A 57,671-nucleotide genomic window follows, 5' to 3' on the forward strand; every position below is an offset into this window, starting at 1 on the left:
ATAGCGATGAGTTTTCAGGAATTTTCAAACGCGAAAGTACGCTGAATTGAGCAAGCAGATCAAGTGTACTTGGTGCGCATGGCGCTTTGGAAAGCTCACTGTGCTCAAGCAGTTTTTGGTAAATTTTAACTTCTTCGGAAACACGCAGACAGTAAGGAACCTTGACGATATAAACACGGTCTAGGAATGCCTCATTGTTTTTGTTGTTACGGAAAGCCTGCCATTCAGATTCGTTAGAGTGGGCGAGTATCATTCCGTCAAACGGTAAGGCTGAAAGACCTTCTGTACCGTTATAGTTCCCTTCTTGTGTCGCGGTGAGTAGAGGGTGAAGCACTTTGATTGGCGCTTTAAACATCTCTACGAATTCCATTAAACCTTGGTTCGCGCGGCACAATGCGCCTGAATAGCTATAAGCATCAGGATCGTCTTGAGAGAAGTGCTCTAACTGACGAATATCGACTTTACCTACCAGTGAGGAAATATCTTGGTTGTTTTCGTCACCCGGTTCGGTTTTCGCTATTGCGATTTGATCCAAGATTGAAGGGCGAACTTTAACCACTTTAAACTTGGTGATATCACCACCAAACTCATGTAAGCGTTTTGCTGCCCACGGTGACATGATGGATTTAACATAGCGTTTTTCGATACCGTATTCTTGCTTTAGAAGTTCTCCATCTTCGTTGACATCAAATAAGCAGAACGGGTGATCGTTCACAGGGCTGCGTTTGCCATTTGCCGAAAGGACATAAATAGGCATTTGCTGCATGAGTGCTTTGAGTTTTTCAGCAAGAGAAGACTTACCACCACCCACAGGGCCGAGTAAGTAAAGAATTTGTTTACGTTCTTCTAAGCCTTGAGCGGCGTGTTTTAAGTAAGAAACGATTTGTTCTATGGCATCTTCCATACCGTAGAAGTCTTGGAAAGTTTTGTATCTGGAGATAACTCGGTTTGAAAAAATACGGCTTAATCGAGGGTGTTTTGAAGTATCTACCATCTCGGGTTCACCGATGGCGAGCAACAGGCGTTCGGCCGCATTTGCGTATGCGCTTTTGTCTTCTTTACATAGATTTAAGAACTCTTGAATTGTTAGCTCTTCATCCTTGGCTGCTTCATAGCGTGCCTGAAAGTGGTCAAAAATACTCATAGTAAGTCCCCTCTAAAAATGTCACACAGACATACAACCGCTTTAAAACATAAATCCCTAACAATTTAAGACTAGTTTGCTATTCGCGATTTTGCTTAGAGATTATGCATTTATTTCAAATTAGTGATGATAAAAAGAAATTTCGAATTTGATATTTGCAGAAGAAATGTTTTGTGCTTGTCGCGTCCAATGTGGTTCATGAATGAGACGTTCAAACGGTTTTAAAGGTTAAAAATCACAATAGTTCTCATCTTTATTGTCAATGGGTGCATAGGTTCGTATGATGTCACTCAATGGATTGCATACCAATGGACATAACTATCACTATGAATAAGTTCTACTTTTCTGCGTTTGTTGCTCTCTCTTTGACAATGGCACTTCCTGCTCAAGCGCAACCTGATCAATGGTCGTTAGGCGTCGCGGCGGCGTATTCACCAGCGGTTTATAAAGAAACGCCATCGAATCAAACGGTAATTCCTGTTATCGGTTATGAAGGTGAGCACCTGTTTCTGCGTGGCTTCAGTGCGGGCTACCGAGTTCTGCCGATGAGTTCTCCGCAAAACTTCGTTTTCAAACTGATGTATGATCCGAGAACTCTCAAACCGGGAGACTCAGACAATGCGCAAATTCAAATGTTGGATAAACGTTCCTCAACGATTTTAGGCGGTGTCAGTTATCAATTGAGAACTCCGGTTGGTTTACTCGAAACCTCTGCTGCTACAGACATCGGTGATACACATAATGGTTTATATGCAGAAGTAGCGTTGCGTTTCCCACTACGTTTTAGTAACTGGGGAGTGACTCCGGGTATTGGTTACTCATACAACTCAGATAAGCTGAATAACCATCTCTATGGTGTTTCTAGTGAAGAAGCGGCACGTAGCGGATTGCCTGAGTTTGAAGCGAAGTGGGACGGCCTGTACTTTATTGGCGCGTCAGCCTACTGGAACATCATTGATACAGTGAGAGTGAACGGCAACGTTCGCTATACGAATCTGGAAGGGGATATAGAAAAAAGTCCGATCATAGAAAGTGGTATTAGTACTACCGTTTCTTTTGGTATTGCTTATCTTTTCTAAGCCCGGAATTTTGATATAAGTAAGGCGGACAAAGTCCGCCTTACTGCATTTTAAATTAGTATTTTTAACCGATGGTTAGCTCTTAACTATGCGTTAAAGATCTGACGCAGTTCATTTGCAGACAAATGGTACTGACGTGGGCAATGACGCCATGTCGCCAGCATGCGATGATATTTGTCAGCCATTGGCATCTGACTGTTGAAATGGTGGTCGCCTTTGTCAAATTGAGGATAAAGACCTTCAGAATCGACTAAGAAGCGAACGTAGTTAACCAACTGGCCTTCTGTTGCAATGTCGTAGCCTAAGAAATTCAAACGACGTACATCAACGTCTTTTCTCGCTTCTTCACTGAGCATTTTGTGTGATTCTTGCATTGCGTGATACATCTCCATGATGTCGATAACTTCACGACATTGGGCATCACTTAAACAGCCAAACTCTTTATTTAATTCACACATTTGGAGTTCGTAACCGCGCTCAACAATGGTTTGCATACGCTTGTATTTTGCTGAGTTTGAAGGGTCAAGCTGAGACATTAAGAAGTATTGGTTTGAAAGAATAAGACGTTGAGCGTTAGTCATTTCCATAGCTGGCCTCACTAAAAATTGATTATTTTTTTGCTGAGGTTAGGTTAACAGTAATGCATTAATCTGAAACATGATCTCAACACTGTTTTAATAGAGATAGTACATAAAATACGCAGAGGTGTGACTATTTTTTGTGATGATGATTGTAGATATAGTCCCGATCAGAGAACACTCTCAGCCACTCAGGCTTAAACACCGAAAGTATTGCCAGAGCCATACCGTTAAGCAGCCCTTCAGGGAAGGCAAGTAGAGGTACAAAGATAAGATAGTTGTCTAATATGGTTTTCCAGTCGTGGTTACCCAGATTGAGTTGATAACCCGCATTGATGGCGAGGTGTAAACTTCCGGTCAAACCGCCGTTGAAAAATCCTGCGACAAAAATGAATACAAAAATGTTACGTGGCAGATAGTGATAGCTTAACGAGAATACGGCATAGGAGATCAAAATCGGAACCAAGCTGGAGAGCAATAAAAATTCCGGTAGAGCAAACAGCGCCAGTTTCCCTACGATGACCAGAGCAAAACTGACCGGAATGGTCAGCATGAAAGCGCTTCTCCAACCGAACATCATGGTCAGTGTTGTGAGTGCTAAGAAATGGATTTGGAGACCATCTTTGACACTGGCCTGCGCTGACCAGAGTAACACAAGGGCAAACATCACGGCATAGGTCAGATGCTGAAAGGATTTTTCAGTTTTAAACTTCGGCAAAAAAGCGTGCTGTACATCTTTGAGTGAGATGGCGAAGAAGATAACAACGATAGCCAGCGCGACAAGTTCTTGTAACTGCAAAATAATCCCTAAGAGTAGAATTTATCCTTTAATGCATTTCATCGTGTGAGACAGATATTAAAATGCCAACCGGTTATGGTTGGCATTTTTAACGAATCGTCACCGAGTTTGAATCAGTATTTTACGTTTGAGTGATATTGCTCAAGGATAGATACAATTCTATCCATGGTTTCCTTACTTGGAGGCTCTACACCTTCAAGTGGGTACTCTTCTCCCATCGCTTCCCACTTGTGAGCACCAAGTTTGTGATATGGAAGCAGCTCAATCTTCTCAATGTTGTCCATATCCTTAATGAACTCACCCAGTTTATGGGCTGATTCATCATCGTCGGTATAGCCGGGAACAATCACGTAGCGCAACCAGGTTGGTTGATTAATCTTGTGCAGGTATTGAGCAAAATCGAGAGTACGTTTGTTGGATACACCCACTAAATCTTGGTGGATGTCGTCATTGATCTGTTTGATATCGAGCATCACAAGATCAGAGACTTCAAGAACTTCATCGATCACAGGCGTAAATTTACGGATATAACCGTTGGTGTCTAGGCATGTGTGTATGCCCTCTGCTTTCGCCGCTCGGAAGAAGTCTCTGACAAACTCAGGTTGAAGCATGGCTTCGCCACCAGAACACGTAACACCACCGCCAGAAGCATTCATAAAATGACGGTAAGACTTCGCCTCGTTGATGATCTCTTCAACAGTAACCACTTTGCCTTCGTGTGTGTCCCAAGTGTCACGGTTGTGACAATACTTACAACGGAATAAGCAACCCTGAAGAAAAACGATGAAACGAATTCCTGGGCCATCAACCGTACCGCAAGATTCGAATGAGTGAATTCGACCAGAAGTAGACATGTGTTGCTCTCGATTGTGTAATTTAGTCGTCATTTTATTACAAATAGTGTGGATTAAATAGGTTTTCCTTATTCCATTCAGAGTTGTAATAAATAGTTTAAAAAAAAATCGAAATTGCTGAAGATGGGTGTTATAAAAAAGATATAAGTGACAAAAATGTAAACGAAACATTACGACACTTTAGCCCGTAGTATCTTGAAGTCTAAAGTCACAGGATGGTGACAAGGAAGATTAGCATGGATGTACTGAAATTATCTCAGAAGCAAAAAATCACACTTTTTATTATTGTTCTATGTATCGGCTTTGTTAGCCTTGGTCTTTATACCTCAATGAGCTTGTCCGGTATGGGCTCACAATATAAGCAGAGTTCGGACATTACGTCTGGAGCATTGGCTATGCACTCAACCCAAGCCGATCTTCTTGCTTTGGCCTCCGAAAAAGAAAGTCTCACCGCAGATCAGGTTTCTCAAGCTAAGGAAAAGTTAAAAGGCTTGATGGAGCATGTTCAGACAGATATCACTTTTCTTCAGCAATTAAACTTCAATGAAGAGTCTCAGCAACTGCTACAAGTCACCTCACAATTTGAACAGTCACTCTTACCTTGGATGGAGCTCAAATCTGAATTGGGTTTCAACGTCGAAGAGGGCAAACTGGGTGAGCTAAAACAACTGGCGACCACCATAGAAGCGAAAATCGCTGAAACAGGGATGGTGACCATCAATTCTGATTTCCAAGCTGTTGTCAAAGCGCAACAAAACTATCTTCTTCAGCCAAGTGAACAAAACCTAAAGCTATTTAATCGTGCTATGGCCGGCTTTATAAATATGTCGAAAAGCTACTCAATGCTTTCTCTCTATGAAAAAGAAGTGGCGAATTTCAAAGAAACTTTTTTACGTGTTAGTGAACTTTCACAATTGGTTAATGAGCAGCAAGAGCAATTGTTTACCAGTGAGTCTCAAGCGAAAAGTATTATAGAAAACTTATCAAAGCAAATTGGTGACATTAGTGAGACATATCAGCGTCAAGCCGAGCACGCAGGAGTTCAAACTCAGTGGTCTGTGCTGGTGGCTTGTGCCGTCTTAGCGGTGATAACTATTTCGATTTTTGTCATGCTAAGTATCTCTTTGACTCGTTCACTATCGCAAACCAAAGCGGTGATGGAACGCCTGTCGCAAGGTGATTTGTCACAGCGAATGCCTATATCGAATAATCCTAATGATGAGTTTAACCAATTGGCGGTAGCGATTAACCAGAGTTGCGAACACTTAGGGGAGTTGGTCAAAGCTGTTCAGCAGCGAAGTGAAGCGTTATCAGGAGATGCGGCACAACTAAACACTGGCATTGACGACCTTGTGAACGGGCAGTCTGATGTGTTAGGGCAAACTCAGTTATTGGCTTCTGCCACTGAAGAAGTCAGTGTTACTACTCATGAAGTGTCTAATTCTCTGGCGTTTGTTTCTGATGTGAGTAAGTCATCGACAGAGGCGGCGGAAAATGGTGCGAAAGTCATCGCAGCCGCCATTGGTTCACTAGAGGACGTTGGCAAAATTCTAAGCTCTGCGACGACCAATATTCAGCAACTGGAAGAAGCTTCGACCAAAGTTGACTCAGTCATGGATATCATCAATAGCATTGCTGAGCAAACTAACTTGTTAGCGTTAAATGCGGCTATTGAAGCTGCGCGAGCAGGGGAGCAAGGACGCGGTTTTGCGGTTGTGGCAGATGAAGTTCGAAACTTGGCTGTACGTACCGTGAATGCGGTTGCGGAAATCTCAGGGACTATCGAGACGATGAAGAAAGAGAGTGCTGAGGTTATTCAGAAATTTGGCCAATCTGGACAAACCATGCAGGTTGGTCAAGAGCGAGGCCATGAAGCAATGGAGGCTTTGGCTCAGATCACCAATAAAGCAGGAGAGGCAGCGCACCAGACGGAAATCATCGTCAGTTCCATTAAAGAATTGGCGACTACCAGTCAATCCATGGCTGACAATATGACGCAAATTTCTGTGGCAATGAAAGAACTCGAAGATAACAACGAGCAGCTGCGTTCAATCAGCCGCGTCGTAGACCAACGTTCTTCAGAGCTAAACTCTGATTGCCAACGCTTTAGTATTTAAGCGATAGGTACCCAACAATCGCGTCTAGAAAAACGCGTAGAAAGAAACGCCGCCAGTACCATGTAGAGATTTCTTATCTTGCTTGTATTCAGAAGTATTGGCGGTTGTTGTAAAGGTAAAACCGAAGTGGCGGCTGTACCATGCAGCGCCTGCTACAGCCGTAGCTTGCCAAGGTTCTAAAGTCACTTCGTAATAACTTGCCGGATGCTCTAGGCCTTCTAGTGGTCTGTTTCCTTCAATTGTGATGTCGTTAAAACGATATCGCCCTTCAATACCACCAAAAAGAAACCAACCATAGTCAGACGCGCCAATCATGCCTGCCTTAAATGGGTTTTCCACAGAAATTTGCGCGCTACCAAAGTTACCCGCCAAATCTTGTCCCCAACGAACCATAAATCCTGTTGCGGCATCGCTACGGTAGTTACCGATATTTACTTCTGAAATATTGGAGATTTCAAAGTCCGTGCTCATGGTGAAGCGTTGGCGAATTAAGTTGAAATGAGAAAGATAGCCGACACTGCCCACCACTTTGTCTTCAACCTGATAAGCCCAACCGTTTGGATCGTCAGATTTTGTAATGGAATGAACGATGCGTTGAGCTTCTTCAGAAAGAGAACTCTCGCCTGTGGTTCCAATCAGCAGATTAAAGCGTTGCGCCTGTTGCGGGTGCAAGCTGATGTAGCTGAATTCACCGTGTAGTAAGCCTGCATAGGGGCGTTCATTCGGTTGTGGTGTATCAAGCGTGATATCTGAAGGTGTCCACATTTTATGACCCAAGCTGACCTCCCACTTATCTAAACTGGTAGCTCCCCAAGCGGAAAGACTAAGTGGCCTTGACCACCAATTTGGACGAACGGCACCAGAGGTGTACGAAAGGAAAAGACCGCTAGTGTAGTCTTGGTCTATCCCGTAAATACCATCGTTATCAACGTTGAGAGTTACAGTCGGCGTTTGAGCAGCAAGAGCAGAAAAACTGCATGTTAATAAAAGGAAAATGCGGGATACGGACATTTGATTACAGCTCGAATACAACAGAGCCGTGAGTTTAACTGATTGAAAAGGCTAAGACGAGTAATGATAAATGTTGGATTTAAATATTTGAGTCTCATTAAGCATTATTAACGCTTTGATAAATTTACTGAATAAATAAAAAGCCCCCGCAAAAGCGAGGGCTTGTAGCTCATTATTTAAGCGAAGTCTTACATAGACTCAGTAAATGTACGAGCGATAACGTCAGCTTGTTGTTCAGCAGTCAGAGAGTTGAAACGAACAGCGTAACCAGATACACGGATAGTTAGCTGAGGGTATTTCTCTGGGTGTTTAACAGCGTCTAGTAGAGTGTCGCGGTTAAGCACGTTAACGTTTAGGTGTTGACCACCTTCTAGTTTGCCAGCTTCGTGGTGGAAGTAACCATCCATTAGGCCTGCAAGGTTAGCACGTTGGCTTGCTTCTTCTTTACCTAATGCGTTAGGAACGATAGAGAAGGTGTAAGAGATACCATCTTGAGCGTCAGCAAACGGTAGTTTCGCTACTGAAGTCAATGATGCTACCGCACCTTTCTCGTCACGACCGTGCATTGGGTTTGCACCAGGTGCAAATGGAGTACCAGCACGACGACCGTCAGGAGTGTTACCAGTTTTCTTACCGTATACCACGTTTGAAGTGATAGTAAGGATAGACTGAGTAGGAATCGCATTACGGTAAGTCTTAAGCTCACGGATCTTGTTCATGAATACAGATACAAGTTCACAAGCGATATCATCTACGCGAGAATCGTTGTTACCGAATTTAGGGTAATCGCCTTCGATTTCGAAGTCGATTGCTAGACCATCTTCGTCACGAATTGGTTTAACTTTCGCGTATTTGATTGCAGATAGTGAGTCAGCTGCAACAGATAGACCTGCGATACCACATGCCATAGTACGGATAACGTCACGGTCATGTAGAGCCATTAGAGACGCTTCGTAGCTGTACTTGTCGTGCATGAAGTGGATAGCGTTTAGTGCAGTCACATACTGCTTAGCTAGCCAATCCATGAAGTGGTCCATTTTTTCCCAAAGTTCGTTGTAATCTAGGTATTCACCAGAGATCTTGTCCATTTTTGGACCAACTTGGATTTTCAGTTTCTCATCGATACCGCCGTTGATGGTGTAAAGCATCGTTTTAGCAAGGTTCGCACGAGCACCAAAGAACTGCATTTGTTTACCAACAACCATTGGAGATACACAACATGCAATTGCGTAATCGTCAGAGTTCATGTCTGGACGCATTAGGTCATCGTTTTCGTACTGGATAGAAGAAGTATCAATAGATACTTTTGCACAGAAACGTTTGAAACCGTCTGGTAGCGCTTCAGACCAAAGAACAGTGATGTTTGGCTCTGGAGAAGGACCCATAGTGTATAGGCTGTTTAGGAAACGGAAGTTAGAACGCGTTACTAGCGTACGACCGTCAAGACCCATACCACCCATTGATTCTGTTGCCCAAATTGGGTCGCCAGAGAATAGCTCATCGTACTCAGGAGTACGTAGGAAACGAACCATACGCAGTTTCATTACGAAGTGGTCGATCATTTCTTGAGCTTGAGCTTCTGTGAGTTTACCTGCAGCGATATCACGCTCGATGTACACGTCTAGGAACGTAGAAGTACGGCCTAGAGACATTGCAGCACCGTTTTGAGACTTAACAGCAGCTAGGTAGCCGAAGTAAGTCCATTGGATAGCTTCTTGAGCAGTTTCAGCTGGACGAGAAATATCGCAGCCGTATTTCGCAGCCATTTTTTTGATTTGACCAAGAGCGCGGTGTTGCTCAGCAATTTCTTCACGAAGTTGCATAGTCATGTGAAGGTCTTCACCGTTCTCAAAACGCTCTTGTAGAGACGTGAATTGAGCTAGTTTGTCCTTCATTAGGAAGTCGATACCGTATAGTGCAACACGACGGTAGTCACCGATGATACGACCACGGCCGTATGCGTCAGGAAGACCCGTTAGTACACCAGATTTACGACATGCAAGGATGTCTGGAGTGTAGATGTCGAAAACACCAGCGTTGTGAGTTTTACGGTATTCTGTGTAGATTTTAGAAACCATAGGATCAAGTTCACGATCATATGCTTTGCATGAACCTTCAACCATACGGATACCACCGTTAGGGATGATTGCACGCTTAAGTGGAGCGTCAGTTTGAAGACCAACGATAGTTTCTAGATCTTTTTCAATGTAGCCTGCATCGTGAGCAGTGATGGTAGAGATAACTGAAGTGTCAAAATCCACAGGAGCGTGAGTAGAGTTCTCCTGTTTGATGCCTTCCATTACCTTAGCCCAAAGCGTTTTAGTCGCTTCAGTTCCTTCAGAAACTAGGAAAGATTCGTCACCCTCGTATGGAGTGTAGTTCTTTTGAATGAAATCACGAACGTTTACTTCATTTTGCCACTCACCTGCAGCAAAACCTTCCCAAGCTTTAGCAAATTGCTCTGCCATGACATACCTACCTTTTTAGTAGAAAAAACACGTACTGTTTCGCCGTTGAGCCAGCTATCTCTTTAGTTAAAGAGAGGCAGTACACTCTATTTAATAACAATATGTATAGTTCATAATCTCAGACTAATACTATAGATATTGTTACTTGTTCTTACAGTGAAATGTCCGTTTGATGAAATCACATTACACTAAAAAAAAATTGCAAAACTTAAACTAAATCAATAAAAGTTGAAAAAGCCAATAATAAAAGAGGGTAGCGTTTTGCGCTACCCATCTAAATTTTAACCTTTTAGCTTATAACCAAGCTTTAAGACCATATTGAGCTTCTAGCATACCAACTGCAAGCATAGCAACAAGACAGATAATAAACACGGTTACAGGGATAACAATTTTATCCATGAATGACAAACGTGAAGCACGTTCTTTGTCACCGATTAGACCGTTGTTGTCTAGGAACATGGTTAGAGCCCAAGCCAATACTGGGTTCGCAACAATAGAAGCGAAGATACAGATACCAGCCGCTTGTGAGTCTTTAGTATCGCGAACCATTTGCATACCTGCTTCTAGTAGAGGTAGAGATACACCTACTAGTAGCGCAACACGCATTACAGGTGGCCATACTGCAACGTCCATAGGGAAACCAAGTACCGCAACAGTCATTACGATCAGACCAAGCAGAATTGCACCCGCAGGAATTGGACGTTTAGCGATAGCCGCAGGGATCATGTAAGTACCCCAAGATGAAGTGATGTTACCACCACCAACCGCTGTACCAACCATTTGACGGAATGAACACATAGTCATAGTGTCATCTACGTCCATTAGTACTTTTTCAGTACCTCTAGGGTAGTTCATCTCTTGGAAAATACGGTGACCAAGGAAGTCTGGTGACCACATTGCCACTGCAAGAATTGCGAATGGTAGAGATGCGATGAAGTGTTCCATGTTAGGAAGACCTAACATCCAACCTTCTTCAGTGCTGCCCCACCAGTAAACTGGGTTAAGGTTTGGAAGGCCCATTTGTGTTTCGAATTTGATGTCAAAACCTGCGCCGAATAGCAATGCGATAGCTAGACCAGTAAACGCACACACAGGGATTGCAAGCCAACGCTTGTTGATTTTCGCTAGGTAAGCGTAGATAGCAACGGTCACACCAAGTACAACTAAACCGACATAACCCATGCTTCCCGCGGCTACGTCTGCGGATTGTAAACTCACAGCCCAAGCTTGGATGGAGTTAATCTGACTGATTGTACCCGTTAAACCTAAGAAGATAAGTAAACCGCCAGCAGTGCCTTCAGAAGTGAGGTTAACAAGCTTAGAACCACCTTTGAAAAAGCTAAGTAGCAGACCAAAGACACCGATAAGCAATGCTAATGCAAGAGGGTGAGCACCGGCTAGAGCGATAGTACCGATAAGTGGAATCATCGGACCGTGGTTACCTGCTAAGTTTGCTTTAGGGTTGAATACACCAGAAGCAAGCACACAGAATAAGAGTGCAGGAATCAACATTTCCACACGAGCGACTTCGATGGCGAACTCTTTCGTTAGATGAACGTGATCCCAAGCTTGAGTTAAACCTTCCGCCCAAGACATCATAACTGCTGAGTACATCGCGATGATGCCGATAGTACCAGCAAGAGCAGGAACGAAATCTTCTAGTTCGAAACGGAAATCGCGACCCGGCAAGTTTAAACCAAAGCGGCGAGGCTTCATGATTTGTAGTTCATGATCTAAGTAATCTGAACGGCTGTCGAACTCAGACGCTGGACGATGAAGCTCACTGTAGCTCTTAGTCTCGATATCTGAATCAGAATGCGCTTTATTCACTGCTTCTGACATAGATTCCTCATTATATAAAGTTATTAATTCTGAATTGAATTCTGCTTAAGTGTCCGCAATAGCGAAAGTTTCGGCTGAATATGTAACACGTTTCTATTGTGCTTTATAGCATAGCCAACGAAATAATAATGGGCATTAGAATAGCCTTATAAGTGGTGGCGAGTTTAACGTGCTAACCCTTTATAGTGATTGATCTTGATCACTTTAGTTTGGGAAATGAAAGAAAACTACATCGTCATAATAAAATCAGGCAGATAGTGGTTTTTATGGTTGAAATTAATTTTCAAAGTGTGATGTTTATTACCCCTTTTGAACTTGCCAAAACGTGAAAACCTATGCGTGGTGGTTATGATTCAAAGTTTGCTATAAGTCTTGCTTTTAGCATTTTTGTTAAATTGGCTTGGTTGTGTTTAATAGGGGGAGAGTGTTTTAATATGCGTGCTTTGAAGAAGAAATAGCCATTTTATGAATTAATACTCACATAAAATAACTAAATATTTCATTTTTGTAGGTTAATAATTTGTTGCATGTTATAGCGTCGAGTGATACTTTGTAGCGAAATTGAGCTGGAATGCTCTGCAGTGTCATAAAATACAGGGAGTTAAAGCGCATGAATGAAGTACCAGCGCTCGATATAAAACAACTGCACAAAACATTTGGCCAGAATGAAGTTCTGAAAGGCATTTCACTTCAAGCACATAAAGGGGATGTTATCTCTATTATAGGCTCATCCGGTTCTGGCAAAAGTACCTTTCTACGTTGCATCAATTTACTCGAAACACCGACAGATGGCGAAATCTGGGTTAATGGTGAATTGATTCAAATGAAAAAGAACCGTCAAGGTGTCTCTCTTCCTGCCAATGAAAAACAAGTGCAGCGTATCCGTTCGCGCTTAGCTATGGTTTTTCAAGGATTCAACCTCTGGTCACACATGACAGTGCTGGAAAACGTGATTGAAGCACCTGTTCACGTTTTAGGTGTTCCTAAAGCTCAAGCAATAGAAAATGCTGAACTACTATTGAAGAAAGTAGGTCTTTACGAGCGAAAAGATTACTACCCTGGGCACCTCTCTGGAGGTCAGCAACAACGCGCTGCAATTGCAAGAGCGCTCGCTGTTGAACCTGAAGTATTACTGTTTGACGAGCCAACATCAGCTCTTGACCCCGAGTTAGTAGGTGAAGTGCTGGGAGTTATGCGCTCGTTAGCTGAAGAAGGGCGAACCATGTTAGTGGTTACTCATGAAATGGCTTTTGCTCGTGACGTTTCTAATCATGTATTGTTTTTGCATCAAGGAGTGGTGGAAGAACAGGGCGATCCTAAAAAGCTGTTTAGTAATCCCGATTCAGAGCGTCTTAAGCAGTTTATCTCTTCAATCTATTAATATCTTTCGGCCCTTCGGTTTCTTAAAGATGGGCGGAGAAAACTAAAGTAAAAATAAAACACAACAATCACAGGAGTATGGAAATGAAAAAGTGGTTATTAGTTGCGGCAATAGCTGCTACAGCTGCGACCGGTGTTGCCCAAGCGAAAGAGTGGAAAACTGTACGCTTCGGTATTGAAGGCGCTTACCCTCCGTTTAGCTGGACAGAATCAGATGGTTCTCTGAAAGGCTTTGACGTTGATATGGCAAACGCGCTTTGTGAAGAGATGGCAGTAAAATGCCAAATCGTTGCTCAAGACTGGGATGGTATTATTCCTTCTCTACTTGCTCGTAAATACGACGCAATCATCGCAGCGATGTCTATCACTGAAGAGCGCAAGAAGAAAGTCGATTTCACTAGTAAATATGCACTGATTCCTAACAAATTTATCGCTAAGAAAGGCGCGGGTTTAGATTTCTCTAAAGAAGGTCTTAAAGGCGTTAAAATTGGTGTGCAACGTGCAACCACTCACGACAAGTACCTGACTGACAACTACGGTGATTCTGTAGAAATCGTTCGTTACGGTTCGTTCGATGAAGCTTACCTTGATCTTGCAAATGGTCGTATTGCTTCTGTTCTAGGTGATGCGTCTGCACTAGAAGATGGCGTACTAAACAAACCAGGTGGCGAAGGCTATGAATTCGTTGGTCCTTCGTTGACTGATCCTAAATGGTTCGGTGACGGTTTTGGTATTGCAGTTCGTAAACAAGATAAAGACCTGACTGAAAAGCTAAATGGCGCTATCGCTTCACTTCGTGAAAAAGGCGTTTATCAACAAATCGCTGCCAAATACTTCAAATACGACGTATACGGCGATTAATAAGCCTCAAATGTCTCTGTCGTGCTGAACGACAGAGACGTAACAATAATAAAGGCATTCTTGGTTGTTGGTTCCTAGTTCGTAGCAGTACCCAGCAGCCAAGCTTTAAGGACTAGGAAGTTTTTATGCTGGATCTACAGGGATATGAAGCCTCTATCGCAAAGGGGGCTGTACTCACCATTGAAGTTGCAATACTTTCACTATTGTTAGCCGTTGTGCTTGGCATGTTAGGAGCTCTAGCGAAGTTATCTCCTTACGCTTGGGCTAAGGGTATCGCGACTCTTTACACCACCATTATTCGTGGCATCCCAGACCTTGTTCTGATGATGCTGATTTTCTTCGGTGGTCAAATCTTATTAAATAACAGTCTTTACTCAATCAACGAATCTCTAAATAACTGGCTTGGTACTGCCGATGAATGGGTTCAGTATGTGCCTGATTACATCGATGTGAGCCCTTTTATTGCTGGTGTATTAACGATAGGGTTTATCTTTGGTGCATACATGGCAGAAACCTTTCGCGGCGCAATCATGGCGGTGGATAAAGGCGAAATGGAGGCGGCTAAAGCTTATGGTATGAGCGCTGTATTGTCGTTCAGACGCATACTTCTACCGCAAATGATTCGTCACGCGCTACCGGGGTTTGGTAACAACTGGCTGGTACTGCTGAAAACGACTGCGCTGGTTTCTATTATCGGTTTAGAAGATATGGTTCGCATGAGTTCATTGGCTGCTGGTTCGACGAAAATGCCATTTACCTTCTACATGACGGTTGCAGTCATATTCCTTGTTTTTACCAGCATTTCGACCGGCCTGCTTAAGCTAGTTGAGCGTAAATTTAGTATTCATACGAGGTAGATATGGACTTTTCACTGATTATTGAAAGCCTTCCAATTTACTTTCAAGGCTTATGGACAACAGTATGGTTAGTGTCTCTCTCTCTGATCATTGGTATATGTATTGCAATTCCTTTAGCTATCGCACGTAACAGTAAAAACTATGCGCTGAATTTGCCTTCTTGGGGCTACATCTATTTCTTCCGAGGTACGCCATTACTGGTGCAGCTATATCTGATTTACTACGGTATGGATCAGTTTTTCCCTGTAAAAGGAACCCTTTGGGAAAATGCGTGGTTCTGTGCTTTGGTGGCGTTTATTCTCAACACTTCTGCCTACACCGCAGAGATTGTGCGTGGTGCAATTAATGGTCTGCCAAAAGGTGAAGTTGAAGCCGCTAAAGCTTATGGTATGAGTGTATTCCAAACTTATCGCCGTATTATTCTGCCAAGTGCACTTCGTCGTGCATTGCCGGCTTACAGTAACGAAGTGATTTTTATGATTCACGGCAGTGCAGTGGCAGGTATCGTTACCATTATGGATTTAACGGGTGCTGCACGTTTGGTGAATTCACGTTATTACGCACCATTTGAATCATTCTTAACAGCTGGTCTGTTCTATATGAGCTTAACCTTCATTGTACTTTGGTGCTTTAAAGGTGCTGAAAAACGTTTCTTGCGCTATTTGCGTCCACTTAGCTAACGTTTCTGAACAACCACATCTGCGATTTAGGTATGAAATAAACAAAGCCCCTGAGTAGGGGCTTTGTCATATTAGGAGCGAAATATCACTGGGATGACTAGTTGAATACCGACCAGATAGGTGCGTGGTCAGAAGGTTTGTCGATGCCGCGAAGTTCATAGTCGATATCCGCCTCAACACATTTTTGAGCCAGCGATGGCGTAGCCAAAATGACATCAATCCGCAGACCTCGGTTGTCATCAAAGCCACGAGAACGGTAATCAAACCACGAGAACTTATCATCAACGCTTGGGTGAAGTTTACGGAATGTGTCTTCGAAGCCCCAATCCGTGAGTGTTTTTAGCCACTCGCGTTCCTCTGGTTGGAATGAACATTTACCGGTTTGTAGCCAACGCTTGCGGTTGGCCTCGCCAATGCCGATATCTGAATCGATTGGGCTGATGTTAATGTCACCCATAACAATAAGCTGTTCATCACTGCTATGGTGCTCAGTTAAATACGTCATTAAATCTTTATAAAACTGGCGCTTGTATGGGTATTTAATTTCATGTCCGATATTGTCGCCTTGCGGGAAGTAGCCGTTAAGAACAGTCACTTTTTCGCCGTTGTCATCCAAGAATGTCGCCATGATCATACGCTTTTGATGATCTTCGTTGTCGGTAGGAAAACCTTTCTTAACTTCAATAGGTTCTTTCTTGCAGAGCATAGCCACACCGTAATGTGCCTTTTGCCCGTGAAAATAGACGTGATAACCCATGGCTTCGACATCTTCGATAGGGAAGGCTTCATCGTGAACTTTGATTTCTTGTAAGCCGATAACATCAGGCTGATGTTTATCAATCAGTGCTTTGAGTTGGTGAAGCCTTGCTCGTAACCCATTGATGTTAAAGCTGATAACTTTCATTGGTTAGTCCTTAATTTGATGTTTATTAAGTCGTTACTAATTGAATTGATTACATAAAAAGGTAACAACGAACGAGATTGATGTTACCACTTAGCTTGAACAGAACAAACCGAAGAACTCGCTCAAACTGATTGTGTCCGAAAATGGTGAGTTTTGTGTCAGATTTGTATTGATATATCGATAGATTATGGTCTAATTTCTAGCTATCTCATTCGATTATATGAGTTTAAACGCTAGCATAAGGATGTTGTATGCGAACACTATCAGTTCAGTGGAAAATTACACTGCTGGCAGGTTTTTGCCTGCTCGTAACCTCGTTATCTCTTATCGGGTTTTCGGTTTACAATGCTGTTACTAATCAGCAGGTCATTAAAAATCAGAGCGCTGAATCCGTTATCAATAAGTCTCAACAATTACTGAAAACCCGCGCACAGTTGAATTCCACTGAAATATCAGAATATCTCAGTGAAGCGATTTATCGTGCAGAAATGCTCTCTTCAACGTCTTTATTCCTAAAGAAAAACTCGGAAGACAACTTCGGTGAAAGTGAAGCGCTACGTACAGCGCTTAACGAAATGGTTCGCAAATCCGTACTAGATTTCCCAACCATCGAAGGCGCTTACCTAGTATTCAAACCTAACGCTCTCGATTCTGAAGACAGTAACTATGTGAATGCCGATTATGTTGGTTCCAACGATATCGGACGTTTTGCTCCATATTGGCGATCTGCCGATGATGGCCAGAATGCAATAAATGAAGTTTTAACTGAGAAACAGCTGTCTGATAACGAAAATAGCGAGCGTTTTGCCTGCCCGATTAATGACGGAAACGCTTGTGTAACTTCGCCACGATTAATTAGCCAAGGAACAGAGCAGTTTTTGGCAACTTCTATTTCAGTTCCAATCGTTGTTGATGAGGAAGTGATTGGCTTTTACGGAATCGATTTAAAGTTAGATCCTTTGTTGGTTGTCGCGAAAGACTCTGATAGCAGCTTATTTAATGGTGAAGGCAAAATTTTCATTATTAGTTTGGATGGAACACTTATCGCCAGTGATGATCAAGCTCTGACTATTGGACAACCATTTGGCGGCTCAAGCGTTTCTAAAGACAAGGTTTCAAGGCTTTTGTCTGGTAAAAAAGTCGAATCATTGTGGAGTGAAGATGGGCAATGGATGACGGTGTTTGCACCGATTACCGTTGCTAATCAGACTTGGGGCGTGATATTCGAGATGCCCCGTAGCAGTGTTCTTAAAGATGCAGACGAACTCGATAGCGTAATTACTGCGCAAGTAGAAAGTGGCGTAAAAGTAGAATTGCTTGCTGGGTTATTATTTGCTGTTTTGGGGTTAACGGTGATTGCTTACACAGCGTCACGCATAGTAAAGCCAATTCGTGAAGTCGTCGTGCGTTTGAATGACATTGCTGATGGTGAAGGCGACTTAACTCAGCGTTTAGATGTTCAATCGCAAGATGAAATCGGTCAGTTGGCTCACGGGTTCAATAAGTTTCTAGACAAACTGCAATCCACAATAAGGCAAGTGATTGAAACCACTCATTCAGTTGCGGACACCACTGAGCAGGCAAAGATCACTGCTGGTGAGACAAGACGTAGCAGTGAAGCGCAGTTTAGAGAAGTCGACCTTGTTGCTACCGCCTCTGAAGAGATGACGCAGACAGCGAGCTTAGTTGTCCAGAATGCAGAAAATGCGGTACATGCAGCAGAGCAAGCAAATGAGTCTGCTCGTATCGGTCAGGAAGTGATTAAAACTTCGGAAGCTGAGATGCTCAACTTGGTCAATACCATGAACCGCGCCGTGCCTATTGTTGAAGATCTAGCGCGTAACAACGTCAATATCACTGATATTCTTGAGGTGATTGAAGGCATTTCAGAACAGACGAACTTACTCGCACTCAATGCTGCTATTGAAGCGGCTCGGGCAGGAGAGCAAGGAAGAGGCTTTGCAGTGGTTGCAGATGAAGTTCGCAACCTTGCTAGTCGGACACAGGCGTCGGTTGGTGAAATCCGAACAGTGATCGAGAAAGTTGAAAAAGGCACCCGTGATGTGGTGAACGCTATCCAAGAAGGCAACAGTTTGGCGAATGGGACGGCGTCGCATGTACAGCAAGCCGTGTCTGAGCTGAACAAGATTTTCGATGCCATCTCAGCGATTAACGATATGAACTCTCAGATTGTGAAAGCCGCAGAAGAACAGCAAACGGTTTCCGCTGAAGTGAATCAAAACGTGGCGAATATTCGGGATCTGAGTGCTCAGATACTAGAGCAGGCTGGGGAATCTGAAGCTGTAGGTGCAGAAATTAGCTCACTCTCAAAACAGCAGCAAGCACTGGTGAATCAGTTTAAAGTGAGTTAATAGCTTCTAAGTAGTTTATTTTAATAAAGAAGAGCGCGAATTAAGCGCTCTTTTCCTTTTCTAACTTAGCTTGAAAATCGGACTTTACGATTTCTAACGCTGCGAGAGCAACTTTGGTGTCGACGTTATTGGATTCCAGAAGACAAATAAGATCAACGGCAAGCTTGATTTCATCGGGTGCATTTTCTAAAGAAGAGCTGGTGTCGTTCATTTATTGATTCTTCTCTCTAAAGGTAATCTGTTTTTCAATTTTTGTTTTCGCTTCCTGACAGCGTTTAAGTCTCTGTTCCGCTGCGAGCAACGCTTGCTGAGCACTTGTTTTCTCAGCTCCAAACGTGCCCTCGACTGCCATTTGCTTATCTTGAACAAGGAGCATCAGTCTTCGTTCCCAGTCTTGGTGCTGTGCAAGATCCTGATACAAATCGCTGATTGGCTTCCTTGTGTCTCTGTAATGTTTTGGTTCTTTCTTGCGAATAGCTTGGGTTGACATTTCGCGCTGAATTGCGCCAATCTGAGCAAGAAGACGTTCTGTAAGATACTCCGCCCGAGGTTGAGTCAGTTTTCCCGCCTTTTGCTCTCGGAGAATGGCATTCAATGTACTTTCTGTTTCTATAACACACGGAGTCAAAAGCTTACCGTGGCAGTGAAACAAGGTGTCATCAAACAAAGGGCGATAGTGTTCACCTCGAGTTCGGTCAATCAGTGCAGCAGTTGATTTAAGTTCTTCAATGATCGAATTTAATCTAGACAAGTCTTTCATAGCGTCACAAACCAAGCGTCATAAGCAAGTTTTACCGCAAGTATACTGACTACGGTGACAAATACAGGGCGAATAAATTTAGCGCCAAAACGAATCGCGGAATGCGCTCCGACAAAAGCGCCAGCCATTAAACAAACACCCATGGTTAAACCGAGTACCCAGTCAATATGGCCTAAAATCGCGAAGGTGATCAACGACGTCAGGTTGCTGGTGAAATTCATTGCTTTGGCTAAACCAGATGCCAACAGGATGTTTAAGCGATAAAGCGCCATGGAACTCACTGTCCAGAATGCCCCTGTTCCTGGGCCAGCTAGGCCATCGTAAAACCCTAAGCCAAAACCTTGTAGATATTGCTTAGTATTGAATTTCTTACATCCGGCAGGCATTTCATTTTGTACCGTTGTAGGGGCTTTGTGCCAAACTGTATAAATTGCAGCAGCAAGAATGATTAACGGGAGCACTTTTTGTAACCAGTCGGTGCTGATAGCATCAACGACAAGGGTACCCACAGTTGCACCGATTAGAGTCATCACGAACGCTCGCAGCCAGTACTTCGGCTTAAAGAGCTTCTTTCGGTAATAAGTAAATGCAGCAGTGGAGGATGCAAAAGTCGCAGCAAGTTTATTTGTACCCAGAGCAATATGTGGAGGCAGCCCTAAAGAAAGCAATGTAGGGACAGTTAGCATGCCACCACCGCCGGCGACAGCGTCTATAAATCCAGCAATAAAAGCTACTAAAGCCAACACGACCAACATGGTTGGTTCGACAAATTCAATCAAAAATACGTTCCTGATTTCTATTTTTTTAAGTGATAAGTAGGGGAGGATCAACCCAAACTATTGGGGCTGCAGTCAAGCAGCAAGCGAATGAGACCTCATGAACATAGTTTACTTTTTCTTTAATGATAGTGATTGGCGCAAATGAACAGCATCAACTCCCTTGCAGTAGCAAACAGCAAGGGAACTAGCACGTTTATTAATATTCGATGGTTCGCTTAAACGGAGGAAGGGAGTCTAACAACGCCTTTCCGTATCGTTTTGATACCACTCTGCGATCAAGTATCACGACTCTACCAGAATCCTGCTCTTTACGCAGCAAACGTCCTACAGATTGAATCAGCTTTTTACTTGCTTCTGGTACCGATATTTGTAAAAACGGATTACCGCCACGATGTTCAATATACTCAGCGTGTGCCTGCTCTACAGGTGAGGTTGGAACAGCAAACGGTATCTTGGTAATAATCAGGTTTTCTAATAAGTCACCCGGTAAGTCTAATCCTTCCGAAAAACTTCCCGTACCAAATAACACGCTTGTTTTTCCGCACTGCACGAGCATTTTATGTTTTTTTAGAATTTCTCCGCGAGATTTTTCACCTTGAATCTGAAGTGTCCAACCCTTTTGAGTGATGGTTGAGGACAACTTTTCCGCGACTTCTTTCATCTGCCAATAAGAAGCAAACAAGACAAGGTTGGCTTTGTCAGCAACTAGATACTCTTTTACTTTATCAGCGAGATAAGGAGTAAAATCTTTCGCAGGTGGTTCAAGTTTCATTACAGGAACCAACAGTTCTCCCTGCTCTATGTAGTTAAACGGTGATGCCAGTGAGAGAAATTGAACACCATCTTCAGGTTTTTCACTGATACCTGCTTGGCGACAGAAAAAACTGAACGAGTTGAGAGCCCGTAATGTTGCTGATACCAGAATAGCACCGATACAACGACTCCAAATTTGTTGATCAAGCTGCCAACCGATTTCTAAAGGAGAAACGTGAACTGTAAAGTCGCCTTCACGTTCAGTATGGGTTTGTAGCCAACGAGCCAGCGGTGCGCCTTTTTCTCGTTTAGGTTCAGCCATTAGGTTCCATACTTGGTATAAATTGTCTAAACGTTGAATGTAGAAACCCAGTTCCGTCAGCGCAGGCTCAGCTAAGCGAGAAGCCAGTTCTCCTTCCTTTACTTTTTCCGCTATCAAATCTGCAATTTTCGCAACACTTTGATTAGCCTTCTGGCTCTGGCGTTTTAGATGCTTTGATTCTTCTTCCAGCCACTGAGGCAAATCGCCGTGCTCAAAGCGATAAATGTTGTCTTCAAAAGAAGCGGGATCAAAGCGCTGGGTCAGCTGGCTTAATCCAGGAATTAACTCTTGGATTGCGGTTTGTGCTTCATCTAAAAAGCGAGATGCCCGTTTTGCATCAGCGAGATTGCTCAATTTAGGTAAAGAGCGGTTGAGACTTTCAAGCCAAGAGGCTGCCCCTTTTAACGAAGTTGCGGCTGAAGCGTGATCCCTAGCAACATGAGGAAGGTGGTGTGCTTCGTCGAAGATATAAATTGTGTTTTCAGGCTCAGGTAAGATAACACCGCCACCCAATTCGGCATCTGCCATCACTAAACTGTGGTTTGCAATAATCACATCCGCTTTATCGAGTTCTGAACGTGCTTTTTGGAATGGACAGTGTCTGTGTGCCGGAAAGCTGCCGTTACAGCTGTGTTTGTCGCTGACAATAGAGCTCCAGATTTCATCACTGATCGTTTTAGGCCAGGAATCTCTGTCTCCGTCCCAGTTTCCTCTATTAAAGGCGTCAAACATGGTCTCTAACATGTTGATGTCAGCAGCCTTGGGCTTGGTTTCAAACATTGCGAGTTGAGCACCATCTGCGCCTGAAGCTGCGGCCAACTTTTCAGCGCAGCAATAGCGTTGGCGACCTTTAGCAATAATAAACGTAAAAGTTTGGTCAGTGATTCGTCTATATAGAGGTAAATCTTTATGAATCAGCTGTTCTTGCAATGCAACTGTGGCGGTGGATACCACAACTTTACGATTATTGGAGACCGCGACAGGAATCACTCCCATTAGATAGGCGAGTGATTTACCAATTCCGGTGCCAGCTTCAGCCACCATCATCCGAGTTGACTTGTGATAGCTGCCACACAATGTCTTTGCAATTTCTGCAACAAGAAAGTTTTGCGCTCGGCGAGGAACGAAATTATCGAGCTGATTTTGCAGGTTTTGGTAACTACTGCGGATCGATTGTTGGATTTTTTTTGTAAGCATAACGAGCCCTGCGTGACGGGAATCGCATGTTAGCACAGTTTACAAATCCTACGTAGCTCACGAATTTGCATCATTTTAAAAGGAATATAGATCTCCTTCACAAAAAAAAACTGAACCTTCAGGAACTTAAATTTAATTTACAAAATAAAAAATATAAAACTTTACAATATTGATAACGAGTTTATTTAATTCTAATTAATGCGTATTTGAATGTATTTTTCAGAATTAAATACCAATCTAGTTGTTTGTGAAACGTTTACATTTTTATGAATATTTCAATACATCCTGTTTGATAAATGTTCATTTTTTAGATTAAGTTAATGATTTAAAATGATTTTATTTATTTTTATGCGACCAATTTAGAGTATTTGACACGCAGGATATTCTTTTGCAATCTAAACCTCGAAATTTAGTGGCGGTAGGAACTAACCGAAGAGTTGGTCACTACCATCAAAAATAAAAGGGAACCGGACAAGGATTTCCCAAATTTAAGAAAAGGCAGTGGATTATTATGAAAAAGACTCTATTAGCACTAGCTGTTCTTGCAGCAGCAGGTTCAGCACAAGCTGGTATCGAACTTTACAACCAAGACGGTGTAACTGTTAACCTTAAAGGTGACATCGAAATCACTTACCAAAACTCTACTTCTTCAGCTTCTATGAGCCAACAAATCGAAGATGCAGATTTTGGTTTTGATGTACGTTACGCAATCAATGACCAAGTTTCTTTTGGTGCAATGTGGGAGTTTAACGGTTCAGACACTAACAACGAAGAGTGGACTAAGAACGGCGATAACTACGTTGCTCTTTACACTGCGGACTTTGGTTCTATTAAGTTAGGTCGTCTATGTACTGCAATCGATGATATTGGTATTGGTAACGACTACCAATTCGGTATTGATGCATTCTTCTCTTCTGACACATTTGAATGTCAAGACGAAGCGGTTCGTTATGACTACGACAATGGCATGTTCTACGCAACTCTTGGTTATGTTCAAAACAAGATTGACGGTAAAGTTGGCAAAAACAATGCTAATGACAATGCTCAAAACCAAGGCTCTGAAGGCGATTACATTGATGGTTATGTAGGTGTTCGTGTTGCTGGTTTCGACCTTAAAGCAATCGTGGCAGATTACGATGATGATCAAGCAAACGGCACTTCAAATACTCTATTTGGTGCTGAAGTTGCGTACGGCGCTATTGAGAATTTAAATCTGTCAGTAGGTTACTACACAGTAGATCGTACTGAAGCTAACGCTAATCAAGACAATGACACTTGGGCTCTAGCTGCTGATTACACTATGGGTAAATGGAACTTTGGTACTGGTTACTCTGATTCTAGCTCAGATGTTGCTAACACTGATTCTTCTCGTTGGTTTGTAAACGCTGGTTATGCTTTGGCTCCTTCTACTACTGCATATGTTGAATTTGCAGGCGTAGATAGCGATGAGACTCTTAACAACGACAACCTAGCAGCTGTTGGTGTTAAAGCTTCTTTCTAATTTCTTAAGAAATTGAAATTTTATGTAAAAGCCACCTTATGGTGGCTTTTTTACTTAATATACTTTTGGTAAAAGTTATTAATACAATATGAATAATTAAGGGTGAGTGGATGACTAACAAATTATGGGCTGTTTTGGTAGCTGCGTTCTCTTTTAGTGGCATTTCTGTTGCTGCAAGTATTATTCCTAGTTCGGGTGTTTCAATACTTTACGTTAATGGTCAACCTGCAGAAGAAAAGTTGGCAGAGAATCAGCTCAAAGACGGCTTTAATCAGGTTGTAGTGCGTATGGATAAAAATATGGCACCTGCTGGAGCGAGTAGTTCTGATGTCTTTACTTCAAAACCATATGTTTTAAATATTGAAAATGTGCATAGTGATTTAAAAATTGCTCATCCTCAAGCTCGTAGCAAAATGGAAGCAGATAAGGCTTTTAAATCTGACCAACCAAATTGGTTACTTGAGCAGGATGGAAAAGTAATTAGCTACAAGCAAGAAGTTCTAAAAGGTAAGTCTGGCTTATTTCCTTATCTAGGTATGGAGAAGTTGATTGCGGAACATAACCAATCTCGTGGTATTTACTTTGAGAATGGTCAGGTTGTTGATCAGCCAGTAGCAGTCCAAGTTGCTAAGGTTACTGCAAACTCAGCAACAAGCGATAAAGCACCTAAACCCCAAGTCATTACGAACAATGTTGAACAGTTAAAAGCTTGGTATTTGCAGTCATCAACCGAAGAGCGTAAGGCCTTCCGCCGTTGGATGATTGACCAAGAGTAATTTAAAGCGCCAGTCTAGAGACTGGCGTTTGCTTTTATAGCGGTTTGGTATTTATTTTCGAATAAAACGAAGCGGGTAGATTTAGCCGCAGCACTTTTTATACTTCTTACCACTGCCACATAGACACGGGTCATTGCGGCCGATTTTCTTAGCTTCATAAGACTTTGGAAACTCACCGTCTATGTAAAACCATAGGCTATCTTCACGGATAAAGCGCGAACGCTCTTCTAAACACAGTTCTTTGCCTTGGTCTTTCAAATATGCTTTGAAATGGACAAAGCCTTCGTTGGCAGTTGCCCCATTTTCGCTGTTGATCACTTCTAATCTGCACCAATCACTATTGATAGAATCTGCAATCGCTGCTCGGTCGTTTTCAGCATTGCAAGAAGGGTGATAGGTATTCACAACGAAATCGACTAAGCCTAGTACATGGGCACTATAACGAGCTCGCATTAGTTGCTCAGGAGTGTGAGCAAGAACATGGTCGTTGTGGATAGGTTGGCAGCATTCCGAATAGGATTGTGTATTTCCGCAGTAGCAACTAGTCATTAGGTATTGGATATAAAATGGCTTCAAAAAGTGAAGCCAAGTTTAGGGATGTGCAGAGGGAAAGTCTATATATCGACTTGCAGTAGATCTGCGCTCCATTGAAGAGCTTCATCATAACACTGACTTAATACTTCATCGCTCAGTTCTAAACTGATGCCCAATTCAGAAACTCTCTCCCAGTCGGCATGCTCATAGGCTTTTGACAGTGATAAAATCTTGCCTAAAGCTCCTTCACCTTTGGTTAATGCAAGCTTCACCGCTTCATCGATGGGAATGAGTTCAACGATACTTTCTAGAGGTTGATCTAACAGGCAGTCGAGCAACGAAAACATTCCGGTAAGGAACGCAAGATCTGCGTCACTACGTTGTCCGCTTTTGCACCACGCCAATTGACAAAAACGAGCGCGTTGAATGGAAAGGCCATAGAGATAGTTAGGCTTAGAGCTGTCAGTTGATGCAATGGCCACTAGAGAAATAAACTGACGCAGGCGTTGTTCACCTAAATACACCAGTGCTTGCTTAAATGACTGAATCTTTGAGCTAACGATAGCTGAAGCATTAACAAAAGTGAGCAGCTTATAGGATAGCGACAGATCTCGAGCTATCAAGGATTCTAATTCCTTGTAGTCTATCTCTTCTTTCGCTATCTCTTTACACAGCTGAACTATGGTTAAAAACGTTGGCTGCAAAGCTTTGCGTTGGATGATCTCAGGCTTACTAAAGAAATAACCTTGAAAATAGTCAAACCCAGCTTTTTTCGCTTGCTCAAATTCATCATAGGTTTCAACTTTCTCGGCTAAAAACTTAATTTTTGAACCTCGCAGTTTACTGATGAATAGACCCGCTTTTGCGATGGGGACGATGCGAATATCAAATTTGATGAAAGAGACATAAGGTAAAAAAGGCTGCCATTCTTTACTTGGTACAAAGTCATCTAGCGCAATTCTATAACCTTGTTTAGCCATCTTTTTAATCGCGTCTAAAAGCTCTGATGTAGGCTCACAATCTTCTAGAACTTCAACCACTAAACTGTCTGACGGGAAGAGCGTAGGGACAAGGTTCACTAAGCTCTGATAAGGGAAGTTTACAAAGCCTACGTGATTACCCAATGTCTGATAGTGGGTCGAAAGGAAATGATCCGAAAGCAGTCTGCTGGTTGCTTTATCGGGATCTATTTCAGGAAAAGTGTTCTTCGGCCCGTCTCTGAATAGTAGTTCATAACCGAAAGTTTTTCGGTCACTATCTAATATAGGCTGTCTAGCGATATACGAGTACTTCAAGGCTTTACCCTAACTCCATTTTTGGTGTGCCAATTATATCAATATAAAATCGATTTATTGTGCACATACTCAAATCCCTCTGCGACATCGATCACCAATTTTATGATGCAAATTTTTTGTTTTGCAGTTCATATCCATGGTCTGAATAAACAAGTATAGAGCCTTGTGTGTACCAATCACCTAAAACGATGCGAGTCTTTTCTTCACCTGATGCTGAAATCTTATGGATGTTTGGGCGATGAGTATGTCCGTGAATCATGGTATTTACCTGATGCTTTTCCATCACAGCCAAAACTTCGCTGGGGGTCACATCCATAATAGACATTGATTTGTTGCTTTTATCGCTGCTGGTATCAGATTGGATCTTTCTTACAATTCGAGTTTTGATGAAGAAAGGTAGGCGATTGAAAACCCACTGTAACCACGGTTTATGCACTTTCTCTCTAAATGCTAAATAGCGAACGTCTTCTGTGCATAATGTATCACCATGAAGTACCACGACTTTTTCACCGTAAAGATCAACAACCTGTTCTTCTTCGAGCAGAGTGATGCCGGTTTGTTTTGCAAATTTCTTTCCAACAAGAAAATCACGGTTGCCGTGTGAGAAGAATACTGGGACGCCTTTGCTAACTAGTGTTTTAAATTCGCTTTTAATCTGCTCGGCAAAGTTGGTCGGATCATCATCACCAATCCAAAAATCGAAAAGATCGCCTAGTACATAGAGTGCGTCTGCCTTAATGGCGTCTTCACGCATAAAAGAGATAAAACAATCGGTAATATCTGGGCGCTTAGGAGTGAGATGGAGATCTGAAATAAATAATGTATGCATAGGAAGAGTATTTTATGTTGAGTGATAGGCAGTGGAGCGCATTTCGCGCTCCACTTTAAAGATTACTCTTCGATAGTTGTGCCAGTAATGACAACATCTTCTAGTGGTACGTCTTGGTGCATACCGTAAGAGCCAGTGCTTACACCTTTAATTTTGTTTACTACATCCATGCCTTCTACAACTTCAGCAAAAACACAGTAACCCCAACCATCTAAGCTTTCTGAACGGAAGTCTAGGAATGTGTTGTTGTTTACGTTGATGAAGAATTGAGAACTTGCAGAGTGTGGTTCCATAGTACGAGCCATTGCAAGCGTGCCTACTTTGTTGCTTAGGCCGTTGTTTGCTTCGTTACGGATAGGTGCGCGAGTCTCTTTTTCACGTAGACCAGAAGTCATACCGCCACCTTGGATCATGAAGCCGTCGATAACACGGTGGAAAAGAGTGTTGTCGTAGAAACCATCACGGCAGTACTGTAAAAAGTTTGCGCTAGTTTCTGGCGCTTGCTCTGTATTCAGCTGAACTTTAATGTCACCAAAGTTTGTATGAAGGGTGATCATGTGCATTACCTTTGCTTGTTTTGTATGAGTATTGGATTTTAGCTTAACTTTTTGCTCATTCAAAACATCAAATGGATGACCTAGCGATAACAGAGTTGTTATACTGCACAACTATTTTGGTTTTAACGGTAATTAGATAGAGATCATGCTGAAAATATATAACTCACTAACAAAACAGAAAGAGGAATTTAAACCCATTACTGCTGGTAAAGTCGGCATGTATGTCTGTGGAGTGACCATATATGATCTTTGTCATATCGGACATGGCCGTACATTCGTTTCATTTGATGTTGTTGCGCGTTACCTTCGTTACTTGGGTTACGATTTAACATTCGTTCGTAATATCACTGACATCGACGACAAAATCATTAAGCGCGCCTCTGAGAATAAAGAGTCATGTGATTCACTGACTGAACGCCTGATTCAAGAAATGTACACAGACTTTGATGCGCTAAACATCAAACGCCCTGATATTGAACCTCGTGCAACGGCTTATATCCAAGAAATCATTGAACTGGTTGAACGTTTAATTGAGCGTGGCTTTGCTTATGTTGCGGACAACGGCGACGTAATGTTTGAAGTAAGCAAATATGATGAATACGGTAAGTTGTCTCGCCAAGACCTAGACCAACTGCAAGCTGGCGCTCGCGTTGATATCGAAACAGCAAAACGTAGCCCATTAGACTTTGTACTTTGGAAAATGTCTAAACCGGGAGAACCGACTTGGGAATCGCCATGGGGACCGGGTCGCCCAGGTTGGCATATTGAGTGTTCAGCGATGAACTCTTCGATCTTAGGTAATCATTTCGATATTCACGGTGGTGGCTCAGATCTAATGTTCCCACACCATGAAAATGAAATTGCACAGTCTTGTTGTGCGCACGGTACTCAATATGTAAATACGTGGATGCACAGTGGCATGGTGATGGTAGACAGAGAGAAAATGTCGAAATCACTAGGCAACTTCTTTACTATTCGTGATGTATTGAACCACTACGACCAAGAAACGGTACGCTACTTCTTGATGTCGGGTCATTACCGTAGCCAGCTGAACTACAGCGAAGAGAACCTGAACCAATCGCGTGCTTCTCTTGAGCGTTTATATACTGCACTTCGTGGTTTAGATATGAACGCAGCCGCAGCGGGTGGTGAAGAGTATGTTAGCCGCTTTACAGCTGCGATGAATGACGACTTCAATACACCTGAAGCTTATTCTGTGCTGTTTGATATGGCTCGCGAAGTGAACCGTCTTAAGAACGAAGATATGGCTCATGCAAGTGCTCTTGGCGCATTAATGCGTGAACTTGCTGATGTGATTGGTATTTTGTATCAAGACCCAGAAGTTTTCCTAAAAGGCGGTCAAGGTGACGATGATGAAGCGGCAGAAATTGAAGCTTTGATTAAGTTACGTAATGACTCTCGCGCTGCGAAAGATTGGGCAAATGCGGATTTAGCTCGCGACAAGCTTAACGAGATGGGTATCGTTCTAGAAGACGGTCCAGCAGGAACAACTTGGCGTCGTAAATAATTCGTTTTAGGTTTTAGATCGTGGGCGTAAGCCCACTTTCTTTATCTAGAATATTTTCGTTTTCTAGATTCTTTTTGTGTTCTTCAAACTTAAATGGCACTGAATGTCGATTATTTTAGGGATTGACCCCGGCTCCCGCATAACGGGCTATGGCGTAATCAAACAACAAGGCAGACACCTCTATTATTTAGGTAGTGGCTGCATTCGCACCTCAGAGAAAGATCTTCCCACGCGCCTAAAGCAAATCTATGCAGGTGTCACCGAAATCATTACTCAGTTTCAACCGGATGTATTTGCTATCGAGCAAGTCTTTATGGCGAAGAACGCTGACTCTGCACTCAAGCTAGGGCAGGCGAGAGGCAGCGCTATTGTTGCAGCTGTAAACGCAGACCTGCCGGTTTACGAGTATGCAGCACGTCTAATCAAACAAGCAGTTGTTGGCACTGGTGGTGCCGATAAATCCCAAGTTCAGCATATGGTTCAACAAATGTTGAAGTTACCTGCAAAGCCACAAGCGGACGCAGCCGATGCGTTGGGTGTTGCTATTTGTCATGCCAATACCAACAAAACATTGATAGCTCTGGCTGGTAAAGCGACAGGTGCCAGAAAAGGGCGCTACCGATAGGTTTGAATTCGATCTGGCACAGAAGAAAGTGTGAGAAATTCCTTACCTATCTTTTACTGGCTATATATCCAGTTATTTATTATCATCTTTTCCATTACAAATTTCCCAACCAAAGGAATCTCAAGTGATTGGACGTCTTCGTGGCACTCTAATAGAAAAGCAACCACCAGAACTATTAATTGAAGTTGGCGGCATTGGTTATGAAGTGCAAATGCCTATGAGTTGTTTCTATGAACTACCAAACATCGGTGAAGAAGCCATCATTTATACTCACTTTGTTGTCAGAGAAGATGCACAGCTTCTTTACGGTTTTAATACTGTTAGTGAACGAGCATTGTTCCGTGAAGTGATTAAAGCAAATGGGGTGGGTCCTAAAATGGGCTTGGGTATTCTGTCTGGTATGACGGCATCTCAATTTGTTTCTTGTGTTGAGAGAGAAGACATTTCAACTTTGGTTAAATTGCCAGGTGTCGGTAAGAAGACGGCCGAGCGCTTAGTGGTTGAAATGAAAGACCGTTTGAAAGGCTGGGGGGCAGGTGACCTGTTTACGCCAGCTACTGACGCTGCTCCAATTGATTCTCGACCGAATGTACAAGAGCAAGGTGCAGAAGATGAAGCGGTAAGCGCTCTGCTCTCACTAGGCTACAAAGCACCACAAGCGGCTAAAGTCGTGTCTCAAGTTGCTAAACCAGGAATGACCAGTGAGCAACTTATCCGTGAAGCATTGAAATCCATGGTTTAGAATGTTTGGTTTATTGCGGACGTGTTTTATCTTAGAAGTGTTGATACATAAGAAAGACGAAGAGCAGACGTTAGGAAACTATATATGATTGAAGCTGATCGCCTCATTGCTCCAATGAACCCTTCATTTAAAGATGAAGAGGTGATTGATCGTGCGATTCGTCCTAAGAAATTGGCCGATTATCAAGGTCAGGATCACGTTCGTGATCAAATGGAAATTTTTATCAAAGCTGCGCAAATGCGTAGTGAAGCTCTCGACCATCTGCTGATATTCGGCCCTCCCGGGTTGGGTAAGACCACACTAGCAAATATTGTTGCTAATGAGATGGAAGTGAATATCCGCACCACTTCTGGCCCTGTGCTTGAAAAAGCGGGTGACTTAGCGGCACTGCTCACCAATTTGGAAGAGAACGATGTGCTCTTCATTGATGAAATTCATCGCCTCAGTCCTATGGTTGAAGAGGTTCTGTATCCGGCAATGGAAGACTATCAACTGGATATCATGATCGGTGAAGGGCCTGCGGCTCGTTCTATCAAGATAGATTTGCCTCCATTTACGTTAATCGGGGCAACAACCAGAGCGGGTTCCCTGACCTCTCCGCTAAGAGACCGTTTTGGTATTGTTCAACGTCTGGAATATTACAAAATTGCTGACTTGCAACATATTGTTCAGCGCAGTGCCAACTGCCTAGGTTTGTCTATGGATGGAGAAGGTGCATTAGAAATTGCCCGTCGAGCACGAGGAACACCTCGTATTGCTAACCGTTTATTACGTCGTGTCCGAGATTATGCGGAAGTTAAGGGTAACGGGCACATATGTGATGACACCGCAGACAAAGCATTGAATATGCTGGATGTCGACAATCAGGGCTTTGACTACATGGATAGAAAGCTGCTTCTCGCCATTATGGAGAAGTTTTCTGGTGGCCCTGTTGGTCTTGATAACCTTGCAGCGGCAATAGGTGAAGAGAAAGATACCATCGAAGATGTTATAGAACCGTATCTAATTCAACAAGGTTATTTACAAAGAACACCACGTGGACGTATTGCTACTGACCGCGCCTATCTGCATTTCGGTTTGGATAAATAAAGTTACAATTGTGTTTGATTAATTTGTAGTCATACGCTTTGTGATCGATATCACAATTCAAAAATCTTAAAAGCTTATAAAGGGTTATCAAAGTTTGTGTGCTTGTTAATCCTTTGTTCTTCAAAACTCCCTTCTTCTGATTATTTTTACCTAATGCTAACAATAAAGTTCACTTTCTGTTGATCTGGGACATTTTGTTGTTCTGTTGTCTAAAATTCACGCAGTTAATTTGATTTAAGTCAAAGCGCTTTTCTCTGAGAAATCTTTTGAAACGTAGGTTTTTTCTCAGTAGTATTAGCTCAAGCTATATTAGCTATTACTTAACAATTAACTAACCACAAAAGTACATAAATGCAACAACTAGCTGTTAAATAGCAACATGTTGGCGTTATTCTTAACAGGTGTTGTGTTGTTGTAATATGTCATAAGGTGTCATTCAGCCGGCACAAAGGAGTTACTATGATTGACGTAGTTGATCTGTCGCGGTTGCAGTTCGCACTGACAGCGATGTATCACTTCTTGTTTGTTCCATTGACCCTCGGTATGGCTTTTTTACTAGCCATCATGGAGTCTCTATATGTAATGACTGACAAGCAGATCTACAAGGACATGACTAAGTTCTGGGGTAAGCTTTTCGGTATCAACTTCGCATTGGGTGTGGCAACAGGCCTGACAATGGAATTCCAGTTTGGTACCAACTGGTCTTATTACTCTCACTACGTAGGCGACATTTTTGGTGCACCTCTTGCTATCGAAGCCTTAGTAGCCTTTTTCCTAGAATCTACCTTTGTTGGCTTGTTCTTCTTTGGATGGGACCGATTAACCAAGCGTCAACACTTGGCGGTTACATGGTTAGTAGCACTAGGTTCAAACTTCTCTGCACTTTGGATCTTGATCGCTAACGGCTGGATGCAAAACCCTGTTGGTGCTGAATTCAACTTCGAAACCATGCGTATGGAAATGGTGAGTTTCGCTGAGGTTGTATTTAACCCTGTAGCTCAGGTTAAGTTTGTTCACACCGTGGCTTCTGGTTACACAACGGGTGCAATGTTCATTCTTGGTATCAGTTCGTACTACCTGTTGAAAGGGCGTGACGTTGCTTTCGCTCGTCGTTCTTTTGCCATTGCTTCTTCTTTCGGTATGGCGGCAATTTTGTCTGTAATCGTACTGGGTGACGAATCTGGTTATGAAGTTGGTGAGGTTCAGAAAGTGAAGCTGGCTGCTATCGAAGCAGAATGGCACACAGAACCTGCTCCTGCAGCGTTCACCATGTTTGGTCTTCCAAACCAAGAAACCATGCATACTGATTACGCAGTTAAGATCCCATATGTAATGGGCATCATCGCGACTCGTTCATTTGATACTGAAGTAAAAGGTCTACGTGACCTTCGTGATGAGCACGTTGATCGTATTCGTAACGGTATGTATGCGTATGAACTTCTAGAAAAACTTCGTGCTGGTGATAAATCATCAGAAAACATGATGGCATTTGATGAAGTGAAAAATGACCTAGGTTATGGCTTGCTGCTTAAACGCTACACTGACAAAGTCACTGACGCGACTGAAGATCAAATTCAGGCAGCGGCAGATGACTCAATTCCAACAGTATGGCCTCTATTCTGGTCATTCCGTGTGATGGTGGGTGTTGGCTTTATCATGCTGTTTGTATTTGGTATGGCATTCGTACAGACATGTCGTCAAAAAATCGAACAGAAACCTTGGGTTCTCAAAGCGGCACTGTTTAGTATCCCGCTACCTTGGATTGCAATTGAAGCTGGTTGGTTTGTGGCTGAATATGGTCGTCAACCATGGGCTGTTGGTGAAATCTTACCAACCAACGTCGCCGCTTCTGCGTTAAGTGCGGGTGAAATCTGGACGTCTCTGTTCGCGATTTTGGCTCTGTACACAATATTCCTGATTGCTGAAGTATATCTAATGGTTAAGTTTGCTCGTAAAGGCCCTAGTAGCCTGAAAACTGGTCGTTACCATTTTGAGCAAGACGCTAACTCTGTAGAAGACAAAGTTAGTCGCCAAGTAGAAGCATAAGCAAGGAGAGAACACATGTTTGATTATGAAATCTTGCGACTAATCTGGTGGGTACTAATTGGTGTATTGCTGGTTGGTTTCGCAATTACAGATGGCTTTGACATGGGCGTTGGTGCTCTTGTCCCTGTTATCGGCAAAAGTGACAATGAACGTCGCGTAATGATTAACTCTATCGCTCCTCACTGGGATGGTAACCAAGTTTGGTTGATCACAGCGGGTGGTGCTTTGTTTGCGGCATGGCCTTTGGTTTACGCAACGTCGTTCTCTGGTTTTTACCTAGCGATGATTGTGACTTTGGCGGCGCTTTGGTTACGTCCGCTTGGTCTTGATTACCGTTCAAAAATTGAAGAACCAAAATGGCGTAATGCATGGGATATCTGTATCTCAATCAGTGGTTTTGTTCCGCCAATCATTTTTGGTGTGGCATTTGGTAACTTGCTACAAGGCGTACCATTCCAACTGAACGAGTTCTTGATGCCAACTTACCATGGTTCATTCTTTGGTCTGCTAAATCCCTTTGCACTTCTATGTGGTCTGGTCAGCTTGTTTATGATCCTTCTACAAGGAGCTTCTTGGCTACAAATGAAGACCACAGATGCAGTTCATTCACGTGCGCGTGGAGTAGCGCAGCTTATGGGTCTGTTAACGACGGTTGCATTTGTTGCGGCGGGCTTCTGGGTTCAAGGTATTGAAGGCTATGTAATTGCTGGTGGCATTGATGGCAATGCAGTGTCTAACCCTCTAAACAAAGAAGTCGTGCGTGAAGTGGGTGCTTGGATGAACAACTTTGAGCAATACCCGTTAATGTGGGCTGCGCCTGCATTAGGTGTGGTAATGCCACTACTTGCCGCTTTAGCTTCTCGTTTTGAGAAAGGTGGCTTTGCATTCTTGGCATCAAGCTTAGGTAACGCGGGTGTTATCTTTACTTCTGGTTTGGCTATGTTCCCGTTTGTAATGCCATCAAGCTTAGATCCGAAGAGCAGCTTAACCATGTGGGATTCTACATCGAGTGAACTGACTCTGAATCTAATGACGGGTGTCGCATTTGTAATGGTGCCAATTATTCTGGCTTACACTTCATGGACTTACTACAAGATGTTTGGTCGTCTTGACAACAAGTTCATTGAAGAAAACAAGAACTCACTTTACTAAGGAGCAAACATTATGTGGTACTTTGCATGGATTTTAGGCGTATTACTCGCTTGTGCATTTGGCATCATCAATGCTCTTTGGCTAGAGCACACTGAAATGATGGATAAAGATAGTGAATAACTTGTCGACTCAGGTTGCCAAGTTCCACTCTCCAATGGATAAAGCCTTATTCAAGGCTTTATCCTTAGTTCTGGGTTTCTACCATCTGTTTTCTATTATGTGGAACCCAGAATCTTACGCTGACAGTATTGGTGGTTTTAATGCCATCGTAGCTCCATTGATCATTTGGGCGATGTGCTCGAGCATGGTGTATGGCGTAGGGTTTAAACCACGTTTTTGGGTTTGGCAGCTATTGTTTAGCCCTTACATTTCACTTCCGATACTGATTATTTTCACTGGGATACGATTTCTCGCTTAAGTGTTTGAATTTTCAGTTGGTGAAGAATTAGACGAATTAGCGCTTTCTCTTTGAGGTAGCGCTAATTTTTTTGACACTCTGTTACGAATTACCTCATTCCCCCTTGTACTATCGACAATGAGTTGCGTTATAGTAAAACCTCATTCGGTAAATCAATTAATCCAAAATTATGAAAACGTTTCATTGGCCAATCACCATTTACTACGAAGATACGGATGCAGGTGGTGTCGTTTATCATTCGAACTACCTCAAATTTTTTGAAAGGGCTCGCACTGAAATGCTGCGTGCAATTGGTGTATCTCAACAAGTTTTGTTGGAACAACGCATAGGATTTGTTGTCAGACATGCCGACATCGATTTTATACAAGGTGCTCGATTGGACGATCAACTCAATGTTGTCACGACTATTTCTGAACTAAAGAAAGCATCGCTAATATTCTGTCAGGAGCTCGTCAATCCTGATAACAAGGTGTTGTGTAAAGCAATAGTTAAGGTAGCATGTATCGACAATGAGAAGATGAGACCTAAGGCCATGCCTCAATTAATTATTTCGGAGTTAACCAACAGTGCAAGCTGATATTTCAATTCTCGACCTTTTCCTTCAGGCCAGTTTGTTAGTCAAAATGGTCATGCTTATCCTTTTGGGAATGTCGATTGTTTCGTGGGCGATGATCATCAAGCGTTATAAAATTTTGTCAAAAGCCACAAAAGACGCTGAGGCGTTTGAAGATAAGTTTTGGTCAGGTACAGATTTAGCTGTTCTTTATCAAGATGTGAAAAAGCGCAAAGACGAAATCATGGGCACAGAAGAAATCTTCTATTCAGGTTTCACTGAATTTGCTCGTCTACGTAAAACGAACTCTGACTCACCTGACTTTGTGATGGAAGGTACTGGTCGAGCAATGCGCGTATCTGTGGCACGTGAAGTAGAAGAGTTAGAAGCAAACTTACCATTTCTAGCAACAGTAGGCTCAATTAGTCCTTATATCGGATTGTTTGGTACGGTTTGGGGTATTATGCATGCGTTCATTGCGTTAGGCGCAGTAAAGCAAGCCACATTAGCAATGGTCGCGCCGGGTATCGCTGAAGCACTAGTTGCGACCGCAATGGGTCTGTTTGCTGCAATTCCTGCGGTAATGGCATACAACCGTTTGAGTAATACGGTTGGCAAGTTAGAGCACTCTTACGCAACGTTTTCTGAAGAATTCCATAGCATTTTACACCGCCAAGCAATGGCGGGTAGGGAATAATCAATGGCCGGTTATCAGCCAAAGAAGCGTAAACTCACTGCTGAAATCAACGTTGTACCTTACATCGACGTTATGTTGGTGTTGCTGATTATCTTCATGGTGACATCACCATTTGTGACTCAAGGCGTTGATGTAGAGCTTCCTAAAACGTCAACAGCTAAATCTGCTTTAGAAATGGCAGGCGATAGCGACGCAAGCTTTATCATCGTTGAAATTGATAAAGAAGGTAACTTAGGCTTGAGCGTCAACAATGAAGAGGTGCAGCGAGGACTGTCGCTACAAGATATTATCGTCAGAGTGAAAGCAGAACTATCACTTAAGCCAAACTCTCCGGTTGCCGTAGGTGGTGATGCTGCCACACCGTATGCAGAAGTGGTACTTGTGTTAGATGAATTAAGTCGAGCCGGTATACCAAAAGTCGGGTTGTTAACGGATATCAAGGAATAGGCTTAACATCGTTCATGAAAGATCATAAGTCGAAAAAGAATTCATATACCAAGCCGATAGCGATTTCTGTCGGCCTTCATGCAGTTTTGATTGCCGCTTTGCTTTGGGGGACGGACTTCACCATGTCTAAACCTGAACCTTCTGGCCAAATGGTGCAAGCGGTAGTGATCGATCCAAATTTGGTCAAGCAGCAAGCGGATAAAATCCGTAGTCAACGCGAAGCCGCATCTAAAAAAGAGCAAGAGCGTTTGGATAAGCTGCGTAGAGAAAGCGAGCAGTTAGAAAAGAATCGCAAAGCGGAAGAAGAACGCATTCGTAAGCTGAAAGAGCAGCAAGCCAAAGAAGCTAAAGCAGCGAGAGATGCAGAGAAGCGTCGTCAAGAGCAAGAAGAGCAGCAAAAGATTGCTGCAGAAAAAGCGCGCGTAGCAAAAGAACAAGCTGCTAAAGCAGAAGCAGAAAGAAAAACCAAAGAAGAAGCGGCTAAGAAAGCGGAGGCTGAACGTGTAGCGAAAGAGGCCGCGGCAGCGAAAGCAGAGCAAGAAAGAGTAGCGAAGGAAAAAGCGGCTCAGGAAGCTCAAGAAAAAGCGCGTCGTGAACGTGAGGCTGCTCAGAAAGCAGAACAAGAAAGAATAGCGAAAGAAAAAGCGGCAAAAGAAGCGGCTGAAAAAGCGAGACTAGAGAAAGAACGAGCAGAAAAAGCAAGGCTAGAGCGTTTGGAACAGGAAAAAGCACTGAACAGTATCTTTTCAGGCTTAGAAAGTGAAGCTCAACAAAACACTTCAGCTCGTTCACAATACGTAATGAGTGAAGCCGAACGTTGGGGCGCAATATATACCCAGATGATTCAGCAAAATTTGTTACTGGAAGATAGTTTTAAAGGAAAAGAATGTAAGGTGAACTTGCGTTTAATTCCAACGGGCGCAGGCGCAATAGTGGGTGACTTATCGGTTATGAACGGTGATTCGCGCCTATGTTCTGCGACAAGACGTGCAGTAGCGCAAGTTGGAACATTTCCATTACCGAAAGACGATTCTGACGTAGTCGAAAAACTGAAAAATATTAATTTAACCGTAGTACCAGAGTAAAAAGGATAAAGCTTGTGTTTAAGCGATTGATTTTAGGATGTGTACTTGTCATCACAAGTAGTCTGCAATTTGCCAATGCAGCGTTGGAGCTGGTTATTACCGATGGTATTAACTCTGCGCGCCCAATTGCCATTGTTCCATTCAAATGGGAAGGTTCCGCTCCGTTACCACAAGACGTTTCGGCTGTTATTTCATCAGACCTACAAAGAAGTGGGAAATTCAGCCCAATTCCTACAAGCAAAATGCCGCAAACTCCGTACACTGAAACACAAGTGAAATTTGATGCTTGGACCAGTATCGGTGTCGATGCGCTGCTTACAGGAAGCATTACGCAAAATGCTGAAGGTAACTATGTTATCAATTATCAACTAGTAGACGTTGTACGTGGGCAACTGACTCAAGGGCAAGGTAAAGCGCTGAGTTCTGATGGCCAGTTGGTTCTTTCTAAAGATCATGTACTGTTCAACAAGGTTGCGACCGTACCTGCGAAGCGACTACGTGAATACGCGCATAGAATTTCAGATCTTGTTTACGAACAACTCACCGGAGAAAAAGGTGCGTTTTTAACTCGTATTGCTTATGTGGTCGTGAACGATAAAGATCCGTACCCATATCAGTTACGTGTTGCAGATTACGACGGTTACAACGAAAGACTGGTTCTTCGTTCTAAGCAGCCTCTTATGTCGCCTTCATGGTCACCGGATGGCAAAACACTGGCTTACGTTAGCTTCCAAAATGGTCAGGCAGAAATTTATCTGATGAACATTTACACCGGAACTCGTGAAAAAGTGACGTCATACCCACGTCATAATGGGGCACCAAAATTTTCTCCTGACGGAAAACAGTTGGCGTTAGTACTGTCTAAAACAGGCAGTCTACAAGTGTATACCTTGGACTTAGCTTCCCGTAAGCTGACGCAAATAACGAGTGGTCGCTCAAATAACACGGAGCCATTTTGGCATCCGAATGGTGAATCGCTCATATTTACATCAGATCGGGGTGGTAAACCACAGATATATCAAGTAAATTTGTCAGACCGTGCAACGACGCGTTTGACTTGGCAGGGCAGCCAAAATTTAGGCGGTCAGATTACTCCGGATGGTCGATTCCTCGTTATGGTGAATCGTTCAAACTCTGGCTTTAACCTGGCAAAACAAGATTTGGAAACGGGATCAGTACAAGTTCTTACAAAAACTTTGCTTGATGAGTCTCCAAGTATTGCGCCGAATGGTGGTATGGTTATATACAGTTCCATCTACAACAAGACCAACGTATTGTCGATGGTCTCAATAGACGGAAGATTTAAAGCTAGATTACCGGCAACCAACGGACGTGTACGCGCTCCTGCCTGGTCTCCGTTCTTATAGCGAAAAATACAAAATAAAGGAAAACAAGATGCAACTTAATAAAGTTCTTAAAGGGCTACTAATTGCGCTACCAGTACTAGCAGTGACAGCTTGTAGTTCAAGCGATGACGCAGCAAGCAACGCTGGTTCAGAAACAACTAACCAATCAACTTCAGGTTCAGCTAACCAAGTTGACACAACTGTTGTTTCTCCAATGGATCAAAACGGTCAGCTTTCTGAGCAAGAGCTTAAAGAGCAAGCTCTACGTGAAACTTCAACAATTTACTTCGCATTCGATAACGCAACTATCGCTGGTGACTACGAAGAAATGCTAGCGGCTCACGCAGCTTACCTAAGCAAAATGCCAAGCCTTAAAGTAACTATCGAAGGTCACGCTGATGAGCGTGGTACTCCAGAGTACAACATCGCACTTGGTGAGCGTCGTGCACAAGCAGTAGCTAAATACCTAGAAGCACTAGGTGTTCAAGCTGACCAAATCTCTATCGTTAGCTACGGTGAAGAGAAGCCTCTTCTTCTTGGCCAATCTGACGAAGTATATGCTAAGAACCGCCGCGCAGTTCTAGTATACTAATTCAGGGATGAACCTCATGTTCAGTAACTTAAAGCGCCTGATCACGCTTACGTTACTGGCAAGTGCAGCGAACAGTTCGTTCGCTGCACCAGCTCCAGTATCTGATCTCAGCAATAATTCATCTAGCCAAACCTCTTCTACTCGAACAGCTTCTTCAGAATCGGAAGTTCAGCGATTAGAGCGTCTGCTTGAAACTCGTGCGCGCCTTCAAGTGCAAATGCAGCAGCAGCTAGACACCATGGCTCTCGAAATCAATGAATTACGTGGGCAGATAGAAAAAAATAACTACGATATGCAGCAGATGTTACAACGCCAAAGGGAGTTGTTTGTCGAGCTTGACCGTGTTCGTGGTGAAATGAAAAAGCCTGCACCTGCGGCGGCTGCATCTAACGATGAAGACGTTCCTCAAGGTACATTCAGCAGTGATGCAGATGAACAAGCGGCTTATCAAAATGCCGTAGACCTAATTCTGAAGAAACGTGACTACGCTGGTGCGATAGCCGCCTTCCAACAATTCCAAAAAGATTATCCAAACTCGAACTTTGCACCAAATGCGCATTATTGGTTGGGGCAACTGTATTTCGCTAAGAAACAAGATAAAGAAGCTGCGACCAGTTTTGCTGCAGTAGTTTCTTACAAAGAATCTAACAAGCGAGCAGATGCTTTAGTGAAGTTAGGCGATATTGCTAAACGAAACAATAATGAAGCCCAAGCTAAAAAGTACTATCAACAAGTAGTTGATGAATACCCAACCAGTGCTTCAGCGAAAGTCGCCAGTGAAAATCTGAAGTAATAAAGCAGATGATAGAAAAGAGGTTGCCAAACGGCAGCCTCTTTTTTCTTTCACTCTTAGCTAAAGCAACGGATATTGCTGTTGAGCAAAAACACTTACTGTCGCTGCGCAAAAGAATCATTTTTGCCTATCTATTCTATGTCGGTGTACAATGCCCGAATTAAAGGAAGTTGCATAGAGCATGAGCAATGAGCCATATATTAGATAAAATCGATACGGTTTACCCATTCCCTCCAAAACCGACTCCATTGTCGGCGGAAGAGAAGCAAACCTACCTTGCGAGTATTAAAGAGCTGCTAAAAGAGAAAGACGCAGTTTTAATCGCGCATTACTACACTGACCCAGAAATCCAAGCCCTTGCAGAAGAAACAGGCGGTTTTGTTGGTGATTCTCTGGAGATGGCAAAGTTTGGTAACCGCCATCCAGCAAGCACATTGATTATCGCTGGCGTACGTTTCATGGGCGAGTCTGCGAAGATTCTTACCCCAGAAAAACGTATTTTAATGCCAACGCTAGAAGCAGAATGCTCGCTTGATCTAGGCTGTCCTGCTGACAAGTTTTCCGAGTTTTGCGATGCGCACCCAGACCATACTGTGGTTGTATACGCGAACACTTCCGCTGCTGTAAAAGCGCGAGCTGATTGGGTAGTGACGTCGAGTATTGCACTTGAGATCGTAGAGCAACTTGAATCAGAAGATAAGAAAATCATCTGGGGACCAGATCGCCATCTTGGCTCTTATATCGCCAACAAAACCGGCGCAGATATGCTGCTTTGGCAAGGCGAGTGTGTGGTACACGATGAGTTTTCAGCAGATGCACTGAAGAAGATGAAAAGCCTTTATCCTGAGGCGGCAATTTTGGTGCACCCAGAATCACCTTCAAGTGTTGTTGAACTGGCGGACGCAGTAGGCTCTACCAGTCAGTTGATCAAAGCTGCCAAAGAACTCCCTCATCAGAAAATGATTGTCGCAACAGACAAAGGCATTTTCTTCAAGATGCAGCAGTTGGTTCCTGAGAAAGAACTGATCGAAGCGCCAACAGCAGGTGCAGGTGCGACTTGCCGCAGTTGTGCGCATTGTCCTTGGATGGCAATGAACGGCTTAAAAGCGATTGAAAAAGCGTTAAAAGATGGTGGCAGCGGACACGAAATTTTTGTTGATGAAGATTTACGTGTTAAGTCTTTGATCCCACTAAATCGTATGTTGGATTTCGCAGAGCAGCTTAATATCAAGGTAAAAGGTAACGCTTAAGCGCGGCTACCAACGAATTGATACGCAAATCAACATGAAAGAAGCCAGCATAATGCTGGCTTCTTTGTTTCTCATAGAAGATGAGTACTACTGTGCTTCAGCGAGAGCAACACCGCGCTGAGTTAAGCCACATAGCATGACCGGAATCGCTGCGTAGATCTCTTCAAACTGATCTAAGCCTTCCATACCTTGTTCATTTAAAGTCGTCAGCGCTGTCTCTGGATCGTAAAGCATGCTGAGAGAAAGAAGAACGCCGCCCAGTAGGGCATTATCTTGGCTCTCTTCTGGCATTAGCACTTCCCAGTCATCGCGGGCAAGCTGCCAACCCTGCAATACACCTTCACAGAAATCACGTACTGAATCGGTAACGATTTCTTCTTCGTCAAGGTCATAACCTTCAGGCCAAACCCAAGTACCTTCTAAAAATGAAGAGCGATATTGGTTCCACATATCAATAATATGTTGGATGTAAGTTTCTAGTTGCTCACCATCACTAAAAGGTGCGACTTCTTCGCCCCCCCAAAGGAAAGGTAACCATTCCTGCGGAGGAAGAATGTTTGGCGCACAGGCCATCGCAGCAACAAAGCCACGTGACTTAGCTTCGTTAAGCAACTTATCTTCAAATTCAGGTTGGGTAAGGATATCGTGTAAGGTCAAAATAGGGTTCCATACTTTACTGCAAAAATTAGCACTATCTTACCCTTAACCGTCTTTTGATGCGAGTTCACAGAAGACCCCGTTTTTTAACAAACAAAATGCGGTTTGGATTAACATTTGCAACCTTCTTATGAGTAAATTCCCATATAATTTCACTATACTGTTGCTAAAGGATTTTTTATCAAAGGCTTATGGAAATACGTTCATCATTAAAGCGCAAGAGCATGTTCGCTCTCATCGTGTATTTGTGCTTTTTCCTGGCCACAATTGGCTCGTTGACCTACTTGGCTGTGGATTCCCCTTTCAGAAAAGAGTTGAAGCAGTATTTAGACTTGCGTGCTGAGCTTCTTTCGTCGCAAGTTTTAGACCCTCTCAATCGCTCGGTGGGCGTTCTTCAAAGTATAGTTAGTATTGCTCAAGCATCAGAAAGCCAAGAAGAGGCTTCGCGCATGCTACGTTCGATATTTTCTACTGTCGATGACGTTGTCATCAGCGGTGGTATTTGGCCTAAGCCGTTCAGTGTTGACCCTTATATTAAGTACAAAGGCTTGTTCTTTAACAGAGCCACAGATGGCAAAGTCGACCAGCTCCATTCTTGGAATAATCCAGAATCAGGCGGATATGACAGCGAAGTTTGGTATGTGGCAGGAATGGAAGAACCAAGCGGTAGCATATTTTGGTCTCCTGTTTATGTGGATTCATTCACTCAGATCCAAATGATCACAGTGACTTCGCCGTATTATGTAAACGGTGAATTTTCTGGGGTAGCCACGGTTGATCTTTCTTTACAAAGTTTGACTGCACTGATTTCACTTCACGCAGAGAGATACCAACTGGGTGTTTCGCTGCGAGACTCATACGGTTCAACCATTACAGAGCATAATTTCCGGTTGCGAGATGGTGCGTATGTCAGTAAATACGCCTTTGGTGACTTTAACTGGAAGCTTGATGTAGTGAACTCGCATCGCTTGGTCGACGATGATGTGTTTGACTTAGTGATGAGTGTCGAGAAGGGGATCTTGCCGCTACTACTTTTCTGTCTGATGTTGGGTTACTACTTAATTAATCGCTACCTGATTAACCCAATTGTGGTGATTGCACAAAAAGTCGATGATTCAAAAGAGGGTGGCATCATTGATGTTCCTTACCACAGTCAGGATGAGATTCGTTATTTGATTGATACCTTCAATCAAAAGACTGTGTATTTGGAAGCGGAGAAAATCAAAGCGCAAGCCTCGACAAAATCTAAAAGTATTTTCCTTGCTACGCTGTCTCATGAGATTCGCACGCCAATGAACGGCGTTCTCGGTATGGCTCAGATACTACTGCGAGGGGACTTAAAACCTCAGCAACGTAAACAGTTGAAAAGCCTGTATGAGTCTGGCGAACACATGATGTCACTGCTTAATGAGATGCTCGATTTCTCTAAATTCGAACAAGGGCACATGGAGCTTGATAACAGCAAGTTTCCACTTGAATTTATTATTGGCAGTGTCACCAGTGTTTACTCCTCCCTTTGCCATGAGAAAGGTTTGCAATTTAAGGTCTACTCAGAAGTACCTGCAAATCGCTGGTACTTTTCCGATAAGGCGAGAATTCGTCAGATTTTGTTTAACTTATTAAACAATGCGGTGAAATTTACCTCGCGTGGTTTCGTGGAAGTGTTTTTCAGCGAAGTGAAGCTCGACGGTCAGCTCTATCTGAGTATCAGAGTCCGTGACACTGGTATTGGCATCGAGAAGGCGGCTCAGGAGAAAATATTCCGACCATTTGAACAGGCCGAATCTTCAACCACCCGACGTTTCGGTGGCACAGGCCTAGGCTTAGCGATTGTTAAGCAGATCGCTGAACTTATGGAAGGAACGGTTTCCGTTAACAGTAAGGTGGATATTGGCACCAGTTTTCAAGTGAATCTGAAGATTGACGTTTGTGAGCCTGAATTGGTCGAGAGTAATCACTCACGTCATTTAAGCTATTCTGGATTGAAGGTATTGATAGTGGAAGACAACCGCACCAACACCATGATCATCGAAACGTTTATGAAAAATAAAGGTTTTGAATGTGAATGTGTCGAAAATGGTGAGCTTGCAATACAAGCAGTTGCGAATGGGCAATTTGACCTCATTCTTATGGATAACCACATGCCCGTCAAAGACGGCGTTGAAGCTATACATTCAATCCGCCAACTGGAAGGCCCTCAATCTCAAGTTCTGATCCTCGGCTGTACTGCAGATGTGTTTAAAGACACAAGAGAAAGCCTGTTGAGTGCCGGAGCAGACTCGATAGTCGCGAAACCTATCAATGCAGGTGAGCTGGATGATGCTCTCTATAAGCACATTAACAAGCTTTACCAGTACCACTCAGAAATGCCTAAGCTGGCTTTTAGTGGCAGCGCTGAGGAGTTGTTAGTCAAACTCTATATCGCCATCGAAAATAAAGCCGTCGGTGAAGCGTTAGACATAGTTGAGTTATTAGAACATTCCTTGGAACTGCCTAGTGACAGCCAATTGGTCAAAGCGCTGACATCTGTAAAATCTCATCTAGAAGAAGGTGAGATACCTCCTAAAGAATCTATCGATTTAGTAACCATATTGCTTTCAGATTATTAGGTCATTAGAAGAGACCCACGTTTTAAAATTTAAACCTTTAAGCATAGTTGAATCATTTGTTATAACTGTGTGAAATAAGAGAGAGATGCTACTTTGCATTTCATTTATGGTTGTTTATTTAGTAACTGAATAAAAATACGAGATCAAAAACTATATAAGTTGTGCTCTAATGGCGCCATTAACTGCCTGATCTTTTTATGGTGGTGATATGTGTTATGAGAGCGCTAATTTTGCAGTTTATTATCTTGTGAGGACATAAATGAAAGCTCGTGGCCCTTTTTGTATACGTCATGCTGCTGCGGACACTTTTGCAATGGTTGTTTTCTGCTTTGTATCGGGGATGATTATTGAAATATTTATCTCTCAGATGACATTTGAGCAGTCACTAGCGTCGCGAACTCTTTCTATTCCCGTAAATATCGCCATCGCTTGGCCATACGGCGTATTTAGAGATTTTATGCTGAGACAAGGCCGACGTATTTCAGAAACCAGTTTGATGAAAAACGTGTCAGATCTCGTGGCTTATGTGCTTTTCCAATCACCGGTATATGCTGCCATCCTATACACAGTTGGTGCTTCAACAGACCAAATCATGACAGCCGTTGCGAGTAACGCTGTAGTTTCTTGTGGAATGGGCGTGATTTATGGCTACTTCCTCGATATGTGTCGTCGTTGGTTTAAAGTGCCTGGCTATTACCGTGCGATGTGATACAGCTAAAGAAATAAAACACAGTTGTAGGGAAAATATTCAATTTAGCCAATTAGTAAGCAAATAACTTAGTTAGAACGCTTTTTTTGGGATTTTTCCTTGACGATCATTAGCTGAATCATTAAATTAGCGCCTCGTTAGCCGTTATGGTTAACCTCCGGTGAGTTGTCCGAGTGGCTTAAGGAGCACGCCTGGAAAGTGTGTATACGGCAACGTATCGAGAGTTCGAATCTCTTGCTCACCGCCACCTTAAAAACCCTAGCAGAAATGCTGGGGTTTTCTCGTTTTAGGTCAGTAAGTTAAGGTAATATAAGGGCTTAACGTTAACTGGCTTCATCTTTTTTGTATGCGCCTCAATCGGCTAGGGTGTACAAAAGAGGTGTACAAAATGGGGTTCTTAATGGCTTCACCAATCAAAAATAAAAATGGCGTTTGGACTACTCGCTTGGTTGTTCCTAAAGAACTTCGTCCCATCATCGGTAAAAGTGAACTGAAACGCTCCCTCGGTACGAAAGAAGAGCGTGAGGCTCGTTTAAGTCATCCGACTGTTTTAGCTGAGTTTCAAGCGGAAATTGAACGCGCCCGAAGAAAGTTAGAGAGTGATTCTCGACTTACTGATGGTGTTATTGATGCAATTATTTTTGAGTGGAAACAGGCAACGGCCAAACATTTCTATGGCATCCACGGTGCGATTAACCCTTTCATTATGAAGAGCGGAGAATTTATCGAAGAAAATAATCTTCCGGTGCTTGATGCTCTCGATGATATCGAAAATTTTAAGCTTAGGCAGCGGTATAACGAAATTAACGGCATCAGTGTTGATCCTGAACGTAAAGCCAAACGACTTCGCGAAATTTATAGTCAGTTAGAACGACTGATTGGTGAGTATTTTACCTCATCACTTGCAGGCTATAATGTAGAACCTGATTTAGACAGTCAGCAATACCGAAAGTTATTAGCTAAGTTTGCACTAGCATATGTCGATATGACGCGCAGTGCAGTTAAAAAGCAAGTCTCAGATATTGATTTAGCATCACACGGGGTACATCTTGAGAGTATTGATAAACTACAACCAGTAGATATGGCGGGTACATCTTTCGAAGAAGTTTGGGAAGAGTATAAACAGTCAACTTTACGTAGAGAATCAACTAAAGGTGAGACCCGGATTCGAGATTATTCTTCGGCTATCGAACGATTTTTGAAAATGTATCCCAATAAAATGATATCAAGTTTCTCTAAGCGCGATTTGGCGACATTTAGAAATATGCTTGAATCACTTCCAACTCAAGTCAAAAAAGATATCAAAGCGTTAAGTCTTGAAGAGCAGGTCGCCAAAGCTCAAGAACTTGGACTCAAGCTGATATCACAAGCCGGTGTTCGTAAACAGATGAATGCTATTTCAGCTGTATTTACCTATGCAGTACGGCAGGACTATATACAGAATAATCCCGTTCATGGCGTTGTTTCAGATATTAAGAAAACTGGCGGAGACCCTACCGGGAAAGATTATACACCAGAAGAAATACGTTCGATATTTAGCTCAAAGCTCTTTCATGATGATTATCGTCCCTCTAAAGCTGACTATGGCGAAGCACCTTATTGGTTACCCATTATGCTGTATTACACCGGAGCAAGGGCAGAGGAGCTCGCACAGCTCTATATTGATGATATTTCGTTGGGTTCCGACATCCCGTTTATCCAGATATCAGAAGATAGGGAAGACCAATCCGTCAAAACGGGTGAGCGACGCCAAGTGCCAATTCATCAACACTTGCTTGAATTGGGTTTTGCTGAATATGTTAACTCGTTGCCTCAAGACGGCAGGTTGTTCCCTAAACTGAACAAATCGAAAAATACTAAGTACCACTCGAAGGTTAGCCTTTGGTTTGGGAAATATATTGCAGATGAGCTGGGCATTAACCGAGCGAACCTTAAGCCATTCCATGCTTTCCGCCATACGTTCATTACAATCTGTCGCGTGAAGAATGTGCGCATTGATGTGCAAAAATCGGTAACGGGCCATTCTCAAGGCGATGTGGCTAGCCAGTATGGTTCTTATGGGCTGAATTTGAAGAACGAGGTTGTGCAGCAGATTCCGAGGTGTTTTGACAGTTAGGACAGCCTTTGTTTCCATAAAATGGCAAGTGCTGACAATCTCTCTCAAACATTATGTCTTTAATGGAAGGGACATAAAGCAAGTCTCAGTATTACTGCAACTGAATTGCTACGTGAAGCTTAGTGCTTCTGTAGTGGCTAATGTTTTTGGGGGCAGAGTAACTACTAACGACAATAAGGAAGTGGTTTCATCTTCCTTATTGTTTTCGTTTTACGCATTCTTATTGGAGCCAAGTAAACTTGAGGTTAATAGTGATTAACAGAGTAACATTACAAGCTGTCTAACTTTAAATAAATCATGTTGTTGGGTCGTTATTAAATGCGTTCGCAATTATAGATGAATAGGCTATGACGCTCTCTATGGAGTAGTTTTTCTTTTTTGCAAGTAGCTTTATATGTTGCCCAATTAATGTTTCATCAAAGTTACTCTCAATAGCTTCTCTAGCTAAAGCCTTCATATCGTACACCATGGGAGTTAGGGCTACAGTTTTACTTTGAGTACTCGCAGTGGCAGATATTTGAGCCGTATCATAAGAATCCGAGTTATGAATAGATGGATTGTCAACACTCGAAATTGTGTTAGGAGCGCACTGAGGTTCTTCTTCGAGCAGTTCTTTAAAGACTCGTCTCTTTAAGAGAATAGAAAAACCGTGTTTCGTTAAATACCATTTAAATAAATATTCATTTTTCCTGTCTTCATAAGATACCGAAATCGGGGTCAGTTCTCCAAATAGATCAATATGGACTTTATTATTGGTCGCCACCATAGAATTATCTAGTGATGAACGATTTGGAATCCAATTCAAAGCGTCAGGGTATTCAAACGTCTCAGTATCCTCGCCTACACTTAGACGATACATTCGGTTTGCTTCAGAAACTATATAGTCATAATCCTGAATGTGGCCAGGCGGCAATGCATTAGCTTGAGCTCCATACAGAGCACCAAACATTGTTCCAATTGTATCGGTATCTGATTTCAATTCATTCACTACATCAACTAAAAGTTTATGTGCATTGGTTGAGGTATAGCTTTTTAATAATAGCAGAGAGGCTGCGAGTGCTGTTTTTGTTCCAGAACCACGTTGCTCGGGATTTGTTAAGCCCATTATGTTTGTGAGTTGAGTATAATTGGTGTCAGTAGACTCTACCCACGTGGATACACTTTCAATATCTGTAAGTAATTCTTCTGCTCCATTAGCAAACGCATCATCTAAGCTTAGTTTAGTCTCCGCTTCCCATTGGTGAACCCAAAAAGTTTCCAACATATCGTCTTGCTTTATAAAAACAGATGCACGACTACAGATGAAAGCATCTTCCTTAAGTGATTCTAACGACAGTTTCTCATTTCGTAGTACTCTAGCTAACGATAGTGAATGAAAAATAGCACCCAATATGCCTCTAGGATGTCCGTGAGTTACTATTGAGTTTTTAATGACATCGACTATGTAGCTTTCGATGTCATGTAAATTAGTGGCCGCCCAAACATGAGGTTGAATTCTCATTGCCGCGCCATTTCCGCCACCTTGAATATATTTTGAATCCTTTTGAGAATAAAAATTTGAATACCAGTTAATAGATTTTTTTATTAAATTGTTCGTGGCGATTTTCGTACCGCGACCGGCACCTAATGCGTAGCTTAGCCAGACAGGCAATTCGCATTTGGCAAATGCTTCTACATCGAAATATCCTCTACCATTTATAGCTCTCGATGTACTAAGTCTTAGTTGGGTATCATCAGAGTATGTTCCTTTGGGTAATTCAACTTGTGTCCCATAGATACCTTCAAGTTTCCTTTTCCATGGGATAGTTTCCAATATGGTCTCTTGGCCGCTACGAGACTTCACGGTAGCTTTAGAATTCGCTAATTCTGTTATAAATCCCAAGGCATCCGCGTAAGCAGCCCAAAGAGCAGAATTAATTGTTGCCTGTCTACGAAAATTGCTCATTTATAATCCCATGAATTTTTCGGTATTAACTTCTATTTCAATATGTTGAAGTTTGTCGTCAAATGATAATGCAGCACTAGCGAGCGCGAAAGTAGCTTCATCTGGAACATACAATTTTTTTAAGTATTCTAAACTAATATCATTAGGATAGAGCACTTCAGCTTCTTCACATGTAGTCCAATTCAATGGCAAAGTTGGATCTCTGGGCTTTAATCGCCCACGCTTTGATACAACTTGGTCATGGAACAGCATATTTAACCCAATCTGCCCAATATCTCTTTTACACTCATTCCTATAGATATTGTTGGTTGTTGTAAAGACTACTCCATCATGGGCTAGAATTTGTGCATCGAAAGCAAAAATAACCCAAAAATCATATTCTTCCCTGTGCCACGTTTGGCTATATCCAAAGAAGCTAGTATTAATTCTCGAGATCGATAAGTTAACATAAGATGTCCATTGTGAGTCTGAACGAAATTTAGAGTTGTACTTGATTATATGTTCCAGTGCTTTTTCTTTGGGTAACTGATCACGAGATACCAATTTGTTTAAAGAGCAGATTCCAACCAAGCCGTGGTTAGTTGTGAAATGTAGAACTTCTTCTATGCCTCTTTCTTCGATGATTTCTTCTATAGTCATCACAACTCCACTAGTTCATAAGTTTTGCTATCTAAGAGGTTTAAAATGCTTGGTTTATCTTGTTCTTTGTAGCCTAGAATAACGGACTTTCTCGCTCGTGTAATTGAAACTGTTAATAAACGACAAATGTTTAGATAAGAGTCGGATTCTGAATCTTCTTCGTATTTTAGAAACTCGTTACTGAGACCTAGTAGGATAACATGATCAAATTCTAAGCCTTTAGCTGAATGCATCGTCGATAGAACCACATTGGTGTCAATATCAGGCCACTCACTAGTTCTAGTTAGGTTAGCAAAGGGGATTTTTGCTCTCGATAACTCTGATTTCAGATATCTTTGCGTTCCTTGCGATTTAGAAATGAAGCAAACAGTTTCATTCTCGAGGTCCACGGTATTTAGATAATCAATAGCGTAGCTTACTTGCTGATTGTATAGTCCTGAAATTAATTTTGGTAGTTCCCCAGAAACTCGGCAACTATCATACTTAGGTATGGTGCCATCAGCATCAATTCCTACTCGATTTAATAGTTGGTAAGCCAACCAGGCTATTTCATACGTGTTTCTATAATTCTTTTCTAATCTAAATGAATTTTGAGGTCTTATTTCCAGTCCAACCTCTCGCCAAGTAAAGCCTCGGTTGTATATCTTCTGAACGGTATCGATTACAAAGGTACCATGAGACTGATCGTGAAGCATTGATACTATTGTTCTAAGTTCGTTTGCGGAAAAATCTTGAGTTTCATCAGCAATTATGATGTCAAACTGTTCATTTATGTTACTTATGGGATATTGGTTGATATCGTTCCAATCAACAATTCCGTTGTTTTTTTTGTATTCGAGATAGGGATGGATTATCTCTTGGAGAATCTTTTCTCTTAAAGCGCGGTCGATTCTGGGCTTCGTTCCTCGGCCTACACGCACGGCGTCCAAGTATTCTTCTAGATCGGTTTCCAAAAAACGACCTAATACGTAATCTACTTCAGAAGACAAATAACTTGAGTCCAAGCCTAAGGTATTAGATATAGAGAAACCAGATTCCTCTATATTGTTTACAATCTGTAGTTCGTTAATATTTGGATATTTATTTCTACAATATTTGGCTAGTGTTAGCACTTCTATTTCTATGCCCTTGCCAATTTCTTGAGCTAACTGGCGAATATAAGAGCTTAATGTGGTGTTAAACGTAAATACTATCGCTCGTATAGGCTTTTGTTCCTGCATGTTTCGCCTACGATTATTTCTATGGAATGTGATTGCTAATTTTAGCATGAGCAATGCTATCGTTGTTTTTCCACTACCTGCAGCACCTCTTATAACTCGATTCATTGGATGGGGAGTTGTAAACAGTTGCCTTTGCTCGTCTGTTGGCTCTATATTTTTTAGTGGCTTCACGTAAAGATTCCAATATCAACATTAGTTAACTGAATCTATTTGAATATCATGGGTGTGATTTTCCTTCAAGTTTCAACTACTTGTTCTGGTCGGCTTTCTGCTCAAAGTGTGAACAGGGTAGTCGATAACCCTGTTGTTGTTAACTTTTACTACGAACCACTACCAATGCTTGAGCAACTAGCCACGATAGGCTTGCCATGATGCTAGCAATGCTCGCGATGGTTTCAGCAACTCGACTGACCTTCGGGGCTAAGCTCGTCAGCAACCCCTCAAGCCATTTCACCAGTTTTAGTTCATGCTGCATTGTAGATTGGCTCATCACTATCCGAAGTCGTGCTAAATAGCCCAGCAGTCCAACGCCAAGCTCGAGCGGCTTTGTTTATGGCAAAGTTCTTCACGGCTACTACCTGATTCCAGACGACATTACCGAATAGCTGGATGAAGCTGCCAGCTAAGTAGACGTTTTGCAGCGTCAAGTCTTTAGCTATGTTAAGCAATCCACCACATTTAGACAGCATAGCCATAGCCGCAGGGCTGCGAGTAACAATGAATGCCACGACTGCACCAATAGCACTGATGATGGCAACCTTCTGTGATTTACCTGAAAAGAACTGAACGGTTTTCTGCCAAGCTGATTTAATAACAATCATTAGGCGCATGGTGATTTTCGGTTTGTTCATAGTAGGATTCTCTTTCTTAATTAATTTGAATTCGCGAATGAATCGCATTGCACATTTGGGTGTTGAACCAGAGACTTCGATGGCTTCGTTAAGTAGGTAGATAAAGCGCTCTGGGTTCTGTTGAAGAATGACTTTAAGTTCTTCAGCGTTATGTATCGGATGGTGTTGCTGGATAAACTGGATAACGCGTTTAACGTGGATGGGTTTCAATCTGCTTTTGCTCCTTGAGTTCGTTAGAGACAGCTGCAATGGTCATCCTGCTTGCACCGGTGATGGCTTGGATTTGGCTGTAGGTGTGTGAAGTTTCCAGAAGTCGCTTAATGGATGCCCAAAGGACACGGTTCCGTTTACGACCTTGATACTTGGATGGGTCAGATTGCTTGGCCTTTGCAATACCTTCCATCGTTCTTTTACGTCTGAGGTCGTAATCCTTCCGGGCAGTTGCTGCCAGTATATCGAGCAGCATTCCATTCACCGCTTTGAGTACCGCATGAATGAAGTCATCCCCAGCTTCGGTCTGCTTCATTGCGACGTGACTTGTTGGCAAATCTAAGGCAACGACGGATACGCCTTTCGACTCAATAAGATGTTTAAGTTTCAGCCAGTCTCCATTCGTTAAACGACTGATACGGTCAACCGATTCAATCAGAATGACATCACCGTCTTGAGCGTCCTCAAGTAAGCGGTTCAGTTCTGGCCGATTCAGTGATGTTCCGGTAAAGCGTTCGAAGTAGAACGCAGCAATCTTCTGGTTATGGCTGGTGGCGAACTCTTCGATTTCAGTTTTAGCGCGCATGACGTCTTGACCGACGGTACTAACACGCAGGTAGGCTCGGATAAATCCCATAGGCTCATCCTTCGGTAAAGTTAGGGTTGCGAGACCTTACTGGTAAGGTTTGGGTGGTGTTCTCAGGGTATTCTGTACCAGTGCTAGCGGTATGGTAGAGGTATGCCCTTACTGTACTTATACCGTGATGAAGAGTGATTGTTGAATCGATGGTAATCGGGTAATTCGGTAATTAAACCTTGAATATCCATTAATATCAGCCAGTTACACATTACCTTAAGGGCTTGGGTGTTGGTTCACTGTTGGTAATTACCACATCAGTAGCTGGTGTTAACCAAATGAAATTCTCAGTAACCAACTGATTAATATATAGTTAATAGTGAAATTGCCAGAATTACCACATTACCCATTATTGACGTCTTATTAGAAGGTATAGATTTTAGTTACTGTTATTTGACCCATTTAGAAAAAGGTAACGTTCGATAGTCTCACCCCTTTTAATGTGAACGTTACCTTTTCAGTGGCCTAGCATACATTGATGGTAAAAATCAAGTTTGGGCAGGTTAACCACTTAAACTCAACAGGATTTGCGTCTCTAGTTAGTCTAGGTATTACAGCAAGAACGGGTCTTGCTTAACACTAACGAAAGAGGATTATTCATCATGAATACTGCAACTGAGCTAAACCAACCGGAAGTATCCCTAAAGAGTATGTTGAGCCATCTATCGGAAGCGGCTCAACATCCGCATCTTATCAAGTATGACATCAAGAGTAATGGCGCTTTGATTGGAGCGAACAACGATCTGTACATTCCATTAGTCAACAGTGATGGGAAGTTAGTTACTGCACAAAGAATCGCTCCAGATGGTACTACCGAGTTAATGGAGGGCAAGCCGACGACGGGAGGTTTCCACTCGATACTAGGTGAAGATACCGTCGTGTTGCTTGCAAAATCGCATCAGGCAGCCTCAGTCCTGTTTGAGGCGACGGGCTACACCACCATCATGTATGTAAGTCATGACAACCTAAGAGTCATCATAGATGACCTGAAGGAGCACTACAGCACAACACCAATAATGATGTGCTGTGACCAAGAGGATGAGCTGGATAAAGAAGTGGCTATTTCACACGGGGTTACAGTTGTTCAACCTGAAGTCAAAGATGGTGGGAGAATCATCAACTTCCAGCAGAGTAATGGCCGCCCTAAATTGAAGGCGCTTGTTGATAGTATGATTGAACAGGCTAACCTTCGTATCCCTGAAGGCTACGAGCTTACACCTCACGGTTTGTTCTTTTTTAAACCGGGTAAAGACGGAGTATCACGTAGGCAGAAGGTTTGTGAAAACCTTAAAGTAACCTCGCTTCTTAGGGACAAGGAAGCCGACAACTGGGGGTTAGTTGTTGAGGTTAAAGACCCAGATGATAATTTTCACGAGGTCATTCTGAAGCGGACGCATCTGACTGGGGCTCATTCGAAGTATCTGGATATGCTCGTGCCGAAAGGGCTTCTGGCAGAAGTGAAAATGTATCCTGAGCTAAGAAACTACTTACAGAAGGTGAAGCCAATATCACGAGCAACCAGTGTTACAGAGCCGGGGTGGTTTGGTGATCAGTACGTGTTCCCTAATGTTGTAATTGGTGATGGACCAGACCGTCTCATTTTTCAATCGGAAGATGAGCCTATGTGCGACACAACTGAGATAGGCAGCTTAATGGAGTGGAGACGCAATGTTGCTAAGCCATGTCAAGGCAACAGTCGGCTGTTGCTGGCTTTGTCGGCTGCATTCTCGCCTATTATTAAGAATTTTACGGGCAGTGAGAATACGGGTCTTCACTTTAACGGCTCAAGTAGCTGCGGTAAGACAACATTACTTGAACTTGCGAAGTCGGTGTGGGGAAATCCACATCACTTACCTCGCTGGAAAGCGACCGATAATGGTTTGGAAGTTCTTGCCAGCCATCACAATGATTCGCTGCTAGTTCTTGATGAAATAGCCCAGCTATCACCGAAAGATGTTGGTGATGCGGTATATATGCTCGGTAATGGTAAGGGAAAGCAGCGCATGACGGGTAGAAAAAGGCCAGCTAGCTGGAGAACGACGTTGCTGTCCACCGGAGAAGTGTCGCTTGAACAGCATATGACAAAAGCGAAAGCTAACGTAACTGCTGGGCAGGAAGTTCGATTTATTAATGTATACGCGCCAGTTTCAGAGGAAATGGGGGTATTTGATACCACCCATGACTATGCTGATGGGCGAGAGTTCTCTGATGCATTGAAAGTAAGTGCAAAGCGCTACCATGGTGTGGCTGCGAAAAGAGCGATTAAATTAGTCACCGAGCACCGCGATATGGCTGACAAGTTCATAAAAGAGGTGAAACGTGATTTCATGAAGCAAGCAAACCTTGAGGGTGCCGTGGGTCAGGTTTACCGTGTAGCGGGTCACCTTGCTGAAATTGCAGCCGCGGGTGAACTTGCAACGCAAATGCGAATTACTGGCTGGGATAAAGGTGAAGCATTTGATGCAACTTTACGTATTTTTAATGAATGGCTAGATAATCGAGGGACTTCAGGCTCTCTGGAAGACCAGAAAATGTTGGATGCGATTCGTGAACGATTGAGCTCTCGTGGGGATATGTGGTTCCATACGGAAGATAAAAATGCTGCTCGTAATGGAAAATGTTATGGCATTAAAGACGACGAGATGTTTTATGTGGAAATTAGTGCATTTCAGACGATCTTTTGTCAAGACTTTGACTATAAAGTTGCAGCTAATATGCTGCTCCGTAAAGGTTTTCTGGTTCCACAAAATGATGGCAAGCTTACTAAGAACAAGTCTGTGAATAAACAATCTAAGCGTTTCTATCATATCCGTTCGACGATATTGGCTGACCAAGAGTAGGTAATCTGAGCGGCAGGCTGTTTTGCAGCTTGCCACTTTTTGTAGACGACCATTTCACTTTATGTAAATCTTGATGAAATAAAGTCATACAAGTCAGGCGGATACATGGAAACGGAGAGTGAAAAAGTTTACAGGTTGATTTTGGAACATCTAGATGCTTTCAAAAATATCCGACTCCTACCACCAACTGAAGGTATCGAGTCTTCGTACATAATCAAACTGCGTCGTGGTCTGGAAGATGAATGCAGTGATGTACTTTATGGGCTGTTCCATAATGCCAGAGTAGCGAGAGATAAAGGGTATCCAATCCCAGTAGAGTTCACTCACTTTATGATTGACTATTTCACAATGCGTTTTGATGAAGATGAGGATAATAACTCGAAAGTGGCAATCGACGCTTTTCGACGAGCATACCGTTTTAACCCTGAGAAGAGGGAGTGGCCAATCAGGGACAGGGTTCATTACAACATGACGTATGATGACATTATTATTGGTTATGTTGACGGATGCCAAGAAACGGCTTCCGACGAGGAGCGAAAGAACGCGTCAAATCAAATTTACCGATATTCTTTTAAGCATTTTGAAATGGGGCAGTATGTAAACCTCAAATCTTTGCTTGAATCGGC

The 57,671-nt window shown here is 42.7% G+C and carries 53 protein-coding genes and 1 tRNA gene (2 of these 54 running past the window's edge); 31 read left to right on the plus strand and 23 right to left on the minus strand.

The window, feature by feature from the left end; all coding sequences use genetic code 11:
* Positions 1-1,144: the 5' portion of a PrkA family serine protein kinase gene (locus AAGA51_RS05205; RefSeq protein WP_042486692.1), read on the minus strand. Its footprint begins 791 nt before the window's first position; only the first 1,144 of its 1,935 coding nucleotides appear in the window; it begins with the start codon at positions 1,142-1,144; the stop codon falls past the left edge of the window.
* Between the two features lie 308 nt (positions 1,145-1,452).
* Between AAGA51_RS05205 and AAGA51_RS05210 the strand changes: the two genes are divergently transcribed.
* Entirely contained in the window at positions 1,453-2,223 is a 771-nt protein-coding gene (locus AAGA51_RS05210; protein WP_415679604.1) for a MipA/OmpV family protein, read from the plus strand.
* Positions 2,224-2,309: 86 nt separating this feature from the next.
* Here AAGA51_RS05210 and AAGA51_RS05215 read toward each other — a convergent pair whose 3' ends face one another.
* From AAGA51_RS05215 to pflA, 3 genes are all read right to left on the minus strand, one after another.
* Positions 2,310-2,810, minus strand: a complete 501-nt coding sequence (locus AAGA51_RS05215) for a YfbU family protein (RefSeq protein ID WP_042486689.1) — start codon at positions 2,808-2,810, stop codon at positions 2,310-2,312.
* A gap of 124 nt (positions 2,811-2,934) precedes the next feature.
* Positions 2,935-3,576: an energy-coupling factor ABC transporter permease gene (locus tag AAGA51_RS05220; protein ID WP_415679605.1), complete on the minus strand. Its 642-nt coding sequence runs from the start codon at positions 3,574-3,576 to the stop codon at positions 2,935-2,937.
* A 137-nt stretch (positions 3,577-3,713) separates the two neighbouring features.
* Positions 3,714-4,454, minus strand: coding sequence for a pyruvate formate lyase 1-activating protein (gene pflA / locus AAGA51_RS05225; protein WP_042486918.1), 741 nt, complete (start codon positions 4,452-4,454; stop codon positions 3,714-3,716).
* A gap of 236 nt (positions 4,455-4,690) precedes the next feature.
* Between pflA and AAGA51_RS05230 the strand changes: the two genes are divergently transcribed.
* A complete protein-coding gene (locus AAGA51_RS05230) occupies positions 4,691-6,571 on the plus strand; it encodes a methyl-accepting chemotaxis protein (protein ID WP_042486684.1) in 1,881 nt (626 codons plus the stop codon).
* 24 nt (positions 6,572-6,595) lie between these two features.
* Here AAGA51_RS05230 and AAGA51_RS05235 read toward each other — a convergent pair whose 3' ends face one another.
* From AAGA51_RS05235 to AAGA51_RS05245, 3 genes are all read right to left on the minus strand, one after another.
* Entirely contained in the window at positions 6,596-7,582 is a 987-nt protein-coding gene (locus AAGA51_RS05235) for a lipid A deacylase LpxR family protein (RefSeq protein ID WP_042486681.1), read from the minus strand.
* Between the two features lie 188 nt (positions 7,583-7,770).
* The gene (gene pflB, locus AAGA51_RS05240) at positions 7,771-10,050 is read right to left on the minus strand and encodes a formate C-acetyltransferase (RefSeq protein WP_042486678.1); all 2,280 of its coding nucleotides are present in this window, start codon (positions 10,048-10,050) and stop codon (positions 7,771-7,773) included.
* 294 nt (positions 10,051-10,344) lie between these two features.
* Positions 10,345-11,892, minus strand: a complete 1,548-nt coding sequence (locus AAGA51_RS05245) for a DUF3360 family protein (protein WP_042486675.1) — start codon at positions 11,890-11,892, stop codon at positions 10,345-10,347.
* Between the two features lie 610 nt (positions 11,893-12,502).
* Here AAGA51_RS05245 and AAGA51_RS05250 point away from each other — a divergent pair.
* The 4 genes from AAGA51_RS05250 to AAGA51_RS05265 all read left to right on the plus strand — a co-directional run bounded on the left by AAGA51_RS05250 (position 12,503) and on the right by AAGA51_RS05265 (position 15,670).
* A complete protein-coding gene (locus tag AAGA51_RS05250; protein WP_042486672.1) occupies positions 12,503-13,273 on the plus strand; it encodes an ABC transporter ATP-binding protein in 771 nt (256 codons plus the stop codon).
* 83 nt (positions 13,274-13,356) lie between these two features.
* On the plus strand, positions 13,357-14,133 hold the full coding sequence (locus AAGA51_RS05255; RefSeq protein ID WP_042486669.1) for an ABC transporter substrate-binding protein: 777 nt from the start codon (positions 13,357-13,359) through the stop codon (positions 14,131-14,133).
* Positions 14,134-14,258: 125 nt separating this feature from the next.
* Positions 14,259-14,990 carry an ABC transporter permease gene (locus AAGA51_RS05260; RefSeq protein ID WP_042486666.1) on the plus strand — a complete coding sequence of 244 codons (732 nt, stop codon included), beginning with the start codon at positions 14,259-14,261 and terminating at the stop codon, positions 14,988-14,990.
* Positions 14,991-14,992: 2 nt separating this feature from the next.
* Complete coding sequence (locus AAGA51_RS05265) at positions 14,993-15,670, plus strand: ABC transporter permease (protein ID WP_042486663.1); 678 nt, start codon at positions 14,993-14,995, stop codon at positions 15,668-15,670.
* A 97-nt stretch (positions 15,671-15,767) separates the two neighbouring features.
* Here the strand turns inward: AAGA51_RS05265 and xthA are convergent, their stop codons facing one another.
* Entirely contained in the window at positions 15,768-16,574 is an 807-nt protein-coding gene (gene xthA / locus AAGA51_RS05270; protein WP_042486661.1) for an exodeoxyribonuclease III, read from the minus strand.
* Between the two features lie 251 nt (positions 16,575-16,825).
* Here xthA and AAGA51_RS05275 point away from each other — a divergent pair, with 251 nt between their 5' ends.
* Positions 16,826-18,946, plus strand: coding sequence for a methyl-accepting chemotaxis protein (locus AAGA51_RS05275; protein WP_042486658.1), 2,121 nt, complete (start codon positions 16,826-16,828; stop codon positions 18,944-18,946).
* Between the two features lie 40 nt (positions 18,947-18,986).
* On the opposite strand, the gene rsmS is transcribed toward AAGA51_RS05275, so the two are convergent.
* From rsmS to dinG, 4 genes are all read right to left on the minus strand, one after another.
* Positions 18,987-19,157, minus strand: a complete 171-nt coding sequence (gene rsmS / locus AAGA51_RS05280; protein WP_042486656.1) for a pleiotropic regulatory protein RsmS — start codon at positions 19,155-19,157, stop codon at positions 18,987-18,989.
* Positions 19,158-19,706 (minus strand): primosomal replication protein, encoded by a 549-nt coding sequence (locus AAGA51_RS05285; protein ID WP_042486653.1) that lies wholly within the window; start codon positions 19,704-19,706, stop codon positions 19,158-19,160.
* The gene (locus AAGA51_RS05290; protein ID WP_042486916.1) at positions 19,703-20,482 is read right to left on the minus strand and encodes a TSUP family transporter; all 780 of its coding nucleotides are present in this window, start codon (positions 20,480-20,482) and stop codon (positions 19,703-19,705) included. The genes AAGA51_RS05285 and AAGA51_RS05290 overlap by 4 nt, the downstream gene beginning before the upstream one ends.
* A 199-nt stretch (positions 20,483-20,681) precedes the next feature.
* The gene (gene dinG, locus AAGA51_RS05295; protein WP_042486650.1) at positions 20,682-22,757 is read right to left on the minus strand and encodes an ATP-dependent DNA helicase DinG; all 2,076 of its coding nucleotides are present in this window, start codon (positions 22,755-22,757) and stop codon (positions 20,682-20,684) included.
* A 511-nt stretch (positions 22,758-23,268) separates the two neighbouring features.
* Here dinG and AAGA51_RS05300 point away from each other — a divergent pair.
* Positions 23,269-24,258, plus strand: a complete 990-nt coding sequence (locus AAGA51_RS05300; protein ID WP_042486647.1) for a porin — start codon at positions 23,269-23,271, stop codon at positions 24,256-24,258.
* 110 nt (positions 24,259-24,368) lie between these two features.
* Positions 24,369-25,034, plus strand: a complete 666-nt coding sequence (locus tag AAGA51_RS05305; protein ID WP_042486644.1) for a YccT family protein — start codon at positions 24,369-24,371, stop codon at positions 25,032-25,034.
* Between the two features lie 81 nt (positions 25,035-25,115).
* Here the strand turns inward: AAGA51_RS05305 and AAGA51_RS05310 are convergent, their stop codons facing one another.
* The 4 genes from AAGA51_RS05310 to AAGA51_RS05325 all read right to left on the minus strand — a co-directional run bounded on the left by AAGA51_RS05310 (position 25,116) and on the right by AAGA51_RS05325 (position 28,249).
* On the minus strand, positions 25,116-25,583 hold the full coding sequence (locus AAGA51_RS05310; RefSeq protein WP_081878720.1) for a YchJ family protein: 468 nt from the start codon (positions 25,581-25,583) through the stop codon (positions 25,116-25,118).
* A 65-nt stretch (positions 25,584-25,648) separates the two neighbouring features.
* On the minus strand, positions 25,649-26,863 hold the full coding sequence (locus AAGA51_RS05315; protein WP_042486640.1) for an EAL and HDOD domain-containing protein: 1,215 nt from the start codon (positions 26,861-26,863) through the stop codon (positions 25,649-25,651).
* Between the two features lie 100 nt (positions 26,864-26,963).
* Positions 26,964-27,692 carry a UDP-2,3-diacylglucosamine diphosphatase gene (gene lpxH, locus AAGA51_RS05320; protein WP_042486638.1) on the minus strand — a complete coding sequence of 243 codons (729 nt, stop codon included), beginning with the start codon at positions 27,690-27,692 and terminating at the stop codon, positions 26,964-26,966.
* Between the two features lie 62 nt (positions 27,693-27,754).
* Positions 27,755-28,249 (minus strand): peptidylprolyl isomerase, encoded by a 495-nt coding sequence (locus AAGA51_RS05325; protein ID WP_042486635.1) that lies wholly within the window; start codon positions 28,247-28,249, stop codon positions 27,755-27,757.
* 145 nt (positions 28,250-28,394) lie between these two features.
* On the opposite strand from AAGA51_RS05325, the gene cysS reads away from it, so the two are divergent.
* The 16 genes from cysS to nadA all read left to right on the plus strand — a co-directional run bounded on the left by cysS (position 28,395) and on the right by nadA (position 42,612).
* The gene (gene cysS / locus AAGA51_RS05330) at positions 28,395-29,777 is read left to right on the plus strand and encodes a cysteine--tRNA ligase (RefSeq protein ID WP_042486633.1); all 1,383 of its coding nucleotides are present in this window, start codon (positions 28,395-28,397) and stop codon (positions 29,775-29,777) included.
* Positions 29,778-29,880: 103 nt separating this feature from the next.
* Positions 29,881-30,402 carry a crossover junction endodeoxyribonuclease RuvC gene (gene ruvC / locus AAGA51_RS05335; RefSeq protein WP_042486630.1) on the plus strand — a complete coding sequence of 174 codons (522 nt, stop codon included), beginning with the start codon at positions 29,881-29,883 and terminating at the stop codon, positions 30,400-30,402.
* Between the two features lie 124 nt (positions 30,403-30,526).
* Positions 30,527-31,144 (plus strand): Holliday junction branch migration protein RuvA, encoded by a 618-nt coding sequence (ruvA, locus tag AAGA51_RS05340; protein WP_042486627.1) that lies wholly within the window; start codon positions 30,527-30,529, stop codon positions 31,142-31,144.
* Positions 31,145-31,228: 84 nt separating this feature from the next.
* The gene (ruvB, locus tag AAGA51_RS05345) at positions 31,229-32,233 is read left to right on the plus strand and encodes a Holliday junction branch migration DNA helicase RuvB (protein WP_042486624.1); all 1,005 of its coding nucleotides are present in this window, start codon (positions 31,229-31,231) and stop codon (positions 32,231-32,233) included.
* 459 nt (positions 32,234-32,692) lie between these two features.
* Positions 32,693-34,279 (plus strand): cytochrome ubiquinol oxidase subunit I, encoded by a 1,587-nt coding sequence (gene cydA, locus AAGA51_RS05350; protein ID WP_042486621.1) that lies wholly within the window; start codon positions 32,693-32,695, stop codon positions 34,277-34,279.
* A gap of 15 nt (positions 34,280-34,294) precedes the next feature.
* Complete coding sequence (cydB, locus tag AAGA51_RS05355) at positions 34,295-35,431, plus strand: cytochrome d ubiquinol oxidase subunit II (RefSeq protein ID WP_042486619.1); 1,137 nt, start codon at positions 34,295-34,297, stop codon at positions 35,429-35,431.
* Positions 35,432-35,443: 12 nt separating this feature from the next.
* Positions 35,444-35,551 (plus strand): cytochrome bd-I oxidase subunit CydX, encoded by a 108-nt coding sequence (cydX, locus tag AAGA51_RS05360; RefSeq protein ID WP_000270285.1) that lies wholly within the window; start codon positions 35,444-35,446, stop codon positions 35,549-35,551.
* Positions 35,544-35,849: a cyd operon protein YbgE gene (gene ybgE, locus AAGA51_RS05365; RefSeq protein WP_042486614.1), complete on the plus strand. Its 306-nt coding sequence runs from the start codon at positions 35,544-35,546 to the stop codon at positions 35,847-35,849. The genes cydX and ybgE overlap by 8 nt, the downstream gene beginning before the upstream one ends.
* 169 nt (positions 35,850-36,018) lie before the next feature.
* Positions 36,019-36,426, plus strand: a complete 408-nt coding sequence (gene ybgC / locus AAGA51_RS05370; RefSeq protein ID WP_042486611.1) for a tol-pal system-associated acyl-CoA thioesterase — start codon at positions 36,019-36,021, stop codon at positions 36,424-36,426.
* A complete protein-coding gene (gene tolQ / locus AAGA51_RS05375; protein WP_042486608.1) occupies positions 36,416-37,099 on the plus strand; it encodes a protein TolQ in 684 nt (227 codons plus the stop codon). Before ybgC ends, tolQ begins: the two co-directional genes overlap by 11 nt.
* Before the next feature lie 3 nt (positions 37,100-37,102).
* Positions 37,103-37,546 carry a protein TolR gene (gene tolR, locus AAGA51_RS05380; RefSeq protein ID WP_042486605.1) on the plus strand — a complete coding sequence of 148 codons (444 nt, stop codon included), beginning with the start codon at positions 37,103-37,105 and terminating at the stop codon, positions 37,544-37,546.
* 14 nt (positions 37,547-37,560) lie between these two features.
* Complete coding sequence (gene tolA, locus AAGA51_RS05385) at positions 37,561-38,631, plus strand: cell envelope integrity protein TolA (RefSeq protein ID WP_042486603.1); 1,071 nt, start codon at positions 37,561-37,563, stop codon at positions 38,629-38,631.
* Between the two features lie 14 nt (positions 38,632-38,645).
* Entirely contained in the window at positions 38,646-39,998 is a 1,353-nt protein-coding gene (tolB, locus tag AAGA51_RS05390) for a Tol-Pal system beta propeller repeat protein TolB (RefSeq protein WP_042486599.1), read from the plus strand.
* Positions 39,999-40,026: 28 nt separating this feature from the next.
* On the plus strand, positions 40,027-40,569 hold the full coding sequence (gene pal, locus AAGA51_RS05395) for a peptidoglycan-associated lipoprotein Pal (protein WP_042486596.1): 543 nt from the start codon (positions 40,027-40,029) through the stop codon (positions 40,567-40,569).
* Between the two features lie 16 nt (positions 40,570-40,585).
* Positions 40,586-41,362 (plus strand): tol-pal system protein YbgF, encoded by a 777-nt coding sequence (gene ybgF / locus AAGA51_RS05400; RefSeq protein WP_042486593.1) that lies wholly within the window; start codon positions 40,586-40,588, stop codon positions 41,360-41,362.
* Between the two features lie 188 nt (positions 41,363-41,550).
* Positions 41,551-42,612, plus strand: a complete 1,062-nt coding sequence (nadA, locus tag AAGA51_RS05405; protein ID WP_042486591.1) for a quinolinate synthase NadA — start codon at positions 41,551-41,553, stop codon at positions 42,610-42,612.
* 87 nt (positions 42,613-42,699) lie between these two features.
* Here nadA and AAGA51_RS05410 read toward each other — a convergent pair whose 3' ends face one another.
* Entirely contained in the window at positions 42,700-43,272 is a 573-nt protein-coding gene (locus tag AAGA51_RS05410; RefSeq protein ID WP_171137578.1) for a UPF0149 family protein, read from the minus strand.
* 188 nt (positions 43,273-43,460) lie between these two features.
* Between AAGA51_RS05410 and AAGA51_RS05415 the strand changes: the two genes are divergently transcribed.
* The 4 genes from AAGA51_RS05415 to AAGA51_RS05430 all read left to right on the plus strand — a co-directional run bounded on the left by AAGA51_RS05415 (position 43,461) and on the right by AAGA51_RS05430 (position 48,703).
* On the plus strand, positions 43,461-45,878 hold the full coding sequence (locus tag AAGA51_RS05415; protein WP_042486586.1) for a hybrid sensor histidine kinase/response regulator: 2,418 nt from the start codon (positions 43,461-43,463) through the stop codon (positions 45,876-45,878).
* 259 nt (positions 45,879-46,137) lie between these two features.
* Complete coding sequence (locus tag AAGA51_RS05420; RefSeq protein ID WP_042486582.1) at positions 46,138-46,587, plus strand: L-alanine exporter AlaE; 450 nt, start codon at positions 46,138-46,140, stop codon at positions 46,585-46,587.
* Between the two features lie 159 nt (positions 46,588-46,746).
* Positions 46,747-46,834, plus strand: a tRNA-Ser gene (locus AAGA51_RS05425).
* A gap of 153 nt (positions 46,835-46,987) precedes the next feature.
* On the plus strand, positions 46,988-48,703 hold the full coding sequence (locus AAGA51_RS05430; RefSeq protein ID WP_167828608.1) for a site-specific integrase: 1,716 nt from the start codon (positions 46,988-46,990) through the stop codon (positions 48,701-48,703).
* Positions 48,704-48,998: 295 nt separating this feature from the next.
* Here AAGA51_RS05430 and AAGA51_RS05435 read toward each other — a convergent pair whose 3' ends face one another.
* The 6 genes from AAGA51_RS05435 to AAGA51_RS05460 form a co-directional block, all read right to left on the minus strand.
* Complete coding sequence (locus tag AAGA51_RS05435; RefSeq protein WP_042486577.1) at positions 48,999-50,648, minus strand: ADP-ribosylglycohydrolase family protein; 1,650 nt, start codon at positions 50,646-50,648, stop codon at positions 48,999-49,001.
* Positions 50,649-51,287 carry a DarT ssDNA thymidine ADP-ribosyltransferase family protein gene (locus tag AAGA51_RS05440; protein ID WP_042486574.1) on the minus strand — a complete coding sequence of 213 codons (639 nt, stop codon included), beginning with the start codon at positions 51,285-51,287 and terminating at the stop codon, positions 50,649-50,651.
* Positions 51,287-52,678 carry a 3'-5' exonuclease gene (locus AAGA51_RS05445; protein ID WP_042486570.1) on the minus strand — a complete coding sequence of 464 codons (1,392 nt, stop codon included), beginning with the start codon at positions 52,676-52,678 and terminating at the stop codon, positions 51,287-51,289. Before AAGA51_RS05445 ends, AAGA51_RS05440 begins: the two co-directional genes overlap by 1 nt.
* 139 nt (positions 52,679-52,817) lie before the next feature.
* Positions 52,818-52,982 (minus strand): hypothetical protein, encoded by a 165-nt coding sequence (locus AAGA51_RS05450; protein WP_156102048.1) that lies wholly within the window; start codon positions 52,980-52,982, stop codon positions 52,818-52,820.
* Complete coding sequence (locus tag AAGA51_RS05455; RefSeq protein WP_042486568.1) at positions 52,972-53,568, minus strand: hypothetical protein; 597 nt, start codon at positions 53,566-53,568, stop codon at positions 52,972-52,974. Before AAGA51_RS05455 ends, AAGA51_RS05450 begins: the two co-directional genes overlap by 11 nt.
* Complete coding sequence (locus AAGA51_RS05460; RefSeq protein WP_042486565.1) at positions 53,549-54,205, minus strand: recombinase family protein; 657 nt, start codon at positions 54,203-54,205, stop codon at positions 53,549-53,551. The genes AAGA51_RS05455 and AAGA51_RS05460 overlap by 20 nt, the downstream gene beginning before the upstream one ends.
* Positions 54,206-54,807: 602 nt before the next feature.
* Between AAGA51_RS05460 and AAGA51_RS05465 the strand changes: the two genes are divergently transcribed.
* Both AAGA51_RS05465 and AAGA51_RS05470 read left to right on the plus strand, forming a co-directional pair.
* Positions 54,808-57,045, plus strand: coding sequence for a TOPRIM and DUF927 domain-containing protein (locus AAGA51_RS05465; RefSeq protein ID WP_042486562.1), 2,238 nt, complete (start codon positions 54,808-54,810; stop codon positions 57,043-57,045).
* Positions 57,046-57,150: 105 nt separating this feature from the next.
* Positions 57,151-57,671, plus strand: the 5' portion of a protein-coding gene (locus AAGA51_RS05470; RefSeq protein WP_042486560.1) for a hypothetical protein. It continues 247 nt past the right edge of the window; 521 of the gene's 768 nt are visible here — the first part of the coding sequence; its start codon is at positions 57,151-57,153; the stop codon falls past the right edge of the window.

Origin of the sequence: Vibrio diazotrophicus, from assembly GCF_038452265.1 — a bacterium.
Lineage (GTDB): Bacteria > Pseudomonadota > Gammaproteobacteria > Enterobacterales > Vibrionaceae > Vibrio > Vibrio diazotrophicus.

Excerpts from the sequence above, each read along its gene's own strand:
- AAGA51_RS05210 (WP_415679604.1), top strand. The coding sequence starts at position 1,453 with ATGGACATAACTATCACTATGAATAAGTTCTACTTTTCTGCGTTTGTT.
- AAGA51_RS05215 (WP_042486689.1), bottom strand. The coding sequence starts at position 2,810 with ATGGAAATGACTAACGCTCAACGTCTTATTCTTTCAAACCAATACTTC.
- pflA (WP_042486918.1), bottom strand. The coding sequence starts at position 4,454 with ATGTCTACTTCTGGTCGAATTCACTCATTCGAATCTTGCGGTACGGTT.
- AAGA51_RS05230 (WP_042486684.1), top strand. The coding sequence starts at position 4,691 with ATGGATGTACTGAAATTATCTCAGAAGCAAAAAATCACACTTTTTATT.
- AAGA51_RS05235 (WP_042486681.1), bottom strand. The coding sequence starts at position 7,582 with ATGTCCGTATCCCGCATTTTCCTTTTATTAACATGCAGTTTTTCTGCT.
- pflB (WP_042486678.1), bottom strand. The coding sequence starts at position 10,050 with ATGGCAGAGCAATTTGCTAAAGCTTGGGAAGGTTTTGCTGCAGGTGAG.
- AAGA51_RS05245 (WP_042486675.1), bottom strand. The coding sequence starts at position 11,892 with ATGTCAGAAGCAGTGAATAAAGCGCATTCTGATTCAGATATCGAGACT.
- AAGA51_RS05250 (WP_042486672.1), top strand. The coding sequence starts at position 12,503 with ATGAATGAAGTACCAGCGCTCGATATAAAACAACTGCACAAAACATTT.
- AAGA51_RS05255 (WP_042486669.1), top strand. The coding sequence starts at position 13,357 with ATGAAAAAGTGGTTATTAGTTGCGGCAATAGCTGCTACAGCTGCGACC.
- AAGA51_RS05260 (WP_042486666.1), top strand. The coding sequence starts at position 14,259 with ATGCTGGATCTACAGGGATATGAAGCCTCTATCGCAAAGGGGGCTGTA.
- AAGA51_RS05265 (WP_042486663.1), top strand. The coding sequence starts at position 14,993 with ATGGACTTTTCACTGATTATTGAAAGCCTTCCAATTTACTTTCAAGGC.
- xthA (WP_042486661.1), bottom strand. The coding sequence starts at position 16,574 with ATGAAAGTTATCAGCTTTAACATCAATGGGTTACGAGCAAGGCTTCAC.
- AAGA51_RS05275 (WP_042486658.1), top strand. The coding sequence starts at position 16,826 with ATGCGAACACTATCAGTTCAGTGGAAAATTACACTGCTGGCAGGTTTT.
- rsmS (WP_042486656.1), bottom strand. The coding sequence starts at position 19,157 with ATGAACGACACCAGCTCTTCTTTAGAAAATGCACCCGATGAAATCAAG.
- AAGA51_RS05285 (WP_042486653.1), bottom strand. The coding sequence starts at position 19,706 with ATGAAAGACTTGTCTAGATTAAATTCGATCATTGAAGAACTTAAATCA.
- dinG (WP_042486650.1), bottom strand. The coding sequence starts at position 22,757 with ATGCTTACAAAAAAAATCCAACAATCGATCCGCAGTAGTTACCAAAAC.
- AAGA51_RS05300 (WP_042486647.1), top strand. The coding sequence starts at position 23,269 with ATGAAAAAGACTCTATTAGCACTAGCTGTTCTTGCAGCAGCAGGTTCA.
- AAGA51_RS05305 (WP_042486644.1), top strand. The coding sequence starts at position 24,369 with ATGACTAACAAATTATGGGCTGTTTTGGTAGCTGCGTTCTCTTTTAGT.
- AAGA51_RS05310 (WP_081878720.1), bottom strand. The coding sequence starts at position 25,583 with ATGACTAGTTGCTACTGCGGAAATACACAATCCTATTCGGAATGCTGC.
- lpxH (WP_042486638.1), bottom strand. The coding sequence starts at position 27,692 with ATGCATACATTATTTATTTCAGATCTCCATCTCACTCCTAAGCGCCCA.
- AAGA51_RS05325 (WP_042486635.1), bottom strand. The coding sequence starts at position 28,249 with ATGATCACCCTTCATACAAACTTTGGTGACATTAAAGTTCAGCTGAAT.
- cysS (WP_042486633.1), top strand. The coding sequence starts at position 28,395 with ATGCTGAAAATATATAACTCACTAACAAAACAGAAAGAGGAATTTAAA.
- ruvC (WP_042486630.1), top strand. The coding sequence starts at position 29,881 with ATGTCGATTATTTTAGGGATTGACCCCGGCTCCCGCATAACGGGCTAT.
- ruvB (WP_042486624.1), top strand. The coding sequence starts at position 31,229 with ATGATTGAAGCTGATCGCCTCATTGCTCCAATGAACCCTTCATTTAAA.
- cydA (WP_042486621.1), top strand. The coding sequence starts at position 32,693 with ATGATTGACGTAGTTGATCTGTCGCGGTTGCAGTTCGCACTGACAGCG.
- cydB (WP_042486619.1), top strand. The coding sequence starts at position 34,295 with ATGTTTGATTATGAAATCTTGCGACTAATCTGGTGGGTACTAATTGGT.
- cydX (WP_000270285.1), top strand. The coding sequence starts at position 35,444 with ATGTGGTACTTTGCATGGATTTTAGGCGTATTACTCGCTTGTGCATTT.
- ybgC (WP_042486611.1), top strand. The coding sequence starts at position 36,019 with ATGAAAACGTTTCATTGGCCAATCACCATTTACTACGAAGATACGGAT.
- tolR (WP_042486605.1), top strand. The coding sequence starts at position 37,103 with ATGGCCGGTTATCAGCCAAAGAAGCGTAAACTCACTGCTGAAATCAAC.
- tolA (WP_042486603.1), top strand. The coding sequence starts at position 37,561 with ATGAAAGATCATAAGTCGAAAAAGAATTCATATACCAAGCCGATAGCG.
- pal (WP_042486596.1), top strand. The coding sequence starts at position 40,027 with ATGCAACTTAATAAAGTTCTTAAAGGGCTACTAATTGCGCTACCAGTA.
- ybgF (WP_042486593.1), top strand. The coding sequence starts at position 40,586 with ATGTTCAGTAACTTAAAGCGCCTGATCACGCTTACGTTACTGGCAAGT.
- nadA (WP_042486591.1), top strand. The coding sequence starts at position 41,551 with ATGAGCCATATATTAGATAAAATCGATACGGTTTACCCATTCCCTCCA.
- AAGA51_RS05415 (WP_042486586.1), top strand. The coding sequence starts at position 43,461 with ATGGAAATACGTTCATCATTAAAGCGCAAGAGCATGTTCGCTCTCATC.
- AAGA51_RS05420 (WP_042486582.1), top strand. The coding sequence starts at position 46,138 with ATGAAAGCTCGTGGCCCTTTTTGTATACGTCATGCTGCTGCGGACACT.
- AAGA51_RS05430 (WP_167828608.1), top strand. The coding sequence starts at position 46,988 with ATGGCTTCACCAATCAAAAATAAAAATGGCGTTTGGACTACTCGCTTG.
- AAGA51_RS05435 (WP_042486577.1), bottom strand. The coding sequence starts at position 50,648 with ATGAGCAATTTTCGTAGACAGGCAACAATTAATTCTGCTCTTTGGGCT.
- AAGA51_RS05440 (WP_042486574.1), bottom strand. The coding sequence starts at position 51,287 with ATGACTATAGAAGAAATCATCGAAGAAAGAGGCATAGAAGAAGTTCTA.
- AAGA51_RS05450 (WP_156102048.1), bottom strand. The coding sequence starts at position 52,982 with ATGCAGCATGAACTAAAACTGGTGAAATGGCTTGAGGGGTTGCTGACG.
- AAGA51_RS05460 (WP_042486565.1), bottom strand. The coding sequence starts at position 54,205 with ATGGGATTTATCCGAGCCTACCTGCGTGTTAGTACCGTCGGTCAAGAC.
- AAGA51_RS05465 (WP_042486562.1), top strand. The coding sequence starts at position 54,808 with ATGAATACTGCAACTGAGCTAAACCAACCGGAAGTATCCCTAAAGAGT.